This window comes from Umezawaea sp. (genome assembly GCF_057122925.1).
On record NZ_DBNGPQ010000074.1, the window covers coordinates 1 to 54,458 of the forward strand.

Below are 54,458 nucleotides of genomic sequence, written 5' to 3' on the forward strand. Positions count from 1 at the left end.
ACGCCTTGTCCCCTGCTGTCCTGAACTGGCCGTGATCCTGTACGAGCACCTGGACGCGTTCGGCACCGGGTCGGATGGGCGCCTGTTCGTGGCTGAGCGCGGAGGTCGGATCGGCAGCTCTACCTACGGTCGCGTGTGGGCGCAGGCGCGGGAAGCCGTGTTCACTGCCGAGGTAGTCGCCTCACCGCTCGCTCGACGTCCCTATGACCTGCGTCATGCCTGCCTATCCATGTGGCTCAACGCGGGTGTGGAGGCAACGCGGGTGGCCGAATGGGCGGGGAACAGCCTGACGGTCCTCATGCGGGTCTACGCGAAGTGCATCGACGGCGGGGAGCAGACAGCCATGCAACGCGTCCAAGAGGCTCTAGGAGGCCGCTAGGGGCTGGCAACACGCTGCCCATAACTTCGGTACGTCCTCGGTACAGAGGGTCGGATAACGCCGGTTTCAGCCGGACATAGCCGGACACAAACAAGAACGCCCCCGTGGCCTGTTTGCGCAGGTCACGGGGGCGTTTTCCCAGGTGTGGCGGGTGTAGGATTCGAACCTACGTAGGCGTAAGCCGACGGATTTACAGTCCGCTCCCATTGGCCGCTCGGGCAACCCGCCTCGCGCCCGGTGTGCCGGGTGCGAACAAGAGACTACATAACCCCGTGGAGGGGTTCGCAACCGGGATACCCCGGTAACATCGTGGCTCGTCAAAAGCCCATCTACGCGGAGGTACCGAGCACGTGGCAGATCCGTCATTCGACGTGGTGAGCAAGGTCGATCGGCAGGAGGTCGACAACGCGCTCAACCAGGCGGCCAAGGAGCTGGGTACGCGGTTCGACTTCCGGGGGACCGGTACCGAGGTGTCGTGGTCCGGGGAGGAGGCCATCGCGTTCCAGTCGGAGACCGAGGAGCGGTGCCGGGCGGCGATCGACGTCTTCCAGGAGAAGCTGGTGAAGCGCGGCATCTCGATGAAGGCGTTCGAGATCGGCGACCCGTCGATCTCGGGCAAGGTCTACAAGGTGACCGGCACGCTGGTGCAGGGCATCACGTCCGAGAAGGCCAAGGAGATCGCGAAGAAGGTCCGCGACGAGGGCCCGAAGGGCGTGCAGGCGCAGATCCAGGGCGACCAGCTGCGGATCTCCGGCAAGAAGAAGGACCACCTCCAGGAGATCATCTCGCTGCTCAAGGGGTCGGACTTCGGGATCGCCCTCCAGTTCACGAACTACCGGTAGCGCCGTGAAGGGCATCGTCCTGGCGGGTGGCAGCGGCACGCGGCTGCACCCGATCACGCAAGCGGTCTCGAAGCAGCTGCTGCCCGTCTACGACAAGCCGATGGTCTACTACCCGATCTCGGTGCTGATGCTCGCCGGGATCCGCGAGATCCTGCTGATCTCCACGCCCAACGACCTGCCGCAGTTCCAGCGGCTGCTGGGTGACGGGTCGCAGTTCGGCCTGCGCATCGAGTACGCCGAGCAGGCCGAGCCGAACGGGCTGGCCGAGGCGTTCGTGATCGGCGCCGACTTCATCGGCGGCGACACGGTGGCGCTGGTCCTGGGCGACAACATCTTCTACGGCCAGGGCTTCTCGCGGATGCTCCAGGAGCAGGTCGCGAAGCTCGACGGGTGCGTGCTGTTCGGCTACCCGGTGAAGGACGCGGAGCGGTACGGCGTCGGCGAGGTCGACGCTGGCGGGACGCTCGTCTCCATCGAGGAGAAGCCCGCGAAGCCCAGGTCGAACAAGGCGATCACCGGCCTGTACTTCTACGACAACCGGGTCGTGTCGATCGCGAGCGCGCTGGAGCCGTCGCCGCGCGGCGAGCTGGAGATCACCGACGTGAACCTCGCCTACCTGGCCGAGGGTCGGGCGAACCTGGTGGACCTGGGCCGCGGCTTCGCGTGGCTGGACACCGGGACGCACGACTCGCTGCTGGAGGCGGGCCAGTTCGTGCAGGTGCTGGAGCACCGGCAGGGCGTGCGGATCGCGTGCCTCGAGGAGATCGCGCTGCGGATGGGGTTCATCACGCCGGACGCCTGCTACCGGCTCGGGTCCGCGCTCGCGAAGTCGGGCTACGGCCAGTACGTGATGAACGTCGCACGCGAGGCGGGCGCGACCGTCTAGCTAGCGGCGGTCTGCCATCTCCTCCAGGCGCCGGATGCGCTCCACCATCGGGGGGTGCGTGGAGAACAGCCTGCTGAGCGACTCGCCCGGCAGGAACGGGCTGGCGATCATGAGGTGCGACTGCGCCACGACGGCCGGTTCCGGCGCCAGGGGTGCCGCCCTGGTGCCGACGTCGAGCTTCCGCAGGGCTGACGCGAGCGCCAGCGGGTCGCCGGTCAGCTCGGCACCGGAGGCGTCCGCCTGGAACTCGCGGGACCGGCTGACGGCCATCTGCACGATGCCCGCGGCGACCGGCCCGAGCACGGCGATCAGCAGCAGCGCGAACGGGTTCGGGCGGTCGTCGTCGCCACCGCCGAAGATGCCCGCGAACAGGGCGATGTTGGCGACCGTGCTGACCACGGACGCGAGGGCGCCAGCGACGCACGAGATCAGGATGTCGCGGTTGTGGACGTGCGACAGCTCGTGGCCGAGGACGGCGCGCAGCTCACGCTCGTCCAGCAGGTCGAGGATGCCCGTGGTGCAGCAGACGGCGGCGGTGCGCGGGTTGCGGCCGGTGGCGAACGCGTTGGGCGCCTGCGTGGGGCTGAGGTAGAGCCTCGGCATGGGCTGCCGCGCGGCCATCGACAGCTCGCGGACGATCCGGTACAGCGCGGGCTGCTCGACCTCCGACACCGGCCGGGCGCGCATGGCCCGCAGCGCGAGCCTGTCGGAGTTGAAGTACGCGTACGCGTTGACGCCCAGCGCCAGCAGCAGGCCGAAGTAGAGCGCCGTGCGACCGAAGAACGAGCTGATCACGAGGATCAGTCCGCTCATCGCGCCGAGCAGCAGCGCGGTCTTCAACCCGTTGTAGTGCTTGTGCACGCTGGTTCGCCTCCGGGTTCACGTCCTCCCCCTCAACGTTCCCGGCCTGCGCGCGGTTCCTGAACCGCCCCGTACCGGACGTGTGGCGGTCGTCTCCGGGGCCGGCTCGGCGGCCTGGTCGAGCGGCGGTGGCGGCGGGACCTCGGCGGCCCACGTGCCCAGCACGTCGCGCTCGTGGACGAGTTCGGCGACCGCGCCCTCGCCGTCGGCGCTGCCCGTGCCGGGGTAGCCGAACTCGGGCGCCCAGTGCAGGGCGTCGAACGGGCAGACCTCGACGCAGATCCCGCAGTAGAGGCACTGGCCGTAGTCGATGGCGAAGCGGTCGAGCACGTTGTGCGCGCGGGGGCGGGCGTGGCCGGGGGTTTCCACGGTCTCGGTGTGCGACTCGATGTGGATGCACCAGTCGGGGCACTCGCGGGCGCAGATCATGCAGACCGTGCAGTTGGACTCCAGCAGCGCGATCACGCCTCGGGTCCGGGGCGGGAGTTCGGCGGTCACTGCTGGTTCTCCTCGTGTCGTGGACCCCAGGTCAACGGATCGGGGACGCCGGGCGGCAACGTGCGGCGACGGCTGGGCGAGGACGTGGAGTCCTCCCCCGGTTCCAGGCTGCCCGGCCACGGTCGCACGACGCGGGCCGCCAGCACGAAGTCCTTGCGCAGCGGGTGGCCGGCGAACGCGTCCGGCAGCAGGAGGCGCGGGGTGGGTCCGGCCAGGTCGATCCCGAACATCTCGGCGGCCTCGCGCTCGTGCCACGCGGCACCCGCCCACAGGCCCGCCACGCTCGGCAGCACCTCGCCCGCGCCGAGTTCGGTGCGCAGCAGCAACCCGGACCTGGTGTCCGGGTGCAGGACGTGCAGCAGGACGGCGTGCCGCACCCCGCTGGCGCCGGGGCGGCCCGCGTCCTCGACGCCGAGCCAGTCGAAGGCGAGGCAGCCGAGGTCGTCGCGGGCGAAGCGCGCCGCCGTGGACCACTGGTCCAGCGGCACGTGCGCGGTGCTCTGGCCGAACGCCGCCTTCACCACGGCTCCGGGGACCTGGGCGGCCAGCTCGGCGGAGGCGGCGCTCACGAGGCGACCAGCCGGTGCAGCGCGACGAGGCCCTCCAGCAGCGCCTCGGGCCGCGGCGGGCAGCCGGGCACGGCGACGTGGACGGGCAGCACCTGGTCGATGCCCTTCGTGACGCTGTAGGAGTCCCAGTACGGGCCGCCGGTGTTGCTGCACGCCCCGACGGACAGCACGTACCGCGGCTCCGGCATCTCCTCGTAGGTGGCGATCACCGCGGGCAGCATCACGTCGGTGACCGTGCCGGACACGACCAGCACGTGCGCCTCTCCCCCGTCGCGGACGGGGTCGACCCCGAGCGCCGTGAGATCGTCGACACCGCGGCCGTCGAAGGCGGCCATGACCTCGACGCCGCAGCACGCGAGCCCGAGGTCCAGCACGGTGATCCGGAAGGTGATACCCCAGTCGAGGCGCAGCCCGCGCTCGGCGAACATGGAAACGGTCACGGTCCGGAAGGCTAATACGTGGGGGCCCGCCAAGCTTGCGCCCGGCGAGCCCCCAACCCCCCTAATCCCCCCACAGGATTGCGACCCGCGAACAAGCGCCGGTCGCGTTGGCAAGTCTCTTACGGAACGTCTATACGTGTCCAGAGAAATGGGACAGAATCTAAGGATTATTTGTAGCCGAACTGTGGTCAGGTTCAGTACAACTGATCGGTAGAACATCTCGCGGCCCCGACGCGACGACCTGAGAGGCCTCCATGTCCAGCTCGGCTCAGCTCCTGCTTCCGGCCGGAAACCAGCTCAGCAGACTCCTGCACTCCCCGAACGCGCTGTTGGACACGACGTTGGACCAGCTCAGGACGTTGCTGGCCGTTCACGAGACCCGTTCCGCGCTCCGGGCCGCGCGGGTGCTCGGCCGTGAGCAGTCGAGCGTGCAGAAGCAGATCGACACGCTGAACCGGAACTTCCGATCGCTGTGCGGCGAACCTCTCGTCGTCAAGCAGGGTCGCGGAAAAGATGTGCTGATCACGCAAACCGGTGAGGCGTTGGTGGAATTGGCGCGCACCACGCTGGGCGATTGGCTCGACTCTATTCACGAGTGCCGCCGAAAGCTCGGCACCACCCTCACCGTCGGCACGACCCGGTTCATGCTCGACTCGCTGGCCAAGGCGTGGCACCACGTGGCGGACGAGTTCAAGGAGCGCGACGTCGAGCTGAAGGTCGTGCACATCCGCACGCGGGACATCTGGTCCAAGCTGGAGAGCAAGCAGGTGGACGTGGTGTGCGGCAGCGTCGTGACGCACGCGGGCCACACCGGGCACCTCGACGAGTTCGACGTCATCGAGTGGCGGCGCGGCGGGCTGGCGCTGCTGACGAACCTGCCGGAGAAGCGCCTCGGCGGCAGCGCGGGCGTCGGCGAACTGCCGCGGCTGCCGCTCGTGGTGCCGGGCGACGGGCTGATCGCCGAGTTCCTGCGCGGCTGGTTCGGGCCGGACTACCGCAACGAGCTGGACATCGCGGCGGAGATCGACGAGATCCAGTACGGCATGTCGCTGCTGCGGTCCGGGCTCGTGCAGGGCTGCATGATCGTCACGTCCGGGTTGGGCGTCGTCGCGGCGAACCAGGAGCTGCGCGAGGGCACCGGGCTGCGGGTCGTGGAGCTGAAGAACGACCGGGAGCCCGTGCTGGAGCGGCTGGTGGGCGTGTTCGCGCGCCGGGAGGAGCGGGCCAAGTTCCCCGAGGACCACCCGTTGAACCTGCTCTGGGCGGCCTTCCAGGCCGAAGCGGGCTGAGCCCCCGGAACGCCGCGAGGGCCGCTCGCCGATGACGAGCGGCCCTCGCGCGGTGCTGAACTACTCGGGCTGAGCCGGGTTGGGGCGCTTGCGCTCAGCTTGCTTGACCAACCACTCCAGGCCGTTCTTCGGCCGCTGCGCCTGGGGCTTCACCTGCTCCTCGGCGGGTTCCTGCACTGGCGACGGACCTTGGGCGTCGAGGTCGTTCACGGGCACGCTCCCTACCTGGTCGACAACAGGTGCCGTCGATCGGAGCATCGAGGGGGTGCTCGACGCTAGACCGATCAGCCCTCTGGGTGAACCCAGACAGATGACCAGAGCAGATCGGGTGTCGGATCGGCGTAGGTTTCCACGCCGCCGCTGGTGCCGGGTCCACGGCGTCCAGCCTCCGCCCCGCCAGGACCGACCGCGGCGCGGCAGGGCTGGCAGGGACGCGCGACGGTCAGCGAGCCGCCACCCGCTCCTCGGCCGTGACGGCCACGACGGCACCGACCACCACGGCGACCACGATCACCGCCGCCGCGGTGAGCGTGAGGGCGTCCGGCTCCAGCAGCGGCTGCCCCCGCTCCGCCTGCCACAGCACGAGCCCGAACAGCGCCCCGTAGCCCACCCCCGCCACGACCACCAGGCGGGTGCGCACGGTCTCGTGGGCCAGCACCGGCACGCGCGCGGCCAGCACCGCCATCAGCAGGACGAGCAGCGGCAGCACCTGGAGGGCGTGCATCCCGACGAAGTGCGGGACGCGCAGGTCACCACCGGTCGTGCTCCAGCCCGTGACCGGCATGACCGGACCGCCGTCCTCCATCCCGACCGTGTGCGCCCCGACGACCCCCTTGAACGTGCCGTCCCGCATCGAGTCGAGCTGCGCCGAGGTCGGCGAGGTCATCAACGCCCCCGTGGCGATGCCGGCCAGCGAGACCACCGCGCCGATCCGCAACGCCCACCGCGTGGCCCGGTCCGCGAACGCCGTCCGCAGCACCAGCACCGTGAGCACCAACGTGCCCGTCCACAGGACCGCGATCGACATCCCCATGACGACGAACACGGTGGAGTCGAACGGCGTCATCACGTTGAAGTGGCTGCCCCGCCCGCGCACCACCTGCATGACGATCAACGCCTGCTCCACGAACAGCACCGCGGCCAGCACCAGCGACACCCGCCGCGCGAGCCGCGCACCCACGCCGAGCAACGAGATGAGCCAGGCCCAGGTGATCCCGTAGACCGCGATCGAGATCGAGAACTTGAGCGGCTTCAACCAGATGGGCGCCCCCGTGAGGACGCGGTCGTCAACGACGAGCCCAACCAGGCTGACCAGCACTACCGGCACCATCGCCCAGGCGGCGACCAGCATCGGCCGGTTCCACCCCGCGGTTCTGGCGGCTACCGCTGACAGAGCTCTCATGACCGTTCCCCCTCAAGATGGATAGCTACACTAGCCATAATGGAATGTAGCACTATCCATTTTGCCGTCAAGGGGGTTCGGACCCCACACCGGAACCCCGCGCTGGGACGGCCCCTTGACCCGCGTGGTTGCCCTAGCGGAGGTCGACGAGATGGCGCGAGCCCCGACCGACCACCGAACGCGAACTGCCGACGACGCCCGACCACCTCGGAGGCCTGCCGCGCGGCGGGCGCATCCTTCGCCCCTTCACGACCTCACCCAGCAAACTCCTGCCGAATTCTCCCCAACCAGTCGAAAACCAGGACCGAACACAGTTCCGACTGCTCAAGAAGAACGCTGTGGCCAGCTCCATCGAGCGATATGAACGACGCCCGCGGGTAGTGCCCGATCCGACTCCAGGAATCGGAAAAACCCACAACGTCGTCCTGCCGACCCGTTATGTGCAGGGTCGGCTGCGAGAAGGGCTCGGGATGCGCGTCTTCGGGTTCGCGATCGAGCGAGTAGCTCTCCGAGATGCGATCCAGGGCGCGTTGATCCGCACCCTCAAGACCGGGCAGGACGTACTGGAGGAACGCTCGCGCACTCTCCACCGATTCCACCACGGCATCCTCCCGGTACTGCTCAAGCGCAGCCCCGAGGACCGGCACGACCTGGGGTTCCCGCCTCAACACCGTCCGGGGCGGCACGGTTCGCCCACCGTGCGCGGCGACGAAGACCCCGGCCACGGTGGCGAGTCCGAGGACCTGCGGACGAAGCTCGTGCGCGACATAACGAGCGATCATCCCGCCGAACGAATTCCCCAGAACGGCGAACGGCTGCTCACCGACACGCGCCCGAACCTCCTCGACCACCGCGTCCGCGACCTCCTGCGAACTGCTCACCGCCCCCACCGGCGTCCCGGTCGCGCCGGGAAGATCGAGGTAGATTCGCCGCCACCGCCCGGAGCGCTCGAACGCCGACTCCAGCGGAAGCAGACTCCGGTGGTCCAAACCGAATCCGTGGAGAAGCACCACCGGGGTCCCGGAACCCGCCTCATGCGCAAACACGGTTCGAGACTATAGGAAGCACCCACAACGTTCGGATCACATTGATCGAGGCACGCCAGCCATAGCCCGTCAACATTCGGGCACGCCAATTCCCACGGAGTACAGGCCCTCCGATGATCACTCATCAGAGGGCCTGCCCGCGCAAGCTCGATCGACGGATCAGCCCCGGCGTTCCGTCGTGCGGAGTTTGGTGATTGACCTCCACGCGGCCTACCTGCGACAACAACCCTCTATCCAGGGTTGGACCACATCTTGTCCCGTCACCAGTCCGAGCTGACGAGACCGCAAGAAGGAGCCGGGGATTGTTGCATACCGGGGGTGCTCTTTTTTAAAAGAAGAGTCACGATCGGATGACGGATCCGAAGGGGTAGCACTAAGGACGCCAGCAGCCAGCGCCGTCAACCCCGTGGCTGCCATGAAAGCTGCCTGCCAAATCGTCACGGTCCCAGCTAGACCAGCGGCTACCTGAGACATGCCAGACCCTGCGAGGAGGATCCCCGCACCGATTGGTCGCAGGCGCATCGCCATGCCATTAAGTCTGCACGCATCGCGCCCCTATCAACAGAGGGGCGTCGCGCCATCTCGTCGACCTGGCCCCGCCCCAACCGCGCGGGTCAAGGGGGCTCATCCCTCCATGCCGGACACGTGCGCTGGGTCTGCCCCCTTGACGCGTGTGGTTGCCCTCGTGGAGGTCGACGGGATGGCGCGATCCCCGGCCCCACCGCCGAACGCGAACTGTCGACGGCTTCGACCATCTCGGAGACCTGCCGTCCGGCGAGGACATGTCCTTCTTCGTTTGCGGACCCTGTGGGGTCGGTCGGCCGCTGCCCCGTCCGGCCGGGTTAGACCCTGCTGGACGGGATCAGCAGGGTGCGGCCGAGCGGCCCCGCAGGGGCCGTCTTGACCAAGTAGAGAAAAGTCCTCACCGCGTACGCCTGAGCAGCGCAGTTCCGTCACCGACGCGTGGGACAGGGCTCGGAAGATCGGCCTGAGCCCGGCGCAGTACGACTCCCCCTTGGGTGCCGACCCCTACGACCTCCGGCACGCCGCCGTGTCGACGTGACTCACCGCCGGTGTCCCCGCGGCTGAGGTCGCCGAACGCGCGGGCCACACGGTCAAGGTCTACGCCCGATGCCTCGACGGCCAGCGCGGGGCCTCGAACAGCAAGATCGATGAGACCTTGGACGGCTAGACGGTAGAGTTTCCTTGCAGGTCAACAGGCCCCCGGTGATCACTCGCCGGGGGCCTGTTCTGTCCCGCGCCTGTCCCGCAGAGCCCGACAATCACTGCCCTTCGCTGCCGGACAGTGACGGACCCCTGGTGACATTCGAACTCTGATCTTCGCTGCTAGCAGGCACTTTCAGGCCCGTCACCAGCACTTCAGAACATCCACTCAGAGTGACGAGTCAGCCCCGGAGTTCCATCGTGCAGCACTTCGGACCGCCGCCGGACTTCCTCAGCTCCGAGATGTCGACCAGCACGGGCTCGAAGCCGCGCGACCTCACCTGTTCCGCCAGATCCGTCGCCTCGACCGGCAGGAACACGTGGCGGCCGTCCGAGACCGCGTTGATGCCCAGGCAGGCCGCGTCCGCCGCCGTCGCGATGATCGCGTCGGGGAACAGGCGGCGGAGGACCCGTTGAGAGCCCTCGGAGAACGCGTCGGGGTAGTAGGCGACCAGCGGGGTCGCGGACTGGTCGTCCAGGACGACCAGGGCCACGTCGAGGTGGTAGTAGCGGGGGTCCACGAGCTGCAACGAGACGACCGGGACGCCGAGGACCTCCTGGGCCTCGGCGTGGGCGGCCGGGTCGGTGCGGAAGCCGGTTCCGGCGAGCAGGAGGGTGCCGGTCCAGGCGAAGTCGCCCTCCGCCTCGTTCGTGCGCTCCGGCATGACGACGTGGCGGTAGCCGTTGTCGAGGAACCAGCGGCGGAAGTGGTCGGCCTCGGCGGCGCGCTGCTCGGCGCGGAACCTGGAGCCCAGCACGCGGCCGTCGACGACGGTGCCGGAGTTGGCGGCGAAGACCATGTCCGGCAGGCCGACCCGGGGCTCGATGACCTCGACGCGGTGCCCGGCGGCCTCGTAGGCGTCCTTCAACGCGGTCCACTGGGCCATGGCGAGGTCGGTGCTGGTCGGCTGGGTCGGGTCCATCCACGGGTTGATCGAGTACTCGACCGTGAAGTACTCGGGCGGGCACATCAGGTACCTGCGGGTGGTCGGTACGCGCAGGGGCGCGGCGGGCGCGCCTAGGTCCAGTACCAGCGGCTCGTCGCCGGGGCCCAGAATGGATACCGAGGTCATGGATCGAAATGTAGATGGCCGGCTGACCCTCGATCAACGCCACAATATTGCGTCTTTTAGGGCACTATGTTGCGTGTGGATACCATCGACCATCGAATCATTTCGTGCCTCATGGCCAACGCACGATCGAGTTACGCGGACATCGGGAACGTCGTGGGCCTGTCGGCGCCCGCGGTGAAGCGGCGCGTGGACAAGCTGCTCGACACGGGTGTGCTGCGCGGTTTCACGGCGGTGGTGGACCCGGAGCAGCTGGGGTGGGGCACCGAGGCGTTCGTGGAGGTGCACTGCCGGGGCAACGTGTCGCCCAGCGACATCCAGAACCGCCTCGAACCGATGGCGGAGGTGATGGCGGCCTACACGGTGTCCGGCGCGGCCGACGCGATCGTGCACCTGCGGGCGGCGAACATCCACCACCTGGAGTCGGCGCTGGAGCGGCTGCGGGCGGTGGAGATCATCGACCGGACGGTGTCGACGGTGGTGCTGTCCCGGCTGCTCGACCGTCCACCGGCCCCGTGAGCGCGGCCCGCTCCGTAGAGTCGGGGCATGGCTGAGGTTTCGCTGGAGCGCTCCGACCGCGTCGCGGTGATCACCGTCCGGGACCCCGAGCGGCGGAACGCGCTGACGCTGGAGCTGTCCGACCAGCTGGCCGACGCCGTCGCGACGTGCGAGCGGGACCCCGAGGTGCACGCGGTCGTGGTGACGGGGGCCGATCCCGCGTTCTGCGCGGGAGCGGACCTGACGGCGCTGGGCGAGGCCAAGGAGGAGGGGCTGCGGCGGATCTACGCGGGCTTCCTGGCCGTGGCGGGCTGCTCGCTGCCGACGATCGCGGCCGTCAACGGCGCGGCGGTCGGGGCGGGTCTCAACCTGGCCCTGGCCTGCGACGTCCGGATCGCCGGGCCGAAGGCGCGGTTCGACGCGCGGTTCCTGCAACTCGGCATCCACCCCGGTGGCGGGATGACGTGGATGCTGCAACGCCTGGTGGGGCCGCAGACCGCCACGGCGATGACGCTGTTCGGGCAGGTCGTGGACGCAGACGAGGCCGTGCGGACCGGGCTCGCCCACTCGAGGTCGGACGGCGACGTGGTCGCCGCCGCGCGCGACCTGGCCAGAGCCGCCGCGGACGGGCCCAGGGAGCTGGTCCGGACCATCAAGGCGTCGATGCGGACGACGGCGGTGCTCGACGACCACGCCGAGGCCGTGACCACCGAACTCGGCCCCCAGGTCGTGTCGATCGAGTCACCGGAGTTCGCCGCGAGGCTGGCCGCGCTGAAGAGCAGGATCAGCGGTCGCCCCTAAATTCGCCTGTTACCACCAGTACCTGTTACCGGCGGTACGCCAATCGGGCGTACCTGCTGTGACCTGCACCGCCTTTGACCTCGGGCGGGTGCCGCCGTGCCTACCGTCGAAAGCACCGGCGGTCCACCGGGTGAGTCAGGGGTTCCCGCCCAGTGGTACGCGGGCGACCGTTGCCTTAACACAAACGACTACCCTCGCAACTGCACATGTGATGCGGGACAACAGTTCGGCCTGTCCACGAAGAGAGGGATCGGCGTAGGAGATGACTACCGACCTGGGTAACGGCGCTGCGCCTGGAGCCCCCGAAACACGCAAGCTGGATCGAGTGGTGATCCGGTTCGCCGGGGACTCCGGTGACGGCATGCAGCTCACCGGTGACCGCTTCACCTCCGAGGCCGCCGCCTTCGGCAACGACCTGGCGACACAGCCGAACTTCCCCGCCGAGATCCGGGCACCCCAAGGCACCCTGCCCGGCGTGTCGTCGTTCCAGCTGCACTTCGCGGACTACGACATCCTCACCCCCGGCGACCGCCCCGACGTGCTCGTGGCGATGAACCCGGCGGCGCTCAAGGCGAACATCAGGGACCTGCCCAAGGGCGGGATCCTGATCGTCAACACCGACGAGTTCAACAAGCGCAACCTGACCAAGGTCGGGTACGCCGCGAACCCGCTGGAGGACGACTCGCTGGCGGACTTCCAGGTGCACGAGGTCGCGATGGCGACCATCACCATCGGCGCGCTGGAGGAGACCGGGCTCGGCAAGAAGGACGCCGAGCGCGCGAAGAACATGTTCGCGCTGGGTCTGCTGTCGTGGATGTACCACCGGCCGACCGAGGGCACGGAGCGGTTCCTGCGCGAGAAGTTCGCGAAGAAGCCGGACATCGCCGAGGCCAACGTCCTGGCGTTCCGCGCGGGCTACTACTACGGCGAGACGACCGAGTCGTTCGCGGTGACCTACGAGGTCGCCCCCGCCAAGCTGAACACCGGCACCTACCGCCAGATCACCGGCAACACGGCGCTGGCGTACGGCCTGGTCGCGGCGGGGCAGCAGGCGAGGCTGCCGATCGTGCTCGGCACGTACCCGATCACGCCCGCGTCGGACATCCTGCACGAGCTGAGCAAGCACAAGAACTTCGGCATCACGACGTTGCAGGCCGAGGACGAGATCGCGGGCATCGGCGCGGCGCTCGGGGCCTCCTACGGCGGCGCGCTCGGCGTGACGTCGACGTCCGGTCCCGGTGTGGCGCTGAAGTCGGAGACCATCGGCCTCGCGGTGATGACGGAACTGCCGCTGCTGATCATCGACGTGCAGCGCGGCGGCCCGTCGACGGGTCTGCCGACCAAGACCGAGCAGGCCGACCTGCTCCAGGCCATGTTCGGCCGCAACGGCGAGTCCCCGGTGCCGATCGTGGCGCCGCAGTCGCCGTCCGACTGCTTCGACGCCGCGATGGACGCGGTGCGGATCGCGCTCACCTACCGCACGCCGGTGCTGCTGCTGTCCGACGGCGCGATCGCGAACGGCTCCGAGCCGTGGCTGATCCCGGACGTCGACGAGCTGCCCGACCTGTCGGTCGAGTTCGCGACCGAGCCCAACGCGACCGACGGCTCCGGCGAGTTCTGGCCGTACGTGCGCGACCCCGAGACGCTGGCCCGCCCGTGGGCGATCCCCGGCACCCCCGGTCTCCAGCACCGCATCGGCGGGCTGGAGAAGGCCGAGAACACCGGCAACATCTCCTACGAGCCGGAGAACCACGACCGGATGGTGCGGCTGCGCCAGGCGAAGGTCGACGGCATCGAGGTGCCGGACGCGGTCGTGGACGACCCGACCGGCGACGCCAAGGTGCTCGTGGTCGGCTGGGGTTCGTCGTACGGCCCGATCGGCGCCGCGGCCCGCCGCGTGCGCAAGCTCGGACTGCCCGTGGCGCACGTGCACCTGAGGCACCTCAACCCGTTCCCGAAGAACCTGGGTGACGTGCTCTCCCGCTACGACAAGGTGATCGCGCCGGAAATGAACCTCGGCCAGCTCGCGTTGCTCCTGAGGGCGAAGTACCTCGTGGACGTGCAGAGCTACACCAAGGTGCAGGGCCTGCCGTTCAAGGCCGAGGAACTCCAGGACGTGCTCGCCGACGTGATCAAGGGGGTTGGAGCGTGACAGCGATCGACCTGGGCCTGCCCGCGCTGGGCGGCCTCGACGGGGTTCCCACGACCGACGAACCGCAGAAGGCCAAGGACTACAAGTCGGACCAGGAGGTCCGCTGGTGTCCCGGCTGCGGCGACTACATCGTGCTGAACGCGGTGCAGTCGTTCCTGCCGACCCTCGGCCTCAAGCGCGAGAACATCGTGTTCGTGTCCGGCATCGGCTGCTCCAGCCGGTTCCCGTACTACATGAACACCTACGGGATGCACTCGATCCACGGCCGCGCCCCGGCCATCGCGACGGGTCTCGCCGTCGCCCGACCAGACCTTTCGGTGTGGGTCGTGACCGGTGACGGCGACGCGCTGTCCATCGGCGGCAACCACCTGATCCACACGCTGCGGCGCAACGTGAACCTCAAGATCCTGCTGTTCAACAACCGGATCTACGGCCTGACGAAGGGGCAGTACTCCCCCACGTCGGAGACCGGCAAGATCACCAAGTCGACGCCCGCGGGTTCGCTGGACAACCCGTTCAACCCGGTGTCGCTGGCGCTGGGCGCGGAGGCCACGTTCGTCGGCCGGGCGCTGGACTCGGACAAGAAGGGCCTCACCGAGGTGCTGCGGCAGGCCGCCGAGCACCGCGGTTCGGCCCTGGTCGAGATCTACCAGAACTGCCCGATCTTCAACGACGGCGCGTTCGACGTGCTCAAGGACGCCGACGACGCCAAGCGGCGGATCATCAACCTGGAGCACGGCAAGCCGATCACGTTCGGCCTCGAGGCCGAGTACGGCGTCGTGCGGTCCGGGTTCGCGGGCCTGGAGGTCGCGAAGGTCTCCGAGGTCGGGATGGAGAACGTGGTCGTGCACGACGCCACGCTCGACGACCCGTCCTACGCGTTCGCGCTGTCCCGGCTGTCGACGCAGGACCTCTCGCACACCGTCACGGGCGTGTTCCGCAACGTCAAGCGGACCACGTACGACGACGCCGCGCGCGACCAGGTCGAGCAGGCGAAGTCGGCCAAGAAGGCGGACCTGGCGGCGCTGCTGCGCGGCAAGGACACCTGGACCGTGCTGGGCGACTGAGGCGGCACGACGCGCGAGGGCCCCTCCACCGCGGTGGAGGGGCCCTCGCGCGTCCGGGCTACTGCGCCGGGCGGAAGCCCGCCTTCTGCGCGTCGGCCTCGGTGCGGAACCACACGTCGGCCCTGGTGTCGTTGAAGCTGGTGGTGCCGGGCCGGAAGTAGCGGCGGCCGCTCAGGGTCGCCTTCACCTCGAAGTCCGCGGCGGGCGCGTGGCCGTCCGACTTGGGCAGCACCGACCCCGGCCCGAACGGCGAGCGCGGGTTGAAGCCCTCCGGCTGCTGGTACCTCGGCGCGGCGGGCGGCGGGTTCTCGCTGCGACCGCCCGTGGAGGGGCTGAAACCGACCGGACGGGGCCGCAGGGGCTTCGGCGGGGGCGGTGGCGGGGAAACCGGCTGGGGCGGGCCCAGCAGCGGCGGGGACGTCATGGGCGGCGGGCCGCCCGCCGGGCGCTGCGGACGCTGCGGGAGGCCGTTGGAGCCCCGAGCCAGCAGCTCCGGTGCCAGGGTCGGCACGAACGGCTGGTCGTCCGTCGGCGGCAGCTGCCGGACGGTCTCGGCGGGCTCCGGGTCGTCGTCCGACTCGTCCACGATGGGCTCGAACAGCGACCTGGGGCGTTCGGCGGCCGGTTGTGCCGGAGCCGACTTCGACGGCTTCGCCGCGGGCTTGGGCTCAGGCTCGGGCTCCACCGGCTGGGGGGCGAAGAAGTTCGCGGCCGCGGGGCGCTTCTCGACGGCGGGCAGCTCGACGGGGGGCAGCTTGGCCGGGAAGAACTCGGTCGTCTCGGCCGGGTGCGGCTCGGCGGCGGGCTCGGCGGGTGCGGGCGAGGCCGGGGACTCCGGCTCCGCCGCAGCGGGCTCGGGCTCGGACACCGGGGCACGGTCAGCAGGGGACCCGGTGTCGACGACCGTGGTGTCGACGACCTCGGGTTCGGCGTCGCGGGTCGGGACGGCACCGGAGCCCGCGCCACCGGCCTGGGCGGCGCGGAACTCGGCCCCGCGCGCCTCGGCGTCCCGCTGCGCGGCGGCGGCCTCGGAACTCCGCTGCGCCGCGACGGTCTCGGGATTCCGCTGCGCGGCGGCGGGGGCCTCGGAGGCGGCGACCGTCAGCTCGTCCGGGTCGTCCCGGCGGTAGTCGGGGTCGTCCGGCTCGACGCCGAGCTGACCCTTGCTGGAGGCGATGTCGTCCGAGACGATCGGGAACTGGCCGGTGAGGCTGTGCTCGGGCCACGGCTGGCGTTCGGCCTCCCGCTCGGCGTCCGCGGCGTCGATGGCCCGCTGGACCTCGCCCGCGGGGATCACCGAGGTCTCCTCGGCGGCCGTCTCGGCGGGCACGGTGCGCTCGGCGGGAACGGCGTCGTCGGCGGCGAAGTCCTCCTCGCGGTCGTCCAGCAGCTCGTCCTCGTGCTCGGACTCGGCGGGCTGGTCGGCCTCGGGCTGCTCCTCTTCCTCCTCGTCGCGCCACACCTCGCGCGGGTGCCACTCCTCGACCTCCGGCGGAGCGGTCGGCTCCTCCACCGGCGGCGCGATGTCCGGGGCGGCGGGCGGCAGGTAGCGGGTGCGGTCCGCCGGGACCTCGGGCACCTCGGGCTGCTCGTCCAGGTCCTCGCGGCGGAAGACCGCGGGCTCCTCGGCCGGGTTCAGCGGCACGGGCTCGGCCTGGACCTCGTCCTCGGGGGTGAGCCGCTGGAACAGGCTGCGCGGCTTCTCCTCCTCGGGCACCTCGACGGGCTCGACGACGCGGGTCGGCTCGGCGTTCTCCGGGATGCGGGTGAGCGCCGGGGGCAGCTCGTCGTAGCCGTGGTCCGGCTCCGGCTCGGGTTCCGGCTCCACCGGCTTGCCGAACGCGCTCGCCGGGACGAACGCCGCCACGTCGTTGTTCGACTGCTCGGGGGCGTGGAACGAGGGCTCGGGCTGGCGCGGCGGCTCGACCAGGCGCTGCGGCTCCAGCGGACGGGGCGGCTCCGCGGGGCGCGGCGGCTCGTAGGCCTGGGGCGCCTCGTAGGGCCGCTGCGGCTCCTGGGCGGGGCTCTGCGGCCACACCTGGTCCGGCACGGGCGGCGGCACCGCGAGCAGCGGGTCGGCGTTCGCGCGGGCACCCACGTGCCAGTCGTCGAACTCCTCGTCGCGCATCGGCGAGGACACCGGAGAGGGCGGGGTCTGCGGTTGCGGTTTCGCGGGTCCCGCGGAGGCGCCGAGCCTGTTCGCCTCCAACTCGGCCAGCCGCTGCCTGGCCGGTCGGACCTGCACCAGCCAGGTCACCAGCACACCGGCCACGAAGGACAGCAGGCTCCACAGCCAGACCTGCCCGAAGAGCGACACCACTGGAAGTTCCTCCAACTGGCAAGTCCAAATACGCCCCGACGCGCTCCGCGCGCCAGGCTGTTCACCCGGTAGTGGAAGCGGTGCCAAACTACCCTGACGCCGTGGTCAGTCGCGGTCGGCCGTCCCCTGGCGAACGGATGGGACGATAGTAGGCCACTCGACGCAACTGACCAGGTCAAAGCGATCCGCGTCGCGGCGTAGAGTGCGCTGAGTGCCTTCTTTGACCAACCCCGCCACCACTTCGGTGGAAGTTCACCGCCCCGATCGGGGTATTGCCTACGGGGTGGGCGCGTACGGACTCTGGGGTGTCGTCCCCGCGTACTGGCCCCTCCTGCTCCCCGCCGGTTCGGTCGAGACGCTGGCCCACCGGGTCGCGTGGTCGCTCGTCGTGATGGTCGGCACCACCCTGGTGCTCGGCCAGTGGGGCGCGCTCCGCCGCCTGTCCGCCAAGGGCTGGCTGATGGTCGCGGTCGCCTCCGTGCTGATCGCGATCAACTGGGGCGTCTACATCTACGCCGTGAACAGCTCCCACGTCGTCGAGGCCTCGCTCGGCTACTTCATCAACCCGCTGGTCAGCGTCGTGCTGGGCGTGCTGGTGCTGCGTGAACGGCTGCGGCTGCCGCAGGTCGCCGCCCTGGGCATCGCCGTGGTGGCGGTGGTCGTGCTGGCCGTCGACTACGGCTCGCTGCCCCTGCTCTCGCTGACGCTGGCCTGCTCGTTCGGCGTGTACGGGCTGATCAAGAAGACCGTCCCGCTGGACTCCACCACGAGCCTGACCGGCGAGAGCATCGTGCTGGCCCCGCTCGCCATCGGCTACCTGGTCTGGCTGGGCGTCACCGGCGCGGGCACGTTCACGTCGCACGGGATCGGTCACGCGCTGCTGCTGGCCTCGGCCGGTGTCGTCACGGCCGTGCCGCTGATGTTGTTCGGCGCGGCGGCGCGCAAGGTACCGCTGAGCACCCTGGGGATGCTCCAGTACCTGACGCCGGTGCTCCAGTTCTGCTGGGGCGTGTTCGTGATGCACGAGGCCATGACGCCGGTCCGCTGGCTCGGCTTCGGCCTGGTCTGGGTCGCGCTGCTGGTGTTCACGCTCGACGCGGCCCGCGCGGGGCACCGGGCGCGCCGCGCGGCGGTCGACCCCGCTCCCGAGTGCCGCTAGGACCCCGGGGTCCCAGCGGCCGTCACGGGATCAGTGCGAACGGGCGACGACGTACTCGCTGAGCGACTCCAGCGCGTCGCGGGCCGGGCAGGCGGGGAGCTTGCCCAGCGCGGCGCGGGCCTCGTCGGCGTACTCGTCCAACGTCGTGCGGGCCCTCGCCAGGCCGGACGACACGCGCAGCAGGGCGAGAGCCTCCTCGACCTCGGCGTCGTCGGTGATGGGGCCCGCCAGAAGCCTGCCGAGCCTGGTGCTCCCGGCACCCGGCTCCGCCAGCGCGTACAGCATCGGGAGCGTCTTCACGCCCTCGCGGAGGTCCGTGCCGGGCGTCTTGCCCGACTCCTCCGTCGGCGACGCGATGTCGATGACGTCGTCGGAGATCTGGAACGCCGCCCCGATGACGTCGCCGTACACGCGCAGCGCGTCGGTCTGCTCCTCGGCCATCTCGGAGAACATCGCGCCGAAGCGCGCCGCGGTCGAGATCAACGACCCCGTCTTCTCCTTGATGGTCTTGAGGTAGTGCTCGACGGGGTCCTCGCCCTCGCGGGGCCCCATCGTCTCGCGCATCTGACCGGTGACCAGCTCGGAGAACGTCTCCGCGATGATCCGCGCCGCCGCCGTGCCCAGGTCGGCGGTGAGGGCCGACGCGTGCGCGAACAGGTAGTCGCCGGTCAGGATGGCGATGCTGTTGTCCCACTTGGCGTTGGCGCTGACCGCGCCCCGCCTCATGGTCGCCTCGTCCATCACGTCGTCGTGGTAGAGCGTCGCGAGGTGCGTCAGCTCGACGACCGCGGCCGCCTTGATGACGTTCTCCCGGTCCCACGTTCCGGTGAACTGGGCGGCGAGCAGGGTGAACAGCGGGCGAATCCGCTTGCCGCCCGCGTCCACGAGGTGCAGGGACGTCTCCATCACCGGGTGGAAGTCGCTCTGCACCACTTTCCGCAGAAGTTCTTCCACCTCGGCGAGGCCGTCCTGCACCACCTCCGCCAGCACAGGGTCGACGAACTGGAACCCTGTCCCCACCTGCTCGCTACTGGTCACCCTTGAAGCCTACGTACCACTAGAAGATGAAGCCGCCTGCCCCCGCCCAATCGAGGGCGAAGGAGGGCCAAACGCCCAGGACGAGGGTGATCGCCGCGCCCAGGGTGATCGCCACGGTGGTGAACGCACCGGGCACGGTCACCGTGGGGCCGTCGGGTGCGGGTTCGCTGAAGTACATGAGCACGATGACCCGCAGGTAGAAGAACGCGGCCACCGCGCTGGCCACCAGGGCCACCACGACGAGGGGTGCGAGACCGTCCTCGATGGCCGCCGCGAACACCACGAACTTGCCCACGAAACCACTCGTCAGGGGGATGCCCGCCAGCGCGAGGAGCAGGAACGTGAAGACGGCCGCGAGCACCGGCGACCTCTTCGCGAGCCCCGCCCACTGCGACAGGTGGGTCGCCTCGCCGTCGGCGTTGCGCACCAGGCTGATCACGCCGAACACGGCGATCGTGGTGAAGCCGTAGGCCAGCAGGTAGAACAGCGTGCCCGACAGGCCCTGCTCGGTCAGCGAGATCGAGCCGATCAGCAGGAAGCCCGCGTGCGCCACCGAGGAGTACGCGACCATGCGCTTCACGTCGGTCTGGGTGAGGCCGAGGACCGCGCCGATGACCATCGAGGCCACGGCGACGCCCCACAGGACGCCCCGCCACTCCCAGTTGGTCCGCTCGAACGCGACCGTCAGCACGCGCAGGATGCCGCCGAAGGCCGCGACCTTCGTGCAGGCCGCCATGAACGCCGTGATCGGCGTCGGGGCGCCCTGGTAGACGTCCGGGGTCCAGGCGTGGAACGGGCCGACGGAGGCCTTGAACAGCAGGCCGACGACCAGCAGGCCGAAGCCCGCGAACAGCAGCGTGTCGGACTTGTCGCTGCCCGCCGTGGCGGTCGCGATGTCGGCCAGCTTCACGGAGCCCGCGTAGCCGTAGAGCAGCGCGAGGCCGTAGAGGAAGAACGCCGAGGCGAACGCGCCGAGCAGGAAGTACTTGACCGCCGCCTCCTGCGAGAGCAGGCGGCGACGACGGGCGAGGCCGCACATCAGGTACAGCGGCAGCGACAGCACTTCCAGGGCGATGAACATCGTCAGCAGGTCGTTCGCCGCGACGAACACCATCATCCCGGAGAGCGCGAACAGCGTCAGCGGGAAGACCTCGGTCTGCATGCCCGTGCGGGACGCCTGGGCGCGGTCCTGGACCGTGCCGGGGCGGACCGCGGCGTCGGCGACGAACGCGCCGCCGGGCTCGACGGACCGGTCCGCGATCAGCAGGACCGAGCCGAACGCGAGCAGGAGCAGCGTGACCCAGAGGAAGATCACCGGCCGGTCGACCGCGATGGCCTCCGACAGCGTGGTGATGCCCTGGGGCTTGTTGTCGTCACCGGCCGCGTAGATGCCGAGCGCGCCGCCGGCGGCGACGAGGGCGAGCATGGTCAGCACGACCTGCGCCGCCCACCGCTGGTGCCTCGGCAGGAAAGCCTCGAACAGCACGGCGACGCAGGCGGCGCCGAGCACGATCAGCACCGGTGCGATGGCGCCGTACAGGATCTCCGGCGGGTCGATCGGCTGAATCTGGGCGAGGAACTTCACGTCACTTGCCTTCCTGCGCGACCGGGTCGATCACGCCGACCTCGCTCAACGTCGCCCCGATCGACGGGGTGATCACGTCCAACACCGGCTTCGGGTAGAACCCGAGCACGAGGATCAGGGCCACGAGCGGCGCCAGCACGGCGAGTTCCCGCTTGTCCAGGTCCTTGATCGCGGAGCGCTCGGGGTCCTTCGCGGTCCCGGGGCCGCCCGCCACGCTCAGCAGTGCCGTGCCGCGCACGGGGCCCTGGAAGACCCGCTGGTAGACCCACAGCACGTACAGGGCGGCCAGCACCATGCCGAGCGTGGAGACGATGGTGAACACCGGCTGGTTGGGGTACGAGCCGATGAGCACCAGGAACTCGCTCACGAACGAGTTCGTGCCGGGCAGCGCCAGCGAGGACAGACCGGCCACGAAGAACAGGCCGCCCAGCACCGGCGTCAGCTTCGCCATGCCGCCGTAGTCCTGGATGAGGCGGGAGCCGCCGCGCGACATCACCATGCCCACGACCAGGAACAGCATGCCGGTCGAGATGCCGTGGTTGACCATGTACAGCACCGCGCCGGTCCCGGCCTGCGAGCTGAAGGCGAAGATGCCCAGCGCGATGAAGCCGAAGTGGGCGATCGAGGTGTACGCGACGAACCGCTTCATGTCCGTCTGGCCGACCGCGAGCAGCGAGCCGTAGATGATGCCGACGACCGCGAGGGACAGCACCACGGGTGCCAGTTCCTTGCTGGCCGCCGGGAACAGCGGCAGGCAGTAGCGCAGGAAGCCGAACGTGCCGATCTTGTCCAGGATGCCGACGAGCAGCACACCGGCGCCGACGGGCGCCTCGGCACCGGCGTCGGGCAGCCACGTGTGCAGCGGCACCAGCGGGGCCTTGATCGCGAACGCGATGAAGAACCCGAGGAACAGCCAGATCTGCGTGGACGTCGGCGCGTCCTTCATGACCGTGACGAGCGTGGCCCAGTCGAGCGTGCCCTGGCCCAGCTTGTCCGCGCTGGTGACGTACAGGCCGATCACCGACGCGAGCATGATCAGCCCGCCGAGCAGCGAGTAGAGGAAGAACTTCATCGCCGCGTACTGCCGGTTCGGGCCGCCGAAGCGGCCGATCAGGAAGTACATCGGGACGAGGACGGCCTCGAAGAACACGTAGAACACGAACACGTCGGTCGCGGCGAACACGCCGACCATGCCGGTCTGCATCGCGAGCAGGAGCGAGAAGAACCCGCTCGCGCTGCGGCCCTCCGGCAGCTTGTCCGACCAGGCGCCGCCGATGACGACGGGCATCAGGAAGGCGATCAGCGCGATCATCACCAGCGCGATGCCGTCGACGCCGAACGACAGGTGCACCCCGAAGGTCGGGATCCACTCGGCCGAACTGGTCAGCTGCAACCGGGCGGTCGACGACGGGTCGTACGCCACCCAGGCGACGACCGCCAGCGCGAGTTCCACGAGCGAGAACCCGAGCGCGACGAACTTCGCGATCCGGTCGTTCCCCCGCAGGAAGGCCACCACCACGCTGCCGACCAGCGGCAGCAGGAGCAGCGCGATCAGCGTCCAGCTCACGAGAACCTCACCATCAGAAGCGCGCCCAGCACGCAGATCGCGCCCAGGAGCATGGAGAGCGCGTACGAGCGCACGAAACCGGTCTGGAGACGGCGCAACCGGCCGGAGCTACCGCCGAGCAGCGCGGCGGTCCCGTTGACGAGGCCGTCGACGCCCTTGTTGTCCACGAACACGAGCGCGCGGGTGAGCCAGGTGCCCGGCCGCGCGAACAGCGCCTCGTTGAGCGCGTTGCCGTACAGGTCGGCGCGCGCGGCGCGGACCGGGAACGACACGCGCAGCGGGCGCTCGGTCGGCTGCGGCTTGCGGCCGAAGAGCAGGAACGCGACCGCGGCGCCGACCACCGAGAGCGCGACGCTCAGGATGGCGACGGTGGTGTGGCCGATCGCGCCGTGGGTCTCCTCCAGCGGGCCGAGCGAGGGCTCCAGCCAGTCCGCGAGGCGGTGGCCGTTCTCCAGGAAGAAGCCCGCTCCGACGGAGCCGACGGCCAGCACGATCATCGGGATCCTCATCGACCACGGCGACTCGTGCGGGTGGTACTCGCGACCGTCCTCGGAGGTCCGGAGCTCCTTCCAGCGCGGCTTGCCCAGGAAGACCAGGATCAGCAGGCGGGTCATGTAGAACGCGGTCAGCGCTGCGCCCAGCAGGGCGACACCGCCGAACACGTACCCGCGCCAGCCCGGCTCGCCGAAGGCGGCCGCGATGATGGCGTCCTTGGAGAAGAAGCCGGAGAACGGCGGGATGCCGATGAGCGCGAGGTAGCCGAGGGCCCACGTCGCGAACGTGATCGGCATGTACTTCGCGAGCCCGCCCATCCGGCGGATGTTGCCCTCGTCGTTCATGCCGTGCATGACCGAACCGGCGCCGAGGAACAGCCCGGCCTTGAAGAAGCCGTGCGTGAGCAGGTGCATGATGCCCAGCGCGTAGCCGACCGGGCCGAGGCCGACGGCGAGGATCATGTAGCCGATCTGGCTGACCGTCGAGTACGCGAGGACCTTCTTGAAGTCGTCGTACGCGCAGCCGATGACGCACCCGATCAGCAGCGTGACGCCACCGATGATCATGACGACCAGGCGGCCGTCCGCGCTGAGGTTGTAGATCGGGTTCGAGCGGGCGATGAGGTACACGCCCGCGGTCACCATCGTCGCCGCGTGGATCAGGGCCGACACGGGGGTCGGACCGGCCATCGCGTCCGGGAGCCACGCCTGGAGCGGGAACTGGCCGGACTTGCCGCAGGCGCCGAGCAGGAGCAGCAGCGTGATCGCGAGGATCGAGCCGGACGAGAGCTCGTCCACCCGCGCGAACACGTCGGTGTACTGGGTGGTGCCCAGCTCGTTGAACATGATGAAGATGGCGATGGCGAGACCCAGGTCGCCGACCCGGTTCATCAGGAACGCCTTCTTGGCCGCGGAGGCCGCTTCCGGCTTGTACTGGTACCAGCCGATGAGCAGGTAGGAGGCGAGGCCCACGCCCTCCCAGCCGAAGTACAGGGTCACGAACCCGTTGCCCAGCACCAGGAGCAGCATCGCCGACACGAAGAGGTTCAGGTAGGCGAAGAACTTCCGCCTGCCGTCCTCGTGGGCCATGTAGCCGACCGAGTAGATGTGGATCAACGAGCCGACACCGGTGATCAGGAGCACGAACGTCAGCGACAGCGGGTCGAGCCGCAGGCCGAACTCGACGTCGAGCGCGCCGACCGGGATCCAGTCGAACAGGTGGAGCTCGCTGGTCCGCTCCTCCCCGCTCTGGCCGATGGTCGTGAAGAACAGCGCTAGTCCGTAGCCGAACGCCGCGATGATCGTGGCGCAGCCCAGGAGGTGGCCCCACCTGTCGGCTCGCTTGCCTGCCAGCAGCAGCACGGCCGCACCGAACGCGGGCAGGGCTAGCAGCAACCAGGCGAGACTCGCGAGCCCGCTGGCGGCAACTGGTTCCGTCACCGGTGACCTCTCAGTACTTCAGCAGGTTGGAATCGTCGACCGAGGCCGAGCGACGCGTGCGGAAGATCGACATGATGATCGTCAGGCCCACCACGACTTCGGCGGCGGCCACGACCATCACGAAGAAACCCATCACCTGGCCGTCGAGCTCCCCGTGCATCCGGGAGAACGTGACCAGCGTGAGGTTCACCGCGTTGAGCATCAGCTCGACGCACATGAACACGACGATTGCGTTGCGCCGCACCAGAACGCCCACCGCGCCGAGGCTGAACAGCAGCGCGGACAGGAGCAGGTAGTAGGTCGGGGTCACTTGTCCCCCTCCTTCGACGCGGCGGGACCGGTGAGCGCGTGCGCGTCGGCCTGGTGGGCCGTGCCCGACACCTCGGCGACGTCGTCCGCGAGGCGCTCCTTGGTGGTCGTCTCGATGAGGGCCGACAGCGACTCCTCCGCGACGGAACCGTCGGGCAGCAGCGCGGGCGTGGCCACCGAGTTCGCCGTGGCGAAGACACCGGGGCCGGGGAGGGAGCCGGGGCGGTCGCCCTTGAAGCGCTCCTCGACCAGCTCGCGCTGCGTCTTCTTCAGGCCCTTGCCGTGGCGGTCGGAGTACGCCAGGACCATCGCGCCGACGGCGGCGGTGATCAGCAGCGCCGACGTGAGCTCGAAGACGAAGAGGTACGTCGTGAACAGCGACTCGCCGATGTTGGCGACGTTGCCGCCGCCCGCGGCGTTCACCGCGGCGAGGCCGATCGAGTCGACCCTGGTGAAGGCCTGGGCGAGCGAGCCGACGACCAGACCGGCGAAGCCGACGCCGAGCACGGCGGCGGCGAGCCGCTGCCCGCGCAGCACCTCGACGATCGAGTCCGAGCTGTCCCGCCCGACGAGCATGAGCACGAAGAGGAACAGCATCATGATCGCGCCGGTGTACACGATGATCTGCACGAAGCCGAGGAACGGCGCCTGCTGGACCATGTAGAGGACACCGAGGCTGAGCATCGTCAGCACGAGCCACAGCGCGGAGTGCACGGCGTTGCGGGCGAACAGCATGCCGAGCGCGCCCGCGAGCGACAGCGGTCCGAGGATCCAGAACGCGACGGCCTCACCGGTGGTGATGGTGTCGGCGACCGGGGCCGTGGGCTCGGTCGCGGGCTGAGCCGCGGCGAGGAAGTCCTGCGCCAGGTTGAGGAGGCTCACTGCCCGGCCTCCGACTGGCGCGCGAGCGCGGGCCCGTTCACGTAGTAGTCCTGCTCGTTGTCGCCGAGCCGCATGGGGTGCGGCGGCTGCTCCATGCCGGGCAGCAGCGGGGCGAGCAGGTCCTCCTTCGTGAAGATCAGCTTCTGCCTGCTGTCGTCGGCCAGCTCGTACTCGTTCGTCATGGTGAGCGAACGGGTCGGGCACGCCTCGATGCAGAGGCCGCAGCCGATGCAGCGCAGGTAGTTGATCTGGTAGTCGGCACCGAAGCGCTCGCCGGGGGAATAGCGCTCCTCGTCGGTGTTGTTACCACCTTCGACGAAGATCGCGTCCGCCGGGCAGGCCCACGCGCACAGCTCGCAGCCGACGCACTTCTCCAGCCCGTCCGGGTGCCGGTTGAGCTGGTGCCGCCCGTGGAACCGCGGCGCGGTGACCTTCTTGACCTCGGGGTACTCCTCGGTGACGACCTTCTTGAACATCGTTCCGAAGGTGACGCCGAAGCCCTTGATGGGATCAAACATCCCCATCGCTGGCCTCCTTCGATGCTGTTACCGCAACGGTTTCCTTGGGCAGCTGGGCGACGACCGGGGTGCGCCGCGTCGGTGCCTTGGGGACTTCCAGGTCCAGTGGTGGAACGGGGTAACCGCCGCCGGTGATCGGCACCGCGTTCGGGTCCTCCTCGACCTTGCGGTCCGGCAGGAGCAGCGAGAGCAGCACCAGCACGCCGAGCGCGACGCCCAGGATGATCAGGAACTGGCGCTGGCTGAAGTCGCCCGAGTTGTTCAGCGCGCGCACCAGGGCGACGGCCACGATCCACACGAGGCTGATCGGGACGAGGACCTTCCAGCCCAGCCGCATGAACTGGTCGTAGCGCATGCGGGGCAGCGTGCCGCGCAGCCAGATGAAGAGGAACAGGAAGAACAGCGTCTTGGCGACGAACCAGAGGAGGCCCCACCAGCCGGTGTTCATGAAGTCGCCGCCCCACGGCGCCTGGTAGCCGCCCAGGAACAGCGTCGTGGCGAGCGCGGAGACCGTCACCATGTTCACGTACTCGGCGAGGAAGAACAGCGCGAACTTGAGCGAGCTGTACTCGGTGTGGAAGCCACCGACCAGCTCGGACTCGGCCTCGGGGAGGTCGAAGGGCGCGCGGTTGGTCTCGCCGACCATGGAGATGACGTAGATCGCGAAGCTCGGGAACAGCAGCACCACGAACCAGAGGTTCTGCTGCGCCGCCACGATGTCCGAGGTGGACATCGAGTGCGAGAACATCACGACGCCGACGATCGACAGGCCCATCGCGATCTCGTAGGAGATCACCTGCGCCGCCGAGCGCAGCGCGCCCAGCAGCGGGTACGGCGAGCCGGAGGCCCAGCCGGAGAGCACGATGCCGTAGACGCCGATCGAGGAGCAGGCCAGCACGACGAGGACGCCGACCGGGAGGTCGACGAGCTGGAGGCTGGTGCGCTCGCCGAAGAGCGAGACCTCGCCCGCGATCGGGATGACCGAGAAGGCGACGAACGCCGGGATGCAGGAGATGACCGGTGCGAGGAAGAACACCCACTTGTCCGCGAGGACCGGGCGGATGTCCTCCTTGAACGCCAGCTTCAGGCCGTCCGCCAACGACTGGAGCCAGCCGTTGGGGCCGACCCGGTTGGGGCCGGGTCGCTGCTGCATCCGCGCGACGACCTTGCGCTCCCAGTTGATCATGAACAGCGTCATGACGACGAGGAACGCGAAGATCCCGACGACCTTGATCAGGATGATCCAGATCGGGTCGTCCGCGAGAAGTTCGGCGGTGGTCATGCCTTTCCTCCACTTACCGCCACGAGGGAACCGTGGCCCGCGACGAGGTTGCGGCGCACGGTGACCGGGCCCGAGTTGCCGGGCAGCCAGACCACGCCGTCGGGCAGGTCCGCGACCTCGACGGGCAGCGTCACCGACCCGCGCTCGGTCGCCACGGTGATGTCGGCGCCGAGTTCGAGGCCGAGGTTCACCGCGGTGTTCGCGGACACCTTCGCCACGACCGGGCGGGCGGTGCCCGCGAGGTTCGGCTCGTCGTCCTGGAGCGAGCCGTTGTCCAGCATCCGGCGCCACGTCGCGAGAACGGCCTGGCCCGCCTTCGGCTGCACCAGCAGCGGGGCGGGCACCGTCGGCACGGCCGCGGCCGCCACGTTCGAACCGAGGCGGTCGAGGTCCGCCGCGGCGGCGGCCGGCGTCTGGGTGAACAGGTCGGCGTCCATCTCGACGGCCAGGGTGTCGAGCACCCGGCAGTCCGGCAGCGCGCCGGTGCCTTCGAGCGTGGTGCCGAAGTCGCGGCGGCGGCCTTCCCAGTTCAGGTAGCTGCCCGACTTCTCGACCGCCGGGGCGATCGGGAGGACGACGTCCGCGTGGGCGGTCGCCGCGCTCGGGCGCAGTTCCAGGGAGACCACGAACCCGGCGAACTCCAGCGCCCGCTCGGCGAGGCCGGGGTCCGGCAGGTCGAACGGGTCGACGCCCGCCACGACCAGCGCGTCCAGACCACCGCTCGCGGCGGCGACGAGGATGCCGTTGGTGTCGCGGCCCGCGCGGGTCGGCAGCGCGCCGTCCGGCAGGCCCCAGGCCTTCTCGACCTCGGCGCGGGCGGCGGCGTCGCTGACGAGCCTGCCGCCGGGCAGCAGGTTCGGCACGGCGCCGACCTCCAGCGCACCGCGCTCACCGGCGCGGCGCGGGATCCACGCCACCTTGGCACCGGTGGACTCGGCGAGCCGGGCCACCGCGGAGAACAGTCCGGGCACCTCGGCCGCGCGCTCGCCGACGAGGATCACCGAACCGCTGGCGCCCAGGGCTTCCGCCACGTCCGCCGCGTGCTCGGCCAGGCCGTTCAGCGCGGCGGGCTCCTGGCCGGGAACGCAGGCGAGCAGCGTGCCGAAGGTCTTCTCCACGGCGGGCGAGGTGTACTGGCCCAGGTGGAACACCTTGGTCTTGCGGCGCGCGGCCTTGCGCAGCCTCAGGAAGACGATCGGTGCTTCCTCCTCCGGCTCGAAGGCGACGCACAGGACGGCGGGCGCGGACTCGATGGCCCTGAACGTCACGCCGCCGTTGTCCGGCGTCGTGCCGAGGACGGTGCTGGTGAGGAACTCCAGCTCCTCGGCCGAGTGCGCGCGGGCCCGGAAGTCGACGTCGTTGGTCTTCAGCGCGACGCGGGCGAACTTCGCGTAGGAGTAGGCGTCCTCGACGGTCAGGCGACCGCCGGTGAGCACGCCGACGCCCTTGCCGTCGCGCGCGGCGGCGAGGCCGGTCGCGGCGACCTGGAGCGCCTCGGTCCACGACGTCTCGCGCAGCTCACCGGACCCCGCGTCGCGCACCATCGGGCGCGTGAAGCGGTCGGCGGCGGTCGCGTAGCGGAACGCGAAGCGGCCCTTGTCGCAGATCCACTCCTCGTTGACCTCGGGGTCGTCGCCCGCGAGCTTGCGCTGGACCTTGCCGCGCCGCCAGTCGGTGCGCTCGGCGCAGCCCGACGAGCAGTGCTCGCAGACGCTCGGGGTGGAGATGAGGTCGAACGGGCGGGCCCGGAAGCGGTAGGCCGCGCTCGTCAGGGCACCCACCGGGCAGATCTGGATGGTGTTGCCCGAGAAGTACGACTGGAACGGCTTGCCGTCCGCCACGCCGATCTGCTGCTGCGAACCGCGCTCCAGCAGCTCGATGAACGGGTCGCCCGCGATCTGCGCGGAGAACCTGGTGCAGCGCTGGCAGAGGACGCAGCGCTCGCGGTCCAGCAGCACCTGCGTCGAGATCGGCAGGGGCTTCGGGAACGTGCGCTTGTGCTCGTGGAAGCGGGACTCCGCGCGACCGTGCTTGAGCGCCTGGTTCTGCAACGGGCACTCGCCGCCCTTGTCGCAGATCGGGCAGTCCAGCGGGTGGTTGATGAGCAGCAGCTCCATCACACCCTGCTGGGCCTTGTCCGCGACGGGCGAGGTCAGCTGGGTCTTCACGACCATGCCGTCCGCGACCGTCATCGTGCAGGAGGCCTGGGGCTTCGGCATCGGCCGACCACCCATCTCGACCTCGACGAGGCACTGGCGGCAGGCGCCCGCGGGCTCCAGCAGCGGGTGGTCGCAGAACCGCGGCACGACGATGCCGAGGCGCTCGGCCGTGCGGATCAACAGCTCACCCTTGGGGGCGACGACCTCGAAGCCGTCGATCACGAGCTTGACGTGGCCCTCGGGGACCTCGACCTCGCTCTTCTCCGGTGCCAAAGTCATCAGTGGGCTCCTGCCAACACAGCGGAGTTCTTGTCGCACAGCGCCAGGAACTCGTCCTTGAAGTACTTGATGCCACTGGTGATCGGGCTGACCGCGCCATCGCCCAGCGCGCAGAACGAGCGGCCGAGGATGTTGTCGCAGACGTCGAGCAACGTGTCGATGTCGCTCGCGGTGCCGTTGCCCGCCACCATCCGCTGGAGGATCTGGACCAGCCAGTACGTGCCCTCGCGGCAGGGCGTGCACTTGCCGCACGACTCGTGCTTGTAGAACTCGGTCCACTTCATGACCGCCCACGGGACCGACACGGTCTCGTTGAACAGCTGGAGCGCCGTGGTGCCCAGCATCGACCCGGCCTCGGCCGCGCCCTCGAAGTCGAGCGGCACGTCGAGGTGCTCCGCGGTGAACAGCGGGGTGGACGAGCCGCCCGGCGTCCAGAACTTCAGCGGGATGCCGTCCTTCATGCCACCGGCCAGCTCCAGCAGCTCGCGCAGCGTGGTGCCCATCGGCGCCTCGTACTGGCCGGGCCGCGTGACGTGGCCGGACAGCGAGTAGATCTTCGGGCCGGGCGAGCGCTCGCGCCCCATGGTGCGGAACCAGTCGCTGCCGCCGTTGACGATGAACGGCACGCTGGCGATGGTCTCGACGTTGTTCACCACGGTCGGCGACGCGTAGAGCCCGGCGGTCGCGGGGAACGGCGGCTTCAGCCTCGGCTGGCCGCGCTTGCCCTCCAGCGAGTCGAGCAGCGCAGTCTCCTCGCCGCAGATGTACGCGCCGGCTCCGGCGTGCACGACGACGTCGAGGTCGAAGCCGGTGCCGAGGATGTTCTTGCCCAGGTACCCGGCGGCGTACGCCTCCTGCACGGCCCCGTTGAGCCTGCGGATGCAGTGCAGGGCCTCACCGCGCACGTAGATCGCGGCGAAGTTCGCGCGGATCGCGTACGAGGTGATGATGATGCCCTCGATGAGGGAGTGCGGGTCCGCCATCATCAGCGGGATGTCCTTGCAGGTGCCCGGCTCGCCCTCGTCGGCGTTGATGACGAGGTAGTGCGGCTTGCCGTCGCCCTGCGGGATGAAGCCCCACTTCATGCCCGTGGGGAAGCCCGCGCCGCCCCGGCCGCGCAGGCCGGAGTCCTTGCACTGCTGGATGATCTGGTCCGGGTGCGCGCCGAGGGCCTTGCGCAGCGCGGTGTACCCCTCCAGCTGCTCGTAGGTCTTGATCGTCCACGAGCGCGGCGAGAGCCAGCGCTTCGTGAGGACCGGAGTGAGGCTGTCGACCATGACTCCCCCTACTTCTTTTCCGGGAGGGGCGGGAACGCGACGTCGTCCGCGATGGACGGTGCGGTCCAGCCGTTGTCGGCGGCGATGCGGGCGCCCCGCAGCGTCTCGGCGGCGGCCGACGGACCGTCCAGGTCGGACTCGCGGCCCTCGAAGAACCCGGCGAGCTGGAGCTCCGCCTGGCGGAAGTCGGTGAGCGGAGCGCCGCGCGTCGGCGCGGGCTTCTCCCCGGCCTGCAACGCGGTCACGAGCTCCAGGGCCTTGTCCGGCGTCTGGTTGTCGTAGAACTCGTAGTTCACCTGGAGGACGGGGCCGAGGTCGCAGGCCGCGAGGCACTCGGCGTGCTCCAGCGTGATCGAGCCCGGCGTGCCCGGCTCGCCCGAGGTCTCCTCCTGGCCGAGCGGCCTGCCCTCGCTGCCGAGGTGCTCGCGCAGCTTCGCGAAGATGGCGTCGCCGCCCAGCGCCGCGCACAGGGTGTTCGTGCACACGCTGACCAGGTGCTCACCGCACGGCTTGCGCTTGTACATGGTGTAGAAGGTCGCGACCGCGCTGACCTCGGCGTTGCTCAGGTCGAGCTGGCCCGCGCAGAACGCGATGCCCGCCTGGCTCACGTAGCCCTCGACCGACTGCACGAGGTGCAGCATCGGCAGCAGCGCCGACCGCGACACCGGGTAGCGCGCGACGAGCGCCTGCGCCCGCGCGACGGTGTCCTCGTCGAAGACGCTGAGGTCCACCGTGGACGGGTCCTGCGTTTGAGTCATCGGTCACAACCACCCATCACCGGGTCGATAGAGGCCACCGACGCGATGACGTCGGCGACCATGCCGCCCTCGCACATCGCGGGCATCGACTGGAGGTTCACGAAACTTGGTTCGCGCACGTGCACGCGGAACGGGCGCGTGCCGCCGTCGGAGACCACGTGGTAGCCGAGTTCGCCGCGCGGCGACTCGATCGGCACGTAGACCTGGCCCGCGGGGACGTCGAAGCCCTCGGTCACCAGCTTGAAGTGGTGGATCAGGGACTCCATCGACTGGCCCATGATCTTGCGGACGTGCTCGAGCGAGTTGCCCATGCCGTCCGAGCCGATCGTGAGCTGCGCGGGCCACGCGATCTTGGCGTCCTCCACCATGACCGGACCCGGCTCCAGCCGGTCGACGGCCTGGCGGACGATCCGCAGCGACTGGTGGATCTCCTCGACCCGCATCAGGTACCGCGCGAAGCTGTCGGCCGCGTTCGACGTGGGGACGTCGAAGTCGTAGGTCTCGTAGCCCGAGTACGGCTCGACCTTGCGGAGGTCCCACGGGAGGCCCGCGGACCGCAGGATCGGGCCGGTGATGCCGAGCGCGAGGCACGCGTCGACGGGCAGGTAGCCCACGCCCGCGAGGCGGTTGCGCCAGATCGGCTGCCCGGTGAGCAGCTTGTCGTAGTCCGGGAGCCGCTTGTCCATGACCTTCAGGAACGAGCGGATCTTCTCCACGGCGTCGGCCGGGAGGTCCTGCGCGACACCGCCGGGGCGGATGAACGCGTGGTTCATCCGGAGACCGGTGAGGTGCTCCAGCAGGTGCAGCACCTCTTCGCGCTCGCGGAAGCCCGCGGTCATGCCGGTCAGCGCGCCCAGCTCCATGCCACCGGTGGCGAGCGCCACCAGGTGCGAGCTGATCCGGTTGAGCTCCATGAGCAGGACCCGGATGACCTGGGCCCGCTGCGGCGCCTGCACGCCGAGCAGCTTCTCCACGGCGAGGCAGTAGGCGGCCTCGTTGTGCAGCGGCGCCAGGTAGTCCATGCGCGTCACGAACGTGACGCCCTGGGTCCAGTTGCGGTACTCCAGGTTCTTCTCGATGCCGGTGTGCAGGTAGCCGATCACGGACCGGGCCTGCGTGACCGTCTCGCCCTCCAGCTCCAGCACCAGGCGGAGCACGCCGTGCGTCGACGGGTGCTGCGGGCCGAGGTTCATGACGATGCGCTCGTCACCCGCGGCGTCCGCGAGCACCTCGTCCCAGTCGCCGCCGGTCACCGTGTAGACGGTGCCCTCGGTGGTCTGGCGGGAGTCCGCGACGTCGACGGAGGGGCCCGCGGCGATCGTCGCTGCCTCGTCGGCGTCCGCCTGGCCGGTGGCCCGCGCGTCGGTGTCGCGGCTGTCGCTGCCCTCGGCGCTCGTGTCGGTGCCGGTCGACGCGTCGGCGACCGACCCCGTGTTCACGCGGGTCGCGCCGCCGAGGGACTCCTCGTACGCCTTGTCCGCCGCGTTCGCCTGGTTTTCGCTGCTCACGAGTAAGACCGCCTCTGGTCTGGCGGGGGGATCTCCGCGCCCTTGTACTCCACCGGGATCCCGCCGAGCGGGTAGTCCTTGCGCTGGGGGTGCCCGTCCCAGTCGTCCGGCATGAGGATGCGGGTGAGACCGGGGTGGCCGTCGTAGACGATCCCGAACATGTCCCAGGTCTCGCGCTCCTGCCAGTCCGCCGTCGGGTAGACCGACACGATGCTGGGGACGTGCGCGTCGTCGACGTCGACCGAGACCTCCAGGCGGATGCGCCGCCGGTACGTCATCGAGGTCAGGTGGTAGACGGAGTGCAGCCTGCCCGCGACGGCCTCGCCGTAGTCCACGCCCGACACCGAGCTGCACAGCTCGAAGCGCAGGGCGGGGTCGTTGCGGAGCACGGCGCAGAGCGCCACCAGCTCCTCGCGGCGGACGTACAGGGTGATCTCGCCGCGGTCGATCGTGACCTGCTGGATCACGTCGGCCGGGATGTCCTTCTCCCGCATGGCGCCGAGCAGCTCGTCGACGAACTCGTCGAACCAGCCGCCGTAGGGGCGCTCGGCGGGGGCGGCGACGTACGCGGGCAGGCGGAGACCGCCGAAGCCCGACGTGTCACCGGTGCCCGTGACGCCGAACATGCCCTTGCGCGCCTTGCCGGTCTCCAGCGGCGCCTTGCGCTCGGCAGGCTCCTGGCCACCCGACGGGCGGGCCTCCAGCCCGTCCTCCGCGGGTCGCTGCGCGCTGGAGTTCTCTTCCCCTGGCTCCCTCATCGCCTGCTCACTTCTTCTTCGCGAAACGCTCGGACGACGGCATGAGGTCCGTGGCGTAGCCGCTCTCCAGGAGGGCGGCCGCACGGGCCGCGCCCAGCGGCTCGTCCATGATCTTGGCGTGGATCTTGAGGATCGCGTCGATCAGCATCTCCGGCCGCGGCGGGCAGCCCGGCAGGTACATGTCGACCGGGACCACGTGGTCCACGCCCTGCACGACGGCGTAGTTGTTGAACATGCCGCCGGTCGACGCGCAGACGCCCATCGCGAGCACCCAGCGGGGCTCCGGCATCTGGTCGTAGATCTGCCGCAGCACCGGCGCCATCTTGTTGGTCACGCGACCCGCCACGATCATCAGGTCGGCCTGGCGCGGCGAGGCACGGAAGACCTCCATGCCGAAGCGGGCGAGGTCGTAGCGCGGCCCACCCGTCGTCATCATCTCGATCGCGCAGCAGGCCAGCCCGAAGGTGGCAGGCCACAGCGAGGACTTGCGGGTCCAGTTGACCAGCTTCTCCACGCTGGTCAGCAGGATGCCGTTCGGGAGCTTCTCCTCGAGGCCCATGACTGTCGCCTTCCCCGGTGCTTAGTTCCAGTCGAGGCCGCCGCGACGCCACACGTAGGCGTACGCGAAGCCGACTGTCGCGACGAACAGGGCGATCTCCACCAGCCCGAAGAGGCCGAGCTTGTCCGCGGAGACCGCGAACGGGTAGAGGAACACCATTTCGATGTCGAACAGGATGAAGAGCATGGCCGTCAGGTAGTAGGCGACCGGCATGCGGCCACCGCCCACGATCGGGGCCGGTGAGGGCTCGATGCCGCACTCGTAGGCGTCGAGCTTGGCCCGGTTGTAGCGCCGCGGCCCGATGTACGGCGCGGCCGTCACCGAGAACAGCGCGAACGCGCCGGCAAGTAGGAACATGAATACGAGGGGGAGGTAGGGCTGAAGCACTCTCCGTCGTCCTTTCCTCGCTGTCGCGACACGAGCGAGCCGCTGACCGATCCGCACCCTAAGGGGTGTTCTTGCCCGACTTACCGGTAAGGCACACCTAACAATCCGAGGTCAGCTTGTGAAACAGTTCACAAGCTTGCTCGGGGTCTTGTGAAGTGATTCACAAGACCATCGGCCAGTGTAGAACGTCACACAGAGGTGTCACAGGCACCCCCTCGCAGGGCGCTGACCTGGGCCGGGAGACCTCCTGAGACGCCGGGGCGCACGGCGGGGCGCAACCCGCGAAATGACTGCGACACACGGGTGACGCATTTCCGTGAGTTAGGCATGCCTAAGTCTCAGGTTAGGACTACCTAAGTTTGCGCTATTCGGAGGTATTTCCCGCGACCCCGGCCGCAAAAGCCCAGGTGAACAGCGAGGGAAAGGTGCCGGACCGAGACGGTGGCTTCGGGCTGCACAGAGTGAAGGGCCGGACCGGTGGTCACCGGTCCGGCCCTTCGACAGCGGGTGCTAGGCGCTCGGCGCGAGCTTCGTGGCCGCCGTGATGATGCGGTCGAACGAGTCGCCGTCCTTCGGGTCGTACAGACCGGCGAGGAGCTTGAGGACGAGCTTCATCAGCGTCTTGCGCGGCATGCCGTACTTGGTGGCCGTGCGCATGATCGTCGGGTTGCCGATCAGCTTGCTGAAGATGTTGCCCAGCCGGTAGTAGCTGCCGAGCGACTGCTCGATGCGCGCCGGGTAGCCCGCGAGCGCGTGCTCGCGGCTGAGCCCGGCGGGGCGGGCGAGGGCCTGCACGACGGTCTCGGCCGCGATGCGGGCCGACTCCATCGCGTAACCGATGCCCTCGCCGTTGAACGGGTTCACCATGCCGCCCGCGTCGCCGACGAGCAGCAGGCCGTTGCTGTAGTGCGGCTTGCGGTTGAAGCCCATGGGGAGCGCGGCGCCGCCGATCTTGCTGGTGGCGTTCTCCTCGCGGAAGCCCCACTCCTCGGGCGTGCCGTCGAGCCAGCTCTTCAGCAGCGCGCGGTAGTCGGTCGTGCCGTACGCCTTCGACGTGCTGAGGATGCCGAGGCCGACGTTGACGCTGCCGTCGCCCATGCCGAAGATCCAGCCGTAGCCGGGCAGCAGCTGGGGGTTGGCCGGGTCGCTGCGGTCCCACAGCTCCAGGTGCGACTCCAGGTAGTCGTCCTTGGTGCGCGGGCTCGCGTAGTAGCGGCGCACCGCGACGCCCATCGGCCGGTCGTCGCGCTTCTCGATGCCCGCGCTCAGCGCCAGCCGGGCGCTCACGCCGTCGCACGCCAGGATGAGCGGTGCGCGGTAGGTGACCTGCGTCTTCTCCGGGCCGACCTTCGCGGTGACGCCGACGACCCTGCCGGTGCGCTCGTCCTTCAGTGCACCCGTGACGGTGGTCAGCTCGTGCAGCCGGGCTCCCGCGGCCTTGGCCGTGTTCGCCAGCATCTCGTCGAAGTCCTGCCGGGGCCGCACCACGCCGTAGGGCGGGAACGAGGCCAGGTCCGGCCAGTCCAGCTCCATCGTCACGCCGCCGCCGACGACGCGCAGGCCCTTGTTGTGCAGCCAGCCCGCCTCTTCGCGGGTGTCGATCCCGAGGTCGATGAGCTGCTTCACGCCGCGGGGCGTGAGGCCGTCCCCGCAGACCTTCTCGCGGGGGAAGCTGCTCTTCTCCAGCAGCAGCACGTCCAGGCCCGCGCGTGCCAGGTAGGTCGCGGCCGTGGAGCCCGCGGGCCCCGCCCCGACCACGATCACCTCGGCGTCCTCGCCTGCCTGACGGCGGCTGGGAGTAGTCATCCCGACTCCTTGTGCATCAGTTCACAAACTCCTGTGAGTCTAACCGTGACCTGCTGAGAGGCGCCGGTCCGTCACTCGGGCTTGGTGGCCCGGTGCAGCGCGACCATGCCCCCGGTCAGGTTGAACCAGGCCACGTCGTCCCAGCCGGCCTCGGAGATCAGCTCCCCCAGCGCGCGCTGGTCGGGCCACGCGCGCATCGACTCGGCGAGGTACTGGTAGGCCTCCGGGTTCGACGACACGACCCGGCCGATCAGCGGCAGCAGGCGCAGGAGGTACCGCATGTAGACGAAGCGGAACGGCCGGAGCGTGGGCGTCGACACCTCGCAGATGACGAGCCTGCCGCCGGGGCGCACGACGCGGGCCATCTCCCGCAGGGCGGCGACCGTGTCGGTGAAGTTGCGCAGCCCGAACGAGACCGTGGCGGCGTCGAACACGCCGTCGGCGAACGGCAGGTGCAGCGCGTCGGCCGCGACCTTCGGCACGGGCCGGTGCGCGCCGCCCTGGAGCATCCCGAGCGAGAAGTCCGCGGCCACGCACCAGGCGCCGGAGGAGGCGTACTCCACGGTGGACACGGCGGTGCCCGCGGCGAGGTCGAGGACCTTCTCACCGGGTCGCGCGTCGAGCACCCGGCGGCTCCACTCCCGCCAGCGGCGGTCGAACCCGAGTGTCATCACCGAGTTCGTGCGGTCGTACCCGTTGGCCACGCCGTCGAACATCTCGGCCACTTCGCGCGGGTTCTTGTCCAGACCTGCTCGCGACATGCCAGAAGGGTATGTGACGCCCGGCCACCGCCACCCGGACCCCACGCCCCCGCGGACGTCACGCCGCCCGCCGCACCTCGACGCCCGCCACGGCCCGGTAGTGCCCCAGGAGCTCCCCGCACAGCACCGGCCACGTCCGCCCCCGGACCGACGCCCGAGCGGCCTGTCCGAACCGGCGGCGGCGCACCGGGTCCCGCAGCGCCTCCACCGCGGCCCGCAGGTCCGACGGCTCGCCGGACACCAGGTACCCGGTGCGCCCCGGCTCGACCAGGTCCCTCGGTCCGCCCGCGTCCGGGGCCACCACGGGGACCCCGCTGGCGAGCGCCTCCTGCACGGCCTGGCAGAACGTCTCGTGCGGTCCCGTGTGGACGAAGACGTCCAGGCTGGCGCAGGCCTCGGCGAGGTCGACCCCGGTCCGGAAGCCGAGGAAGGCCGCCCCCGGCAGCGCCCTCCTCAGCGCGGCCTCGTCGGGTCCGCTCCCCACCACCACGACCCGCACGCCCGGCACGCCGTCGAGCGCCGCGAGCCGCTCCACCTCCTTCTCCGGCGACAACCGGCCCACGTAGCCCACGAGCAGCTCACCGGCGGGGGCCAGCGCCCGCCGCAGCGCGTGGTCGCGCCGCTCGGGCCGGAACAGCTCCACGTCCACACCGCGGCCCCACCGGTGCACCCGCGGCACCCCGTGCGACTCCAGCGCCTCCACCGCCCAGGTCGACGGCGCCAGCGTCCGGTCGGCCAGCGAGTGCAGCCGCCGCGTCCACCGCCACGCGGCCCGCGCGGTGAGGCCGAGCCCGTAGCTGCCCGCGAACCCGGCCACGTCCGTCTGGTAGACGGCGACGGTCGGCAGCCCCAGCCGCCGGGCCGCCTGCACGCCGCGGGCCCCCAGCACGAACGGCGAGGCCAGGTGCACCACGTCGGGCCGGAACTCGGCCAGCGCCGTCAGCACCCTGCGGGTCGGCACGCCCACCGGCAGCGAACTGACCCTCGGCAGGTCCACGGCCGGGACGCGCACGACGGGTGTCCCCCGGTAGCTGTCGTCACCCGCCCCCGGCGCGATCACCAGCGCCGGACCCGGCAGGTTCTCCAGGACGCGGAGGACGGAGTTGGTGACCCCGTTGACGCGGGGCAGGAAGCTCTCGGTGACGATCGCTACGCGCACCGGCCCACCGTGGCGGGCCAACACCACCGGGGCGTGTCACGGCGGGGAACGCCCGCCGAACGTCTCCCGACGCGGACACCGTTGACCAGGTGATCGTCGTCCGGCCACCTGGTGGACGCGTGTCGGACATCCGCGGGGCCGAAACTAGCTCGGCATGACCGTCTTGTCGTCCAGGCCCGCCCAGCCCGTCGATCCCGCGCTCGTGTCGATCGCGCTGGAGGTCGCGGGGCGCCTCGCGAACGACGCCTCCGACGTGATCACGGCCACCGCCGGGCGGGGTGCGCGACCGGACGACGACGAGTCGCCCTTCGACTGGGTGACCGACACCGACCACACCCTCGAACGGCACACCCGACGCGTGCTGACCTCGGAGTTCCCGAGGATCCCGGTGTTCTGCGAGAACGTGGACGTGCCCTTCGAGGCGGAGTTCCGCTGGGTCGTGGACCCGATCGACGGGACCGCCAACTACGTGGCCGGGGTGCCGTGGTGCGCCTACAGCCTGGCGCTGGTGGACCGGTGGGGGCCGGTCGTCGGGGTGGTCGCCGACCCCTACCGGTCGCAGATCTACGCGGCGGCGCGCGGTCGGGGGATGCGCGCCAACGGGGAGCCCGTGAAGCTGGGCACCCAGTCCACCAGTCCGATCGTGTGCACCGAGATGACCCGCAGCGGGCCGTGGCCGGGGATGGGCGAGTTCATCACCCGCGCGGCCTCGTCGGGCACCGGCGTGCGGGTGCTGGGGTCGAAGGCGCTGGCCGTGGCGCAGGTGGCGCTGGGGCACGCCGCCGCGGCGGTGCTGCACGGGTACCACGAGTGGGACGTGGCAGGCGCCGTGGCGCTGGCCGTGGAGTCCGGGGCCGCCGTGCTGGACCGGCGCGGCGAGGGTGACCCGCTGCCGGTGGACGGGCTGCTGGTCGCCGCGCCCGAGGTGGCGGACGAGGTGCTCGGCTGGTGGCAGGCCGCCCTGCGGCCCTAGGCCCCCAGGCTGGGGAGCTGCTGCTCCAGGAACTCCAGGTCCGTGCGGGCGCGGTCCAGTTCGGGTCGGTCGAACATCTTCAGCGCCACCCGGCCCACCTCGGCCTCGAACGCCGCGAAGTCGCGGGCCGCCGCGAAGAGCCGCTGGGACGCCGGGTGGTTCTCCTCGACGGCGCCCATCGCCCTGGCCAGCCGGGCGATGCCCCGGACGTCGTCCAGCTCGGCCTCGAACTGGGCCGCGATCCGGGACATCCACTCCTTCGCCGGTGACTCGGGGACCGTGTCCACCACGGCGAGCACGCGGCGCACGGACTCCTCGCAGCGGGCCACCACCTTCGACCACTGGTCGGCCGGGGTGGCGGGCACGTAGAGGGGGCGCGGCTGCGGCGGAGGTGGCGGGGGCGGCAGGAGGACCCGCTGGTTGGACCTGCGGATGCTGCCCACCAGCAGGCCGAGCAGCGTGCCGGGGATGCCGCCCAGCGGGACCGAGACGATCAGCGCGGCCACCAGGGAGGCGACGACGCTCCCGCTCTCGTTCGACGGCGCGACCAGCATGAGGGTGAACAGCGTGAACATCACCGCGATGCCGATCGCCAGCCCACCGAGCACCGATCTCGCCATGACTCCCATCTCCCGATACTGCCACGTGAGACGGGAGTCAGGCGTCGAAATCGACCGTGACCCCGGTCGTGGTCGGCGTGGCCTGGCAGGTGAGGACGAAGCCGGCCTCCACCTCGCGTGGCTCCAGGGCGTAGTTGCGGCGCATCTCGACCTCGCCGTCCACGACGAGAGCGCGGCACGTGCCGCAGACGCCGCCCTTGCAGGCGAACGGGAGGTCGGAGCGGACGCGCTGGGCCGCGTCCAGGATGGCCACGTCCGGCGGCACGGGCACGGTGGTCACGCGGCCGTCCAGGATGACGGTGACCTCGGCCGCCTCCGCGAGCACGGCAGTGTCCTCCGCCCTGCGCGGGGCGGGCGGGGGCTCGTCGACGTAGAACAGCTCGTGGTGGACCCGCTCCGGCCCGACACCGCGCTCGGCGAGCACGGCCCTGGCGTCCTGGACCATCTCGTACGGGCCGCAGAGCCACCAGTGGTCGACGTCGGCGGCGGGCACGACCGTGCCGAACAGGGCGCGGAGCTTGTCCGCGTCCAGCCTGCCGGTGAACAGCTCCACGTCGCGCGGCTCGCGGGACAGGACGTGGACGAGCTGGAGCCTGGCCCGGTGGCGGTCCTTCAGGTCGGCCAGCTCCTCCGCGAACATCACGGTGTCGGTGCGGCGGTTGCCGTACAGCAGCGTCACGCGCGCGCCGCCCGCCAGGACCGTGGCGGCGATCGACAGCGCGGGCGTGATGCCCGAGCCCGCCACGACGAACGCGTGGTGCTCACCACCGTCCGGCGTGAAGGTCCCCTGCGGCGGCAGGACCTCCAGGACGTCACCCGCGCGCAGCTCGTCGACGAGGTGGCCGGAGAAGAGGCCGCCCTCGACGCGGCGGACCCCGATGCGCGGCGCGGAGCCGACGGCGGCGCAGATCGAGTACGAGCGGCGCTCGTCGCCGCGCTTGATCGTCAGGTACTGGCCCGCGGTGAACGCGAACTCCTCCGCCAGCTCGGCGGGGACGGCGAAGGTGACGGCGACGGCGTCGTCGCACAGCCGGTCGACGGCGGCCACGGTCAGCGCGTGGAACGTCGTGCGGCGGCGGGTGGGCGCGGAGGCCGTCACTAGATCTCCTTGACGTGCTCGAAGGGTTCGGCGCAGTCCTCGCAGCGGCGCAGCGCCTTGCAGGCCGTGGAGCCGAACCGGGACAGCTCGGTGGTGCGCGGCGACCCGCAGCGGGGGCACGGCACGCGCCGCGACGGCGGCGTGAGGTTGAGCGGCACGGGGCCCGCGACCTTCGGCCCGATGCGGTTCGGCGGGGCGATGCCGTGCTCGGTGAGCTTGCGGCGGCCGTCGTCGCTGATCCAGTCCGTCGTCCACGCCGGGTGCAGCGAGGTGCGCACCTCGACCTCGGCGTACCCGGCGCTGGTCAGGGCCCGGCGCAGGTCGGCGCCCATCTCGTCGATCGCCGGGCAGCCCGAGTAGGTCGGCGTGATGGTGACGAGCACGCGGCCGTCGGACTCCGACACGTCGCGCAGCACACCCAGGTCGGCCAGCGTCAGCACCGGCAGCTCCGGGTCGCGGACCTGCTCGGCGATCTCCCTGGCCGTGGTCACCACACCGCTCCCGGCAGCGACCGGTGCAGGTGCTGCATCTCGGCGACCAGGAAGCCCATGGCCTCGGTGTGCACGCCGTCGCGGCCCGCCCGTCCGGCGACGAACGCCGCCGGGACCGGCTCGGGCCTGGCCAGCCCCGCCGCCCCGAACACGGCGTCCAGCACACCGTCCACTTCGGACCGCAGCTCGCCGGGGTCGACGGCAACCCCGGCCAGCCGCGCCTCGACGGCGTTGGTGTGGAACAGCTCGTCGACGAACGGCCACACGCGGGCGACGGCCGCGACCATCCGGCGGTGCGACTCCTCGGTGCCGTCACCGAGCCGCACGGCCCACTGGGCGGCGTGGTCGCGGTGGTAGGCCAGTTCCTTGAGGCCCTTGGCGGCGACGGCCGCGAGCACCGGGTCCGCGCTGCCGCGCAGCCGGGAGAACTGGGCGACCTTCCACGACGAGAACACCAGCAGCCGCACGACGGTCGTGGCGAAGTCGCCGCCGGGCCCTGGGCCGCAGTCGATCTCGGCGAGGTGCACGTTGCGGAACTCGCGCTCGTCGCGCAGGTACGCCAGCGCGTCCTCGTCGCGGCCCTCGCCCTCGACCTCGCCCGCGCGGGTGAGCAGCAGGCGGGCCTGGCCGAGCAGGTCCAGCGCGATGTTGGCCAGCGCGATGTCCTCCTCCAGCTCCGGCGCGCGCGAGCACCACTCGGCCAGGCGCTGGGAGAGGACCAGGGCGTCATCGCCGAGCATCAGGCAGTAGGCGACGAGGTCGGCGCGGTCGACGGTGGCCGGGACCTCGCGGTCCACGCCCTCCAGCGGCGCGCTGAAGCCGGTGCCGAAGGCCCAGTGCGAGTCCTCGTGGTCGATCAGGGACTCGTAGGCGTTGTCGAAGCTCATGGCGCCTCCTCCACGGCGAGAGCGGCGGGGCTCACAGGTGCGGCACGTCGTCGGGGATGGCGTAGAACGTGGGGTGCCGGTAGACCTTGTCGCCGCTGGGCGCGAAGAACGGGTCCTTCTCGTCCGGCGAGGACGCGGTGATGGCCTCGGCGGGCACCACCCAGATCGACACGCCCTCGTTGCGCCGGGTGTAGACGTCGCGCGCGTTGCGGACGGCCATCTCGGCGTCCGGCGCGTGCAGCGACCCGACGTGCACGTGGTTCAGCCCGCGCTTGCCGCGCACGAAGACCTCCCACAGCGGCCACGACGCGCTCATGCCACACCCTCCTGCGCCTGACGGGCCTTGGCGGCGTGCGCCGCGGCGGCCTCCCGGACCCACGCGCCGTCCTCGTGCGCCTTGCGGCGGTGGGCGACGCGCTGGCTGTTGCACGGCCCGTGACCGCCGACGACCTGCCAGAACTCGTCCCAGTCCGGCTGGCCGAAGTCGTGGTGCCCGCGCTCGTCGTTCCACTTCAGCTCGGGGTCGGGGAACGTGACGCCGAGCTTCGCCGCCTGCGGCACCGACATGTCCACGTACTTCTGCCGCAGCTCGTCGTTGGTGTTGCGCTTGATCCGCCACGCCATCGACTGCTCGGTGTTGGAGCTCTCGGAATCGGGCGGGCCGAACATCATCAGCGACGGCCACCACCAGCGGTCGACCGCGTCCTGCACCATGTCGCGCTGCGCCCGCGTTCCCCGCATCATGGTCATCAGCAGTTCGTAGCCCTGCCGCTGGTGGAAGGACTCCTCCTTGCAGATGCGGATCATGGCCCGCGCGTACGGGCCGTACGAGGTGCGGCACAGCGGCACCTGGTTGCAGATGGCCGCGCCGTCGACCAGCCAGCCGATCACACCCATGTCCGCGAACGTCAGCGTCGGGTAGTTGAAGATCGAGGAGTACTTCTGCTTGCCGTCGACCAGCTTCTCGGTCAGCTCACCGCGGTCCGCGCCGAGCGTCTCGGTCGCGGCGTAGAGGTACAGCCCGTGACCGGCCTCGTCCTGCACCTTCGCCAGCAGGATGGCCTTGCGGCGCAACGAGGGCGCGCGGCTGATCCAGTTGCCCTCCGGCTGCATCCCGATGATCTCGGAGTGCGCGTGCTGGGCGATCTGCCGGATCAGCGTCTTGCGGTAGCCGTCCGGCATCCAGTCGCGGGGTTCGATCCGCGCTTCGGACGCCACCGCGTGCTCGAAGCGCGCCACCAGGTCATCCACCATGTGGACGATGTTACACCTGAACGACCGTTTCGGGAGAAACTGTCACAAATGGCGGAGCCCTCTCCGGGTGAACCACATCGCCGGGATCAGCACGGCCCACACGACCAGCAGGAACGTCGAGACGGGCAGCACCGCGAGCGAGGCGTCCCGGCCCCAGACCCGAGCCAGCTCGGTGTTCGTCGTGTCGTACTCGATGCGCACGAGCTGACCGACCTCCAGCCCCTCGGGGTACAGCACGCCCTGCGACGGGCTCTGCACCTTGCCGTCGGGGGTCCCGAACCTGATCACCGTGCGGTTGAAGGCGACGGACACCACCTCCGCGGTGGCGTTGCCGAGGTTCGCCTCGATGGACCGGTCGTCGGTCCAGACCGCGGCCATCAGCAGGACCGCCACGAGGGTCACCACCCCGCCGACCACCAGCAACGCACGGGCGACGCCCCGCCGGACCCGGACCCCGAGGGGAGCCCGCTGACTGGTCTGCACTGCGTCTTCCACCACAGCTGAGGAGTCTAGAGCCGCCTGGAGGAGGAATCTCAGGAGTGAGTCCATACCCTCGAAGCGTGACCACCGCACCAGCGTCGCGAACCCGACAACGTCTGCGCGTCCGCACCGCGCGTGCGACGGGTGAGGACCTGCTCGCCAGGCTCCCCCGCCCGGACAACGCGCTCGCCTGGGTCAGGGACGGATCAGGCCTGGTGGGATGGGGTGAGGCGGCGCGGTTCGAGGCGTCCGGCCCCGACCGGTTCGCCGAAGCCGACCGCTGGTGGCGGGACTTCACGGCCGCGGTGGACGTCCAGGACGAGGTCGGCCAGCCCGGCTGCGGGCCGGTCGCGTTCGTGAGCATGGCGTTCGCCGACGAACCCGGCCACTCCGTCCTGGTGGTGCCCGAGGTCGTGCTCGGCACCCGCGACGGGCGCAGCTGGGTCACCACGATCGGCCACGCGACCCCGTCCGACGTCACCCCGGTCCGCAGGCCGTCCACGGTCCGCTACTCCGACGGGCAGCTCTCGGTCACCGACTACCGCGGGGCCGTCGCGACGGCCGTGGCGCGGATGCGCGACAGCGAACTGGACAAGGTGGTGCTCGCGCACGACCTGCTGGCCGTCGCGGACGTGCCGATCGACCACCGGTTCGTGCTGGAGGGCCTGGCCAGGCGCTACCCGGAGTGCTGGGTCTACGCCGTGGACGGCCTGCTCGGCGCCACCCCGGAGCTGCTGCTGCGGCGCACCGGCGAACTGGTCGACTCGCGGGTGCTCGCGGGCACGACGTGGCCGCACGACGGCATGTCCGACGAGGAGCTGGAGGCGGCGCTGCTGTCGTCGGCGAAGAACCTGGAGGAGCACGACTACGCGATCCGCTCGCTCGCGGACACGTTGAAGCCGTTCTGCACGACCATGTCCGTGGAAGGCCCGTCGGTGCTGCGGCTGCCGAACGTGTCGCACCTGTCCAGCGACGTGATCGGCACGCTGAGCGGTTCGCCGTCGCTGCTGCGGCTCGGCGAGGCGCTGCACCCGACGGCCGCGGTCGGCGGCACGCCCCGCGCCGAAGCGATCCGCGTCATCGAGGAGCTGGAGGGCATGGACCGCGGCCGGTACGCCGGCCCGGTCGGCTGGATCGACGGCAACGGCGACGGCGAACTCGGCATCGCGCTGCGGTGCGCCAGGGTGGAGGGCAACACGGCCCGGCTGTTCGCGGGCTGCGGGCTCGTGGCGGAGTCCGATCCGGACAGCGAGGTGTGCGAGGCGCACGCCAAGATGCGGCCGATGCGGGACGCGCTCGAAGGCCGCTAGACCCGACGAGACCGCCGTGGCGCTCGGTGGGGCGCCCCTCTCGCGCGGAGGGGCGCCCCACCCGGCCTCAGCGCTCGCCCGCCGCGAGCAGCTCGTGCGTCTCCTTGATCTTCTGCCGCGACTTGGGCTCCGCGGTGGGGGCCTTCCTCGCGGCCACGGCGGCGTCGGCGCCGGGCGCCGTCGCGGGCTTGCCCTTGGTGAACAGCCACGTCGTGAACAGGTCGTCCAGCTGCTTGCCGGACACCTCCTCCGCCAGCGCGGTGAACTGGTCGATCGACGCGTCGCCGTACTCGTGCTGCTTCGTCCACTTCCGCAGCGTCGTGAAGAACGCGTCGTCACCCACGGCCGACCGCAGCGCGTGCAGCGTGAGCGCCCCGCGGTCGTACACGGCGCCGTCGAACTGGTTCGCCGCACCGGGATCGCCGGGCAGGACGTCCCAGAAGTCCGAGTCGGCCGGGTAGGACTCGTAGGTGAAGTCCGAGTTCTCCTGCGCGGTGCCCTCGCCGACGTGCTCCGACCACAGCCACTCGGCGTAGCTCGCGAAGCCCTCGTTCAGCCAGATGTCCTTCCAGCCGTGCACCGACACCGAGTCGCCGAACCACTGGTGGGCCAACTCGTGCGCGACGACGTAGGTGTTCGTGCCGCGGCGGAAGAACGCGGTGTCGTAGTTGGGCCGGGTCTGGTTCTCCAGCGCGAAGCCGATGCCGCCGGTGACCACACCGCCCTGCGCCTCGAACGGGTACGGGCCGAAGAAGTCGTCCTCGAAGTCGATGACCTCCGACGTCCGCTCGACGCTCGCCTTGGCGGCGCCCTCGAACTCGCCGAGGCCCTCCGCGTAGGCGTTCACCACGGGCAGGCCGCTCGGGGACGTCGACTGGCGGACCTCGAACTGGCCGATCGACACGAACGTCGAGTAGGTGTTCTGCGGCTTGGTGCTCCGCCAGTTCCAGCGCGTCCAGCCGTTGATCTGCTTCGTCGTGCCGGTGAGCCTGCCGTTGGAGATCACCTCGACGCCGTCCGGCACGGCCACCGAGACGTCGAACGTGGCCTTGTCGGTCGGGTGGTTGTTGCTCGGGTACCACCACGGCGCGATGTCGGGCTCGTCGATCGCGAGCGCACCGGTCGGCGTCCTCTTCCACGCCGTGTAGCCGTCGACGGACTTCGTGGACGGCTTGTCGTCGTAGGTGACGACCACGGTGACGTCGCCGCCCTTGGCGAGGGTGCCCCTCGGGTCGACGACCAGCTCACCGCCGTCCTGGGTGAACGACGCGACCCTGTTGTTCACCCGCACCGTCCTGACCTTGAGCAGGAAATCGAGGTTGAACCGCGAGAGGTCCTGCGTCGCTTTCGCCAGAATCGTCGTGGTGCCGGACAGGGTGTCGTTCGACGGCTGGTAGTTCAGCCGGATGTCGTAGTGGGAGACGTCGTAGCCACCGTTTCCCGAGTTCGGGTAGTACGGATCACCGATACCGGGTGCTCCAGGCGCCGCGGCGGCGCCTGCGGGGCCCGCGAGCAGCGCGAGCGCGCAGGCCGTCGCCGCCCCGACCGTGATCTTCGCTCTGATGGACATGGCTGGAAACTAGCCAGGTCTCCCTGACGCGAACACCCCCGTACGTAGGCTCCTACGACCTGGAACCCGTTGACACGGCAAGGCGCAGTGCGGCGTGCAAATCGCGCAATCCGGAACGATTCGCACGAATCTCCACAACCGTGATCCCGGAGGGCTGCGCGAGCGCGTCGCGGAATTGCTCCGCCGATTCCGCCAGCACGTGCGGCACCCGGTAACCGGCGCACAGCGCGGCCAGGTCGGCGCCGTGCGGGGTGCCGAAGACCCGCTCGAACGACGGCGCGAACTCGCGGGCGCCCTGCTCCAGGAGCGAGAAGATCCCGCCGCCGTCGTCGTTGAGCACGACGATCGTCAGGTCCGGCCGCGCCTCGTCCGGACCGATCAGCAGGCCGTTGAGGTCGTGCAGGAACGTCAGGTCGCCGACGAGCGCGAACCCCGGCCCCTCGGCGAGCGCCAGGCCGATCGCGGTCGACAGGCTGCCGTCGATGCCCGCGCCGCCCCGGTTGGCGTGCACCACGAGGTCGGCGCGCGGGTGGGCGACCAGGTCCACGTCGCGCACCGGGTTCGACGACCCGAGGAACAGCATCGAGCCCCACGGCAGCGCCGCGACCATCTCGCGGGCCACGTGCAGCCCGGTCGGCCACGGCACGTCGTGCAGCACCTCCTCGACGAGCCCGGCGGCCGCCTTGTCCGCGTCCTGCCAGGCCGCGAGCCACGAGGGGTCGACCTCCAGCTCACCCGCCTCCAGGTCGGTGGAGGTGTGCGTCGCGGCGAACGACGGGTCCGGCCAGTCCAGGTCCGGCGTGAGCACGTGCACGACCGGCGTCCGCGCGATGAGCTTGAGCACCCCGCGCGACAGCGTCGCCCGGCCCACGACCAGCACCGCGGTCGGCCGCAGCTCGGACGGCAGCTCACCCGAGTTCAGCAGCAGCGTCCCGTGCCGCAGCACCGGGCCGTCCGAGCCCGCCGTCGGCTCCGCGACGATCGGCCACCCCGCGTGCCACGCCAGCTCGGCGGTCTCCCCGACCAGCGAGTCGCCGACCACGACCAGCGTGCGCGGCCCGAGGTGCTCGACCGTCGAGACGGACCTGGTGGTGCGCGGCTCGACGCGCGTCCACGGCACGTCGAAGTGCCTGCCGTCCAGCGCCTCCGGCCAGTCGCCCTCGTGGTCGGGCACCAGGGGCTCGCGCAGCGGCACGTTGACGTGCACCGGCCTGCCCGACCTGGCCGTCGAGACCGCCCGGCACACCAGCGACCGCCACATCGCGTTCTGCCCGGCCCGCCGCTCGGCCACCGGGAAGTGCAGGGTGTCCGCCGCCGCGCCGAAGATCCCGTGCTGGTCGACGGTCTGGCTCGCGCCCGTCCGGTACAGCTCGACCGGCCGGTCCGCCGTGATCACCAGCAGCCCCGTGCCCGAGTGCCTGGCCTCCAGCACCGCGGGGTGCAGGTTCGCGACGGCCGTGCCGGACGTGCAGACCACCGCCGTGATCCCGTCCGCCTTCGCCAGGCCCAGCGCCAGGAACCCGGCGCCGCGCTCGTCGACGCGCACGTGCAGCGTCAACCGCCCGTCGACCTCCGCCTCGTGCAGCGCGAAGGACAGGGGCGCGTTGCGCGAGCCGGGGCTCAGGACGACGTGCCGCACGCCGTTGCGGACGAGCTCGTCGACGAACACCAGGGCTTGCGCGGTGGACGGGTTCACGGCCCCATTCTCCCCCAGCGCACGATGGGGTGATTCCCCTTGCGCATTCGAACACGTGTTCTAAGTTCAACCCATGAACTACACCATCGGAGTGATCCTGATCATGACCGTCCCGGGGGCCCACCTGCCTGCGGTTCGAGCGCCGCACCGGGTCCCCTTATTGTCGCGGGCGTGGCAGACCAGGAAATCTCCGAGTTGTTCGACGCGTCCCGGTGGAAGCCGATCCCCGGCTTCGACTCCCTCACGGACATCACCTACCACCGCGCGGTGGACCAGGGCACGGTGCGGATCGCGTTCAACCGGCCCGAGGTGCGCAACGCCTTCCGCCCGCACACGGTCGACGAGCTGCACCGGGCGCTGGACCACGCCCGCATGTCGTCCGACGTGGGCTGCGTCCTGCTCACCGGCAACGGCCCGTCCCCCCGCGACGGCGGCTGGGCGTTCTGCTCCGGCGGCGACCAGCGCATCCGCGGCCGGTCGGGATACCAGTACGCCGCGGGGGAGACCGCGGACACGGTCGACCCGGCCCGAGCGGGGCGGCTGCACATCCTGGAGTGCCAGCGCCTGATCCGGTTCATGCCGAAGGTCGTCATCGCCGTCGTGCCCGGCTGGGCGGCGGGCGGCGGCCACAGCCTGCACGTCGTGTGCGACCTCACCATCGCGAGCGCCGAGCACGCGAAGTTCAAGCAGACCGACGCCGACGTCGGCAGCTTCGACGGCGGCTACGGCTCGGCGTACCTGGCCCGCCAGGTCGGCCAGAAGTTCGCGCGCGAGATCTTCTTCCTCGGCCGCACCTACGGCGCGGCCGAGATGCAGCGGATGGGAGCGGTGAACGAGGTCGTCCCGCACGCCGAACTGGAGAACACGGCGTTGCAGTGGGCACGGGAGATCAACGGCAAGTCCCCCACGGCCCAGCGGATGCTGAAGTACTCGTTCAACCTCATCGACGACGGCTTGGTGGGCCAGCAGATCTTCGCGGGCGAGACGACCAGGCTGGCGTACATGACGGACGAGGCTGTGGAGGGCCGCGACGCGTTCCTGGAGAAGCGGGCGCCGGACTGGTCCGATTTCCCGTACTACTTCTGAAACCGGCACGCACCCCAGACGCGCGCTGCGCCCAACCAGTCCGGCCTCTTTTCGAAACCCCGCCCAGACCTTGTCCGAGGCCTGTCCGGGCTCGGTCCGGGCTCGGCCCAGGCTCGGTCCGGGCTCGGTCCGGGCTCGGTCCGGGCTCGGTCTGGGCCCCAAGGCTTATCCGGTCCGTCGAAGGCTCGGCCGGGTCCGCCCAAGGCTCATCCGGGTCCGTCGAAGGCTCGTCCAGGGCTCGTCCGAGGCCGCCCAGGTCCTGCGGGGCGCGTCCAGGTCCGTGGAAGGCTCATTCGAGCCTGTCCAGGGCGCGTTCGGGTCCGTCCAGGGCTTGTCCGGGTCTGTCAAAGGCCCGCCCAGGACTCGTTCGGGTCCGTCGAAGGCTCGTTCAGGGCTGGTCCGGGGCAGCCCAGGTCCGTGCGGGGCTCGGGGTGCTTCGGACGCAGCCAGCCACAGACACCGGGTTACTTCAGCGATGGGACGGCTTCCACAACCAGCGGCCTCACAACCAGCGGCCTCCACAGCCAGCGGCTTCGGGCGCAGCCGATCTCAGGCGGGGCTGCCTGCGCAACCAGGCTGCTCTGTGGTCAGGGCTGGCGCGGTGGCCTCCAGGGTTGAGGCGGTCCAAGCTCGGGACACCTCAACCACAGCCCTGACCTCGGGCATCGAAGTGCTCCCAGGGCGACAGACAGCCACCGAGTCGCCACCACGGTCGAAGCGGTCCTAACCCGCCTCGGACACCGAGACCACATCCGCCCCGTTCTCCGGCAGCAAAACGGCTCGGCCGCGACACTGCCCCGAGGCCAACCTCTTCTCTACCCCAATCACAACTCCACCACCTCCCTCAAGCTCTCCGCCTTCCCAGGCCCATCCCTCACCGCCCCACCTCCCCACCGCAAGCCTGCTCAGCCACGACACCCCCTCCTTCCCGCCCACCACCTCCCCAACACGAGCCTGACCACCTGCAACCGCCCCCACTCCCCCAACCAGCTGGGAAAACTGATGGCCGACATGGTCGAGGCAGTCCCTGTCTCGTTCGAAGCGCTCGAACTGATCCCACCCCTGCGGGCGGCCTTGGACGGCACGGGACCCGCCGTGGTGCCGGTACCGGTCGGACAGGTCGTGGCGCCCGTTCCGCTGGACGGCTGGGAGCGGGAGACGGCGTTGGTGATCACCACCTCCGGGTCGACCGGTGTACCGAAGTCGGTGTTGCTGTCGGCGTCGGCGCTCCGGGCGTCCGCCGAGGCGACGCACGCTCGGTTGGGCGGGCCGGGGCGGTGGTTGTTGGCGTTGCCCGCGACGCACATCGCGGGTGTGCAGGTGCTGGTTCGGTCGCTGGTGGCGGGGACGTCGCCCGCCGTGCTGGATCTCGCGCCGGGGTTTCGGGCTGAGCGGTTCGCCGAGGTCGCGCGGCCGTTGTTGGCGACGTCGGGGCCGCACTACACGGCGTTGGTGCCCACCCAACTGGCTCGGCTGGTGGCCGAGGACGTGTCGGTGTTGAAGGAGTTCGACGGTGTGCTGCTCGGTGGTGCGGCGACACCGAGACCGCTGCTGGACGCGGCGTTGGCGGCCGGGGTGCGGGTCGTGACCACGTACGGGATGAGCGAGACCGCCGGTGGGTGCGTGTACGACGGGGTGCCGCTCGACGGGGTTGAGGTGAGGCTCGTCGACGGGCGGATCGAGGTGGCCGGGCCGACGTTGGCGTTGGGGTACCGGGGGGAGCGGTTCGCTGACGGGTGGTTCCGGACCGGTGATCTCGGGCGGTTCCGGGTGGACGGGACGCTGGAGGTGCTGGGGCGGGCGGACGACGTGATCGTCACCGGTGGCGAGAAGGTGCCCCCGGTGCTGGTGGAACGGGCTCTGGCGGGTGTGCCGGGAGTGCGGGAGGTGTGCGTGGTCGGGGTGCCGGACCCCGAGTGGGGGCAGGTGGTCGTGGCCGCGGTGGTTGCCGGTGGGGTGGCGCCGTCCGAGGAGGTGTTGCGGGAGGTCGTGCGAGCGGCCGTCGGACGGGCGGCCGTGCCCAAGCGCGTGCTGTTCCTGCCGGAACTGCCCACGCGTGGTCCTGGAAAGGTCGACCGCGCCGCGGTGGCCCGCTCGTTCGGGTGACTCCGCCTGCGCGGGCGGTCGGGCCCCGCTTGGCTCTGGCGAATGACGAGACGCCTGCTGGTGATCATCGTGGTGCTGCTGGCCGTGGCACAGGTCATTCCCGCGCAGGCCGCGACCGCGGCGAGCCTGCACCGGGTCTACGCCACTCGTGAAGGTCTGGTCGGCGGCACCACGGCGAACGGTCACGTGATCAAGGACCGCGACCACTTCGTCGCCCTGCCGTCGCGGCGGGGACTGGCCGGGCGCGACTCGGGCGACCGCACCGTGCGCGTGTGCGCGAACAACGGCCGCTGCGAGTGGGCACCGGTCTGGGACGTCGGGCCGTGGAACGTGAAGGACGACTACTGGAACGACAGCCGGGAGATGTGGACCGACCTGCCCGTCGGGAAGCCTCAGGCGCAGGCGGCCTTCGAGGACGGTCACAACGGTGGGAAGGACCAGTTCGGGCGCAAGGTCGGGAACCCGGCGGCGATCGACCTGGCCGACGGCACGTTCTGGGACGGGCTGCGGTTGACGACCAACTCGTGGGTCACGGTGCAGTTCCTGTGGACCGGATCGGCGCCGCACGGGACCGTGCGCGCGCTGTCGGTGGTGCGCAACGCGCCCCGCGACTCCGCGACCGAGGTGGGGTTGGCGGCCCCGTACGCGCGGGTGCCGCTGGCGTGTTCCGTGGACGGTGAGAGCGCCACGGGTACCGAGGGGACGTCGACCACCTGGTACCGGCTGTCGACCGGCAAGTACCTGGGTGCCGCGCACATCGCCGGAGCACCGGCCGTGGACGCGTGCTGACACGGGTTCGCCGCACGACGGACCGCGCCGCTCCTCGCGGGTGGCCGCCGTGCGGTTCGTGGGGGCCCAGGCAGTGAGGAGGTCGTGCGCGGGGGACGGTGGTGGGGAGCGTGCGATGTGGTCCCCCGTCCGCAGTGGTCAGAGGGTCATGGCCGAAGATGACCCCATGGCCACAGTCACCCAGTGGGTTGAGGGAACTCGTCCGCGCACACTGCCCAACTCGATCGCTCCGGTGCTGGTCGGCGCGGGCGCCGCGCAGAACATCGACGCGTTCTCGCTCCCCATGTCGCTGCTGGCGCTGGTGGTGTCCATCGCGTTGCAGATCGGGGTGAACTTCGCCAACGACTACTCCGACGGCATCCGCGGGACGGACGACCACCGGGTCGGGCCGTTCCGGCTGGTCGGGTCGGGTGCGGCTGACCCGAAGACGGTGCGGAACGCGGCGTTCGCGTGCCTCGGCGTCGCGTCGCTCGCGGGGATCGTGCTGATCGCGATGTCCGGGTACTGGTGGCTCGTGGCGTTCGGGGTGCTGTGCATCGCGGGTGCCTGGTTCTACACCGGCGGGTCGAAGCCGTACGGGTACTCCGGGTTCGGGGAAGTGGCGGTGTTCCTGTTCTTCGGGCCCGCCGGGGTGCTGGGCACGCTGTTCGTGCAGACCGGTGAGGTGACCGGGATCGGCATCGGGGCCGCTGTGGCGGTCGGGTGCTTCTCGACGGCGGTGCTGGTGGCGAACAACCTGCGGGACATCCCGACCGACACGAAGTCGGGGAAGCGGACGCTGGCCGTCCTCCTCGGCGACAAGGACACCCGGCGGCTCTACCTGGCGCTGGTGGTGGCGCCGTTCCTCATCACGCTGGTGATCGGCGTCCGCGTGCCGGGCACGCTGCTCGGGCTGCTGGCGCTGCCGCTCGCCGTGCTCGGTGCTCGGCGGGTGGTGCGGGGGATGACCGGTCTGCACCTGATCCCGGTGCTGCGGGACACGGGTCTGGCGATGCTGCTGTGGGCCGCCGTGGTCGGTGGCGCGCTGATGGTGAGCTGATCCGCCTACCGTCCCGAGGCCGGGTGAGG

At 70.5% G+C, this 54,458-nt stretch carries 50 protein-coding genes, 1 tRNA gene and 1 pseudogene; 15 read left to right on the forward strand and 37 right to left on the reverse strand.

Going from position 1 to position 54,458, the window contains the following annotated elements:
• Positions 1 to 379 (forward strand): annotated as a pseudogene (locus AC156L_RS16420) (tyrosine-type recombinase/integrase); the annotation flags it as partial.
• A gap of 145 nt (positions 380 to 524) precedes the next feature.
• Here AC156L_RS16420 and AC156L_RS16425 read toward each other — a convergent pair.
• Positions 525 to 607 (reverse strand) — tRNA-Tyr (locus tag AC156L_RS16425).
• A gap of 122 nt (positions 608 to 729) precedes the next feature.
• On the opposite strand from AC156L_RS16425, the gene AC156L_RS16430 reads away from it, so the two are divergent.
• Both AC156L_RS16430 and rfbA read left to right on the forward strand, forming a co-directional pair.
• Complete coding sequence (locus AC156L_RS16430) at positions 730 to 1,221, forward strand: YajQ family cyclic di-GMP-binding protein (protein WP_259627862.1); 492 nt, start codon at positions 730 to 732, stop codon at positions 1,219 to 1,221.
• A 4-nt stretch (positions 1,222 to 1,225) separates the two neighbouring features.
• Positions 1,226 to 2,107: a glucose-1-phosphate thymidylyltransferase RfbA gene (rfbA, locus tag AC156L_RS16435; protein ID WP_330881120.1), complete on the forward strand. Its 882-nt coding sequence runs from the start codon at positions 1,226 to 1,228 to the stop codon at positions 2,105 to 2,107.
• On the opposite strand, the gene htpX is transcribed toward rfbA, so the two are convergent.
• Genes htpX through AC156L_RS16455 form a run of 4 tightly spaced genes read right to left on the reverse strand, consistent with a single transcriptional unit; the run spans position 2,108 to position 4,475 of the window.
• Positions 2,108 to 2,968, reverse strand: a complete 861-nt coding sequence (gene htpX, locus AC156L_RS16440; protein ID WP_330881122.1) for a zinc metalloprotease HtpX — start codon at positions 2,966 to 2,968, stop codon at positions 2,108 to 2,110. It abuts the gene before it with no gap.
• An 18-nt stretch (positions 2,969 to 2,986) separates the two neighbouring features.
• Complete coding sequence (locus tag AC156L_RS16445; RefSeq protein ID WP_330881125.1) at positions 2,987 to 3,466, reverse strand: 4Fe-4S binding protein; 480 nt, start codon at positions 3,464 to 3,466, stop codon at positions 2,987 to 2,989.
• Positions 3,463 to 4,035, reverse strand: a complete 573-nt coding sequence (locus tag AC156L_RS16450; RefSeq protein ID WP_330881127.1) for an NADH-quinone oxidoreductase subunit C — start codon at positions 4,033 to 4,035, stop codon at positions 3,463 to 3,465. The genes AC156L_RS16445 and AC156L_RS16450 overlap by 4 nt, the downstream gene beginning before the upstream one ends.
• Entirely contained in the window at positions 4,032 to 4,475 is a 444-nt protein-coding gene (locus AC156L_RS16455; protein ID WP_330881129.1) for an NADH-quinone oxidoreductase subunit B, read from the reverse strand. The genes AC156L_RS16450 and AC156L_RS16455 overlap by 4 nt, the downstream gene beginning before the upstream one ends.
• Positions 4,476 to 4,729: 254 nt before the next feature.
• Here AC156L_RS16455 and AC156L_RS16460 point away from each other — a divergent pair, with 254 nt between their 5' ends.
• Positions 4,730 to 5,764 (forward strand): LysR family transcriptional regulator, encoded by a 1,035-nt coding sequence (locus AC156L_RS16460; protein WP_330881131.1) that lies wholly within the window; start codon positions 4,730 to 4,732, stop codon positions 5,762 to 5,764.
• 60 nt (positions 5,765 to 5,824) lie between these two features.
• On the opposite strand, the gene AC156L_RS16465 is transcribed toward AC156L_RS16460, so the two are convergent.
• From AC156L_RS16465 to ddaH, 4 genes are all read right to left on the reverse strand, one after another.
• Positions 5,825 to 5,974: a hypothetical protein gene (locus AC156L_RS16465; RefSeq protein ID WP_330881133.1), complete on the reverse strand. Its 150-nt coding sequence runs from the start codon at positions 5,972 to 5,974 to the stop codon at positions 5,825 to 5,827.
• Between the two features lie 232 nt (positions 5,975 to 6,206).
• On the reverse strand, positions 6,207 to 7,166 hold the full coding sequence (locus tag AC156L_RS16470; protein WP_330881135.1) for a hypothetical protein: 960 nt from the start codon (positions 7,164 to 7,166) through the stop codon (positions 6,207 to 6,209).
• A 254-nt stretch (positions 7,167 to 7,420) separates the two neighbouring features.
• Complete coding sequence (locus AC156L_RS16475; RefSeq protein WP_330881137.1) at positions 7,421 to 8,212, reverse strand: alpha/beta fold hydrolase; 792 nt, start codon at positions 8,210 to 8,212, stop codon at positions 7,421 to 7,423.
• Between the two features lie 1,406 nt (positions 8,213 to 9,618).
• Entirely contained in the window at positions 9,619 to 10,509 is an 891-nt protein-coding gene (gene ddaH / locus AC156L_RS16480) for a dimethylargininase (protein WP_333783780.1), read from the reverse strand.
• A 75-nt stretch (positions 10,510 to 10,584) separates the two neighbouring features.
• Here ddaH and AC156L_RS16485 point away from each other — a divergent pair, with 75 nt between their 5' ends.
• From AC156L_RS16485 to AC156L_RS16500, 4 genes are all read left to right on the forward strand, one after another.
• The gene (locus AC156L_RS16485; RefSeq protein ID WP_330881139.1) at positions 10,585 to 11,025 is read left to right on the forward strand and encodes an Lrp/AsnC family transcriptional regulator; all 441 of its coding nucleotides are present in this window, start codon (positions 10,585 to 10,587) and stop codon (positions 11,023 to 11,025) included.
• Between the two features lie 27 nt (positions 11,026 to 11,052).
• Entirely contained in the window at positions 11,053 to 11,805 is a 753-nt protein-coding gene (locus tag AC156L_RS16490; RefSeq protein WP_484406988.1) for an enoyl-CoA hydratase, read from the forward strand.
• Positions 11,806 to 12,067: 262 nt separating this feature from the next.
• Positions 12,068 to 13,957 carry a 2-oxoacid:acceptor oxidoreductase subunit alpha gene (locus tag AC156L_RS16495; protein ID WP_330881144.1) on the forward strand — a complete coding sequence of 630 codons (1,890 nt, stop codon included), beginning with the start codon at positions 12,068 to 12,070 and terminating at the stop codon, positions 13,955 to 13,957.
• Positions 13,954 to 15,024 (forward strand): 2-oxoacid:ferredoxin oxidoreductase subunit beta, encoded by a 1,071-nt coding sequence (locus AC156L_RS16500; protein ID WP_330881146.1) that lies wholly within the window; start codon positions 13,954 to 13,956, stop codon positions 15,022 to 15,024. The genes AC156L_RS16495 and AC156L_RS16500 overlap by 4 nt, the downstream gene beginning before the upstream one ends.
• 58 nt (positions 15,025 to 15,082) lie before the next feature.
• Here the strand turns inward: AC156L_RS16500 and AC156L_RS16505 are convergent, their stop codons facing one another.
• Positions 15,083 to 17,344, reverse strand: coding sequence for a sunset domain-containing protein (locus AC156L_RS16505; protein ID WP_330881148.1), 2,262 nt, complete (start codon positions 17,342 to 17,344; stop codon positions 15,083 to 15,085).
• 244 nt (positions 17,345 to 17,588) lie between these two features.
• On the opposite strand from AC156L_RS16505, the gene rarD reads away from it, so the two are divergent.
• On the forward strand, positions 17,589 to 18,503 hold the full coding sequence (rarD, locus tag AC156L_RS16510; protein WP_330881261.1) for an EamA family transporter RarD: 915 nt from the start codon (positions 17,589 to 17,591) through the stop codon (positions 18,501 to 18,503).
• A gap of 30 nt (positions 18,504 to 18,533) precedes the next feature.
• On the opposite strand, the gene AC156L_RS16515 is transcribed toward rarD, so the two are convergent.
• The 18 genes from AC156L_RS16515 to AC156L_RS16600 form a co-directional block, all read right to left on the reverse strand.
• Positions 18,534 to 19,541 (reverse strand): polyprenyl synthetase family protein, encoded by a 1,008-nt coding sequence (locus AC156L_RS16515; protein ID WP_414720101.1) that lies wholly within the window; start codon positions 19,539 to 19,541, stop codon positions 18,534 to 18,536.
• Between the two features lie 19 nt (positions 19,542 to 19,560).
• Positions 19,561 to 21,126: an NADH-quinone oxidoreductase subunit NuoN gene (gene nuoN / locus AC156L_RS16520; RefSeq protein WP_330881150.1), complete on the reverse strand. Its 1,566-nt coding sequence runs from the start codon at positions 21,124 to 21,126 to the stop codon at positions 19,561 to 19,563.
• 1 nt (position 21,127) lies between these two features.
• The gene (locus AC156L_RS16525; RefSeq protein WP_330881152.1) at positions 21,128 to 22,693 is read right to left on the reverse strand and encodes an NADH-quinone oxidoreductase subunit M; all 1,566 of its coding nucleotides are present in this window, start codon (positions 22,691 to 22,693) and stop codon (positions 21,128 to 21,130) included.
• A complete protein-coding gene (gene nuoL, locus AC156L_RS16530) occupies positions 22,690 to 24,627 on the reverse strand; it encodes an NADH-quinone oxidoreductase subunit L (protein WP_330881154.1) in 1,938 nt (645 codons plus the stop codon). The genes AC156L_RS16525 and nuoL overlap by 4 nt, the downstream gene beginning before the upstream one ends.
• Positions 24,628 to 24,637: 10 nt before the next feature.
• A complete protein-coding gene (gene nuoK / locus AC156L_RS16535; protein WP_106187055.1) occupies positions 24,638 to 24,937 on the reverse strand; it encodes an NADH-quinone oxidoreductase subunit NuoK in 300 nt (99 codons plus the stop codon).
• The gene (locus AC156L_RS16540; RefSeq protein WP_330881265.1) at positions 24,934 to 25,737 is read right to left on the reverse strand and encodes an NADH-quinone oxidoreductase subunit J; all 804 of its coding nucleotides are present in this window, start codon (positions 25,735 to 25,737) and stop codon (positions 24,934 to 24,936) included. The genes nuoK and AC156L_RS16540 overlap by 4 nt, the downstream gene beginning before the upstream one ends.
• Positions 25,738 to 25,814: 77 nt before the next feature.
• A complete protein-coding gene (nuoI, locus tag AC156L_RS16545; RefSeq protein WP_259629831.1) occupies positions 25,815 to 26,342 on the reverse strand; it encodes an NADH-quinone oxidoreductase subunit NuoI in 528 nt (175 codons plus the stop codon).
• Positions 26,329 to 27,618, reverse strand: coding sequence for an NADH-quinone oxidoreductase subunit NuoH (gene nuoH, locus AC156L_RS16550; protein ID WP_330881159.1), 1,290 nt, complete (start codon positions 27,616 to 27,618; stop codon positions 26,329 to 26,331). Before nuoH ends, nuoI begins: the two co-directional genes overlap by 14 nt.
• Positions 27,615 to 30,056, reverse strand: a complete 2,442-nt coding sequence (locus AC156L_RS16555) for an NADH-quinone oxidoreductase subunit G (protein ID WP_330881161.1) — start codon at positions 30,054 to 30,056, stop codon at positions 27,615 to 27,617. Before AC156L_RS16555 ends, nuoH begins: the two co-directional genes overlap by 4 nt.
• Positions 30,056 to 31,333, reverse strand: a complete 1,278-nt coding sequence (nuoF, locus tag AC156L_RS16560) for an NADH-quinone oxidoreductase subunit NuoF (protein WP_330881163.1) — start codon at positions 31,331 to 31,333, stop codon at positions 30,056 to 30,058. Before nuoF ends, AC156L_RS16555 begins: the two co-directional genes overlap by 1 nt.
• Positions 31,334 to 31,341: 8 nt before the next feature.
• A complete protein-coding gene (gene nuoE, locus AC156L_RS16565; RefSeq protein WP_330881165.1) occupies positions 31,342 to 32,091 on the reverse strand; it encodes an NADH-quinone oxidoreductase subunit NuoE in 750 nt (249 codons plus the stop codon).
• Positions 32,088 to 33,530, reverse strand: coding sequence for an NADH-quinone oxidoreductase subunit D (locus AC156L_RS16570; protein WP_330881267.1), 1,443 nt, complete (start codon positions 33,528 to 33,530; stop codon positions 32,088 to 32,090). The genes nuoE and AC156L_RS16570 overlap by 4 nt, the downstream gene beginning before the upstream one ends.
• Positions 33,531 to 33,595: 65 nt before the next feature.
• Positions 33,596 to 34,357 (reverse strand): NADH-quinone oxidoreductase subunit C, encoded by a 762-nt coding sequence (locus AC156L_RS16575; protein ID WP_330881167.1) that lies wholly within the window; start codon positions 34,355 to 34,357, stop codon positions 33,596 to 33,598.
• Between the two features lie 7 nt (positions 34,358 to 34,364).
• Positions 34,365 to 34,916 (reverse strand): NuoB/complex I 20 kDa subunit family protein, encoded by a 552-nt coding sequence (locus AC156L_RS16580; RefSeq protein WP_259629824.1) that lies wholly within the window; start codon positions 34,914 to 34,916, stop codon positions 34,365 to 34,367.
• Between the two features lie 21 nt (positions 34,917 to 34,937).
• On the reverse strand, positions 34,938 to 35,303 hold the full coding sequence (locus tag AC156L_RS16585) for an NADH-quinone oxidoreductase subunit A (RefSeq protein ID WP_106187047.1): 366 nt from the start codon (positions 35,301 to 35,303) through the stop codon (positions 34,938 to 34,940).
• A 510-nt stretch (positions 35,304 to 35,813) separates the two neighbouring features.
• A complete protein-coding gene (locus AC156L_RS16590; protein WP_330881170.1) occupies positions 35,814 to 37,109 on the reverse strand; it encodes a geranylgeranyl reductase family protein in 1,296 nt (431 codons plus the stop codon).
• Between the two features lie 71 nt (positions 37,110 to 37,180).
• Complete coding sequence (locus AC156L_RS16595) at positions 37,181 to 37,870, reverse strand: demethylmenaquinone methyltransferase (protein WP_330881172.1); 690 nt, start codon at positions 37,868 to 37,870, stop codon at positions 37,181 to 37,183.
• Between the two features lie 58 nt (positions 37,871 to 37,928).
• Positions 37,929 to 39,029 (reverse strand): glycosyltransferase family 4 protein, encoded by a 1,101-nt coding sequence (locus tag AC156L_RS16600; RefSeq protein ID WP_330881174.1) that lies wholly within the window; start codon positions 39,027 to 39,029, stop codon positions 37,929 to 37,931.
• Between the two features lie 154 nt (positions 39,030 to 39,183).
• Between AC156L_RS16600 and AC156L_RS16605 the strand changes: the two genes are divergently transcribed.
• On the forward strand, positions 39,184 to 40,002 hold the full coding sequence (locus AC156L_RS16605; protein WP_330881176.1) for an inositol monophosphatase family protein: 819 nt from the start codon (positions 39,184 to 39,186) through the stop codon (positions 40,000 to 40,002).
• Here AC156L_RS16605 and AC156L_RS16610 read toward each other — a convergent pair.
• The 7 genes from AC156L_RS16610 to AC156L_RS16640 are packed head-to-tail and all read right to left on the reverse strand — an operon-like array spanning position 39,999 to position 44,851.
• On the reverse strand, positions 39,999 to 40,622 hold the full coding sequence (locus AC156L_RS16610) for a hypothetical protein (RefSeq protein WP_330881178.1): 624 nt from the start codon (positions 40,620 to 40,622) through the stop codon (positions 39,999 to 40,001). The genes AC156L_RS16605 and AC156L_RS16610 overlap by 4 nt on opposite strands.
• Before the next feature lie 37 nt (positions 40,623 to 40,659).
• A complete protein-coding gene (gene paaE / locus AC156L_RS16615; RefSeq protein WP_330881180.1) occupies positions 40,660 to 41,721 on the reverse strand; it encodes a 1,2-phenylacetyl-CoA epoxidase subunit PaaE in 1,062 nt (353 codons plus the stop codon).
• Positions 41,721 to 42,212, reverse strand: a complete 492-nt coding sequence (gene paaD, locus AC156L_RS16620) for a 1,2-phenylacetyl-CoA epoxidase subunit PaaD (RefSeq protein WP_414720102.1) — start codon at positions 42,210 to 42,212, stop codon at positions 41,721 to 41,723. Before paaD ends, paaE begins: the two co-directional genes overlap by 1 nt.
• A complete protein-coding gene (gene paaC, locus AC156L_RS16625; protein ID WP_484406991.1) occupies positions 42,209 to 43,099 on the reverse strand; it encodes a 1,2-phenylacetyl-CoA epoxidase subunit PaaC in 891 nt (296 codons plus the stop codon). Before paaC ends, paaD begins: the two co-directional genes overlap by 4 nt.
• A gap of 31 nt (positions 43,100 to 43,130) precedes the next feature.
• Positions 43,131 to 43,415: a 1,2-phenylacetyl-CoA epoxidase subunit PaaB gene (gene paaB, locus AC156L_RS16630; RefSeq protein WP_330881186.1), complete on the reverse strand. Its 285-nt coding sequence runs from the start codon at positions 43,413 to 43,415 to the stop codon at positions 43,131 to 43,133.
• Positions 43,412 to 44,353, reverse strand: a complete 942-nt coding sequence (gene paaA, locus AC156L_RS16635) for a 1,2-phenylacetyl-CoA epoxidase subunit PaaA (RefSeq protein WP_330881188.1) — start codon at positions 44,351 to 44,353, stop codon at positions 43,412 to 43,414. Before paaA ends, paaB begins: the two co-directional genes overlap by 4 nt.
• 42 nt (positions 44,354 to 44,395) lie before the next feature.
• On the reverse strand, positions 44,396 to 44,851 hold the full coding sequence (locus AC156L_RS16640; RefSeq protein ID WP_330881190.1) for a DUF3592 domain-containing protein: 456 nt from the start codon (positions 44,849 to 44,851) through the stop codon (positions 44,396 to 44,398).
• A gap of 62 nt (positions 44,852 to 44,913) precedes the next feature.
• On the opposite strand from AC156L_RS16640, the gene AC156L_RS16645 reads away from it, so the two are divergent.
• Entirely contained in the window at positions 44,914 to 46,143 is a 1,230-nt protein-coding gene (locus AC156L_RS16645) for an isochorismate synthase (RefSeq protein ID WP_330881192.1), read from the forward strand.
• A gap of 67 nt (positions 46,144 to 46,210) precedes the next feature.
• Here the strand turns inward: AC156L_RS16645 and AC156L_RS16650 are convergent, their stop codons facing one another.
• Together AC156L_RS16650 and menD are read right to left on the reverse strand one after the other, a co-directional pair.
• Positions 46,211 to 47,713 (reverse strand): M1 family metallopeptidase, encoded by a 1,503-nt coding sequence (locus AC156L_RS16650; RefSeq protein ID WP_330881194.1) that lies wholly within the window; start codon positions 47,711 to 47,713, stop codon positions 46,211 to 46,213.
• Positions 47,714 to 47,765: 52 nt separating this feature from the next.
• Complete coding sequence (gene menD, locus AC156L_RS16655; protein WP_330881196.1) at positions 47,766 to 49,409, reverse strand: 2-succinyl-5-enolpyruvyl-6-hydroxy-3-cyclohexene-1-carboxylic-acid synthase; 1,644 nt, start codon at positions 49,407 to 49,409, stop codon at positions 47,766 to 47,768.
• A gap of 171 nt (positions 49,410 to 49,580) precedes the next feature.
• Between menD and AC156L_RS16660 the strand changes: the two genes are divergently transcribed.
• The 4 genes from AC156L_RS16660 to AC156L_RS16675 all read left to right on the forward strand — a co-directional run bounded on the left by AC156L_RS16660 (position 49,581) and on the right by AC156L_RS16675 (position 54,429).
• A complete protein-coding gene (locus AC156L_RS16660) occupies positions 49,581 to 50,495 on the forward strand; it encodes a 1,4-dihydroxy-2-naphthoyl-CoA synthase (protein WP_330881198.1) in 915 nt (304 codons plus the stop codon).
• Positions 50,496 to 51,506: 1,011 nt separating this feature from the next.
• On the forward strand, positions 51,507 to 52,601 hold the full coding sequence (gene menE / locus AC156L_RS16665) for an o-succinylbenzoate--CoA ligase (protein WP_330881269.1): 1,095 nt from the start codon (positions 51,507 to 51,509) through the stop codon (positions 52,599 to 52,601).
• Positions 52,602 to 52,643: 42 nt separating this feature from the next.
• Positions 52,644 to 53,390, forward strand: a complete 747-nt coding sequence (locus AC156L_RS16670; RefSeq protein ID WP_330881200.1) for a hypothetical protein — start codon at positions 52,644 to 52,646, stop codon at positions 53,388 to 53,390.
• Between the two features lie 166 nt (positions 53,391 to 53,556).
• A complete protein-coding gene (locus AC156L_RS16675) occupies positions 53,557 to 54,429 on the forward strand; it encodes a 1,4-dihydroxy-2-naphthoate polyprenyltransferase (protein ID WP_330881202.1) in 873 nt (290 codons plus the stop codon).
• Positions 54,430 to 54,458 lie beyond the last annotated feature (29 nt).

What these genes read in the sequence shown, in the direction of transcription:
- AC156L_RS16460 (WP_330881131.1), top strand. Translation starts at nt 4,730, where the DNA reads ATGTCCAGCTCGGCTCAGCTCCTGCTTCCGGCCGGAAACCAGCTCAGC.
- AC156L_RS16470 (WP_330881135.1), bottom strand. Translation starts at nt 7,166, where the DNA reads ATGAGAGCTCTGTCAGCGGTAGCCGCCAGAACCGCGGGGTGGAACCGG.
- ddaH (WP_333783780.1), bottom strand. Translation starts at nt 10,509, where the DNA reads ATGACCTCGGTATCCATTCTGGGCCCCGGCGACGAGCCGCTGGTACTG.
- AC156L_RS16490 (WP_484406988.1), top strand. Translation starts at nt 11,053, where the DNA reads ATGGCTGAGGTTTCGCTGGAGCGCTCCGACCGCGTCGCGGTGATCACC.
- AC156L_RS16495 (WP_330881144.1), top strand. Translation starts at nt 12,068, where the DNA reads ATGACTACCGACCTGGGTAACGGCGCTGCGCCTGGAGCCCCCGAAACA.
- nuoI (WP_259629831.1), bottom strand. Translation starts at nt 26,342, where the DNA reads ATGGGGATGTTTGATCCCATCAAGGGCTTCGGCGTCACCTTCGGAACG.
- nuoH (WP_330881159.1), bottom strand. Translation starts at nt 27,618, where the DNA reads ATGACCACCGCCGAACTTCTCGCGGACGACCCGATCTGGATCATCCTG.
- AC156L_RS16555 (WP_330881161.1), bottom strand. Translation starts at nt 30,056, where the DNA reads ATGACTTTGGCACCGGAGAAGAGCGAGGTCGAGGTCCCCGAGGGCCAC.
- nuoF (WP_330881163.1), bottom strand. Translation starts at nt 31,333, where the DNA reads ATGGTCGACAGCCTCACTCCGGTCCTCACGAAGCGCTGGCTCTCGCCG.
- nuoE (WP_330881165.1), bottom strand. Translation starts at nt 32,091, where the DNA reads ATGACTCAAACGCAGGACCCGTCCACGGTGGACCTCAGCGTCTTCGAC.
- AC156L_RS16575 (WP_330881167.1), bottom strand. Translation starts at nt 34,357, where the DNA reads ATGAGGGAGCCAGGGGAAGAGAACTCCAGCGCGCAGCGACCCGCGGAG.
- AC156L_RS16580 (WP_259629824.1), bottom strand. Translation starts at nt 34,916, where the DNA reads ATGGGCCTCGAGGAGAAGCTCCCGAACGGCATCCTGCTGACCAGCGTG.
- AC156L_RS16590 (WP_330881170.1), bottom strand. Translation starts at nt 37,109, where the DNA reads ATGACTACTCCCAGCCGCCGTCAGGCAGGCGAGGACGCCGAGGTGATC.
- AC156L_RS16595 (WP_330881172.1), bottom strand. Translation starts at nt 37,870, where the DNA reads ATGTCGCGAGCAGGTCTGGACAAGAACCCGCGCGAAGTGGCCGAGATG.
- AC156L_RS16605 (WP_330881176.1), top strand. Translation starts at nt 39,184, where the DNA reads ATGACCGTCTTGTCGTCCAGGCCCGCCCAGCCCGTCGATCCCGCGCTC.
- AC156L_RS16610 (WP_330881178.1), bottom strand. Translation starts at nt 40,622, where the DNA reads ATGGCGAGATCGGTGCTCGGTGGGCTGGCGATCGGCATCGCGGTGATG.
- paaC (WP_484406991.1), bottom strand. Translation starts at nt 43,099, where the DNA reads ATGAGCTTCGACAACGCCTACGAGTCCCTGATCGACCACGAGGACTCG.
- paaB (WP_330881186.1), bottom strand. Translation starts at nt 43,415, where the DNA reads ATGAGCGCGTCGTGGCCGCTGTGGGAGGTCTTCGTGCGCGGCAAGCGC.
- paaA (WP_330881188.1), bottom strand. Translation starts at nt 44,353, where the DNA reads ATGGTGGATGACCTGGTGGCGCGCTTCGAGCACGCGGTGGCGTCCGAA.
- AC156L_RS16650 (WP_330881194.1), bottom strand. Translation starts at nt 47,713, where the DNA reads ATGTCCATCAGAGCGAAGATCACGGTCGGGGCGGCGACGGCCTGCGCG.
- menE (WP_330881269.1), top strand. Translation starts at nt 51,507, where the DNA reads ATGGTCGAGGCAGTCCCTGTCTCGTTCGAAGCGCTCGAACTGATCCCA.
- AC156L_RS16670 (WP_330881200.1), top strand. Translation starts at nt 52,644, where the DNA reads ATGACGAGACGCCTGCTGGTGATCATCGTGGTGCTGCTGGCCGTGGCA.
- AC156L_RS16675 (WP_330881202.1), top strand. Translation starts at nt 53,557, where the DNA reads ATGGCCACAGTCACCCAGTGGGTTGAGGGAACTCGTCCGCGCACACTG.